Origin of the sequence: Halarsenatibacter silvermanii, from assembly GCF_900103135.1 — a bacterium.
GTDB classification, from domain to species: domain Bacteria; phylum Bacillota; class Halanaerobiia; order Halanaerobiales; family Halarsenatibacteraceae; genus Halarsenatibacter; species Halarsenatibacter silvermanii.
In genome coordinates, this window is record NZ_FNGO01000003.1 from 1 (window position 1) to 57,671 (window position 57,671).

General features: G+C 44.0%; 53 protein-coding genes and 1 riboswitch (1 of these 54 running past the window's edge). Of the genes, 6 read left to right on the forward strand and 47 right to left on the reverse strand.

Going from position 1 to position 57,671, the window contains the following annotated elements; translation table 11 throughout:
- Positions 1 to 211: 211 nt before the first annotated feature.
- Entirely contained in the window at positions 212 to 1,573 is a 1,362-nt protein-coding gene (locus BLT15_RS01850) for a flagellar filament capping protein FliD (RefSeq protein WP_089758106.1), read from the forward strand.
- Positions 1,574 to 1,601: 28 nt separating this feature from the next.
- On the opposite strand, the gene BLT15_RS01855 is transcribed toward BLT15_RS01850, so the two are convergent.
- The 24 genes from BLT15_RS01855 to BLT15_RS01960 form a co-directional block, all read right to left on the reverse strand.
- Positions 1,602 to 2,804 carry a cation:proton antiporter gene (locus BLT15_RS01855; protein WP_089758108.1) on the reverse strand — a complete coding sequence of 401 codons (1,203 nt, stop codon included), beginning with the start codon at positions 2,802 to 2,804 and terminating at the stop codon, positions 1,602 to 1,604.
- 43 nt (positions 2,805 to 2,847) lie between these two features.
- Positions 2,848 to 3,570, reverse strand: a complete 723-nt coding sequence (locus BLT15_RS01860; protein ID WP_089758110.1) for a SagB/ThcOx family dehydrogenase — start codon at positions 3,568 to 3,570, stop codon at positions 2,848 to 2,850.
- A 322-nt stretch (positions 3,571 to 3,892) separates the two neighbouring features.
- Positions 3,893 to 4,054 (reverse strand): hypothetical protein, encoded by a 162-nt coding sequence (locus BLT15_RS13165; RefSeq protein WP_159429761.1) that lies wholly within the window; start codon positions 4,052 to 4,054, stop codon positions 3,893 to 3,895.
- 87 nt (positions 4,055 to 4,141) lie between these two features.
- Positions 4,142 to 4,285: a hypothetical protein gene (locus tag BLT15_RS13500; protein WP_234985466.1), complete on the reverse strand. Its 144-nt coding sequence runs from the start codon at positions 4,283 to 4,285 to the stop codon at positions 4,142 to 4,144.
- Positions 4,286 to 4,422: 137 nt separating this feature from the next.
- Positions 4,423 to 4,695 carry a cupin domain-containing protein gene (locus BLT15_RS01870; protein WP_089758114.1) on the reverse strand — a complete coding sequence of 91 codons (273 nt, stop codon included), beginning with the start codon at positions 4,693 to 4,695 and terminating at the stop codon, positions 4,423 to 4,425.
- Positions 4,696 to 4,911: 216 nt separating this feature from the next.
- On the reverse strand, positions 4,912 to 6,348 hold the full coding sequence (locus BLT15_RS01875; protein ID WP_089758115.1) for a trimethylamine methyltransferase family protein: 1,437 nt from the start codon (positions 6,346 to 6,348) through the stop codon (positions 4,912 to 4,914).
- A 136-nt stretch (positions 6,349 to 6,484) separates the two neighbouring features.
- Positions 6,485 to 6,739 (reverse strand): hypothetical protein, encoded by a 255-nt coding sequence (locus BLT15_RS01880; RefSeq protein WP_268762216.1) that lies wholly within the window; start codon positions 6,737 to 6,739, stop codon positions 6,485 to 6,487.
- 57 nt (positions 6,740 to 6,796) lie between these two features.
- Positions 6,797 to 8,128: a TRAP transporter large permease gene (locus BLT15_RS01885; RefSeq protein WP_089758119.1), complete on the reverse strand. Its 1,332-nt coding sequence runs from the start codon at positions 8,126 to 8,128 to the stop codon at positions 6,797 to 6,799.
- A gap of 1 nt (position 8,129) precedes the next feature.
- Positions 8,130 to 8,615: a TRAP transporter small permease gene (locus BLT15_RS01890; protein ID WP_159429762.1), complete on the reverse strand. Its 486-nt coding sequence runs from the start codon at positions 8,613 to 8,615 to the stop codon at positions 8,130 to 8,132.
- Positions 8,616 to 8,732: 117 nt separating this feature from the next.
- Positions 8,733 to 9,758, reverse strand: coding sequence for a TRAP transporter substrate-binding protein DctP (dctP, locus tag BLT15_RS01895; RefSeq protein WP_089758123.1), 1,026 nt, complete (start codon positions 9,756 to 9,758; stop codon positions 8,733 to 8,735).
- Positions 9,759 to 9,902: 144 nt separating this feature from the next.
- Positions 9,903 to 11,489, reverse strand: a complete 1,587-nt coding sequence (locus BLT15_RS01900; protein ID WP_089758125.1) for an N-acyl-D-amino-acid deacylase family protein — start codon at positions 11,487 to 11,489, stop codon at positions 9,903 to 9,905.
- Between the two features lie 33 nt (positions 11,490 to 11,522).
- Entirely contained in the window at positions 11,523 to 12,515 is a 993-nt protein-coding gene (locus BLT15_RS01905) for a threonine ammonia-lyase (protein WP_089758127.1), read from the reverse strand.
- A gap of 95 nt (positions 12,516 to 12,610) precedes the next feature.
- A complete protein-coding gene (locus BLT15_RS01910) occupies positions 12,611 to 13,537 on the reverse strand; it encodes a carbon-nitrogen hydrolase family protein (protein WP_200769670.1) in 927 nt (308 codons plus the stop codon).
- A gap of 129 nt (positions 13,538 to 13,666) precedes the next feature.
- Complete coding sequence (locus BLT15_RS01915) at positions 13,667 to 14,104, reverse strand: hypothetical protein (RefSeq protein WP_089758131.1); 438 nt, start codon at positions 14,102 to 14,104, stop codon at positions 13,667 to 13,669.
- Positions 14,105 to 14,120: 16 nt separating this feature from the next.
- Positions 14,121 to 14,456, reverse strand: a complete 336-nt coding sequence (locus tag BLT15_RS13505) for a hypothetical protein (protein WP_234985467.1) — start codon at positions 14,454 to 14,456, stop codon at positions 14,121 to 14,123.
- The gene (locus BLT15_RS13510; RefSeq protein WP_234985468.1) at positions 14,444 to 14,650 is read right to left on the reverse strand and encodes a hypothetical protein; all 207 of its coding nucleotides are present in this window, start codon (positions 14,648 to 14,650) and stop codon (positions 14,444 to 14,446) included. Before BLT15_RS13510 ends, BLT15_RS13505 begins: the two co-directional genes overlap by 13 nt.
- A complete protein-coding gene (locus tag BLT15_RS01925) occupies positions 14,647 to 16,131 on the reverse strand; it encodes a C69 family dipeptidase (RefSeq protein WP_089758133.1) in 1,485 nt (494 codons plus the stop codon). Before BLT15_RS01925 ends, BLT15_RS13510 begins: the two co-directional genes overlap by 4 nt.
- Before the next feature lie 14 nt (positions 16,132 to 16,145).
- Entirely contained in the window at positions 16,146 to 16,802 is a 657-nt protein-coding gene (locus BLT15_RS01930; protein WP_089758135.1) for a cyclase family protein, read from the reverse strand.
- Between the two features lie 143 nt (positions 16,803 to 16,945).
- Entirely contained in the window at positions 16,946 to 17,383 is a 438-nt protein-coding gene (locus BLT15_RS01935) for a hypothetical protein (protein ID WP_089758136.1), read from the reverse strand.
- A 3-nt stretch (positions 17,384 to 17,386) separates the two neighbouring features.
- Positions 17,387 to 17,698, reverse strand: a complete 312-nt coding sequence (locus BLT15_RS01940; RefSeq protein WP_089758138.1) for a nucleoside triphosphate pyrophosphohydrolase — start codon at positions 17,696 to 17,698, stop codon at positions 17,387 to 17,389.
- A 134-nt stretch (positions 17,699 to 17,832) separates the two neighbouring features.
- Positions 17,833 to 19,167 (reverse strand): uracil-xanthine permease family protein, encoded by a 1,335-nt coding sequence (locus tag BLT15_RS01945; RefSeq protein WP_089758140.1) that lies wholly within the window; start codon positions 19,165 to 19,167, stop codon positions 17,833 to 17,835.
- A gap of 100 nt (positions 19,168 to 19,267) precedes the next feature.
- The gene (locus BLT15_RS01950; protein WP_089758141.1) at positions 19,268 to 19,570 is read right to left on the reverse strand and encodes a nitroreductase family protein; all 303 of its coding nucleotides are present in this window, start codon (positions 19,568 to 19,570) and stop codon (positions 19,268 to 19,270) included.
- A 21-nt stretch (positions 19,571 to 19,591) separates the two neighbouring features.
- Entirely contained in the window at positions 19,592 to 19,834 is a 243-nt protein-coding gene (locus BLT15_RS01955) for a hypothetical protein (protein ID WP_089758146.1), read from the reverse strand.
- Between the two features lie 476 nt (positions 19,835 to 20,310).
- Positions 20,311 to 23,325, reverse strand: a complete 3,015-nt coding sequence (locus BLT15_RS01960; protein ID WP_143422994.1) for a PAS domain S-box protein — start codon at positions 23,323 to 23,325, stop codon at positions 20,311 to 20,313.
- Positions 23,326 to 23,522: 197 nt separating this feature from the next.
- On the opposite strand from BLT15_RS01960, the gene BLT15_RS01965 reads away from it, so the two are divergent.
- A complete protein-coding gene (locus BLT15_RS01965) occupies positions 23,523 to 25,481 on the forward strand; it encodes a bifunctional metallophosphatase/5'-nucleotidase (protein WP_089758150.1) in 1,959 nt (652 codons plus the stop codon).
- Between the two features lie 71 nt (positions 25,482 to 25,552).
- On the opposite strand, the gene BLT15_RS01970 is transcribed toward BLT15_RS01965, so the two are convergent.
- The 5 genes from BLT15_RS01970 to BLT15_RS01990 form a co-directional block, all read right to left on the reverse strand.
- A complete protein-coding gene (locus BLT15_RS01970) occupies positions 25,553 to 26,851 on the reverse strand; it encodes an HD-GYP domain-containing protein (protein ID WP_089758152.1) in 1,299 nt (432 codons plus the stop codon).
- 63 nt (positions 26,852 to 26,914) lie between these two features.
- Positions 26,915 to 28,108, reverse strand: coding sequence for a GGDEF domain-containing protein (locus BLT15_RS01975; protein WP_234985473.1), 1,194 nt, complete (start codon positions 28,106 to 28,108; stop codon positions 26,915 to 26,917).
- A gap of 30 nt (positions 28,109 to 28,138) precedes the next feature.
- Positions 28,139 to 29,008, reverse strand: a complete 870-nt coding sequence (locus tag BLT15_RS01980) for a glycine betaine ABC transporter substrate-binding protein (RefSeq protein ID WP_159429763.1) — start codon at positions 29,006 to 29,008, stop codon at positions 28,139 to 28,141.
- 38 nt (positions 29,009 to 29,046) lie between these two features.
- A complete protein-coding gene (locus tag BLT15_RS01985; protein WP_089758157.1) occupies positions 29,047 to 31,608 on the reverse strand; it encodes a PAS domain S-box protein in 2,562 nt (853 codons plus the stop codon).
- 129 nt (positions 31,609 to 31,737) lie between these two features.
- Positions 31,738 to 34,701, reverse strand: coding sequence for a PAS domain S-box protein (locus tag BLT15_RS01990; protein ID WP_089758158.1), 2,964 nt, complete (start codon positions 34,699 to 34,701; stop codon positions 31,738 to 31,740).
- Between the two features lie 275 nt (positions 34,702 to 34,976).
- Positions 34,977 to 35,180, forward strand: a riboswitch (cobalamin riboswitch).
- Positions 35,181 to 35,609: 429 nt separating this feature from the next.
- Between BLT15_RS01990 and BLT15_RS01995 the strand changes: the two genes are divergently transcribed.
- Complete coding sequence (locus BLT15_RS01995) at positions 35,610 to 36,674, forward strand: M55 family metallopeptidase (protein WP_089758160.1); 1,065 nt, start codon at positions 35,610 to 35,612, stop codon at positions 36,672 to 36,674.
- A gap of 169 nt (positions 36,675 to 36,843) precedes the next feature.
- The gene (locus BLT15_RS02000) at positions 36,844 to 38,055 is read left to right on the forward strand and encodes a dicarboxylate/amino acid:cation symporter (RefSeq protein WP_089758162.1); all 1,212 of its coding nucleotides are present in this window, start codon (positions 36,844 to 36,846) and stop codon (positions 38,053 to 38,055) included.
- Positions 38,056 to 38,538: 483 nt separating this feature from the next.
- Here the strand turns inward: BLT15_RS02000 and BLT15_RS02005 are convergent, their stop codons facing one another.
- The 3 genes from BLT15_RS02005 to BLT15_RS02015 all read right to left on the reverse strand — a co-directional run bounded on the left by BLT15_RS02005 (position 38,539) and on the right by BLT15_RS02015 (position 41,605).
- Positions 38,539 to 38,844, reverse strand: a complete 306-nt coding sequence (locus BLT15_RS02005) for a DUF2325 domain-containing protein (protein WP_089758164.1) — start codon at positions 38,842 to 38,844, stop codon at positions 38,539 to 38,541.
- Between the two features lie 129 nt (positions 38,845 to 38,973).
- Positions 38,974 to 40,752 (reverse strand): ferrous iron transporter B, encoded by a 1,779-nt coding sequence (locus BLT15_RS02010; RefSeq protein WP_234985469.1) that lies wholly within the window; start codon positions 40,750 to 40,752, stop codon positions 38,974 to 38,976.
- Positions 40,733 to 41,605 carry a FeoA domain-containing protein gene (locus BLT15_RS02015; RefSeq protein ID WP_089758168.1) on the reverse strand — a complete coding sequence of 291 codons (873 nt, stop codon included), beginning with the start codon at positions 41,603 to 41,605 and terminating at the stop codon, positions 40,733 to 40,735. Before BLT15_RS02015 ends, BLT15_RS02010 begins: the two co-directional genes overlap by 20 nt.
- Positions 41,606 to 41,984: 379 nt before the next feature.
- On the opposite strand from BLT15_RS02015, the gene BLT15_RS02020 reads away from it, so the two are divergent.
- The gene (locus BLT15_RS02020; RefSeq protein WP_089758169.1) at positions 41,985 to 42,983 is read left to right on the forward strand and encodes a metal ABC transporter substrate-binding protein; all 999 of its coding nucleotides are present in this window, start codon (positions 41,985 to 41,987) and stop codon (positions 42,981 to 42,983) included.
- 242 nt (positions 42,984 to 43,225) lie between these two features.
- Here the strand turns inward: BLT15_RS02020 and BLT15_RS02025 are convergent, their stop codons facing one another.
- The 15 genes from BLT15_RS02025 to BLT15_RS02095 form a co-directional block, all read right to left on the reverse strand.
- Positions 43,226 to 44,356: an HD domain-containing phosphohydrolase gene (locus BLT15_RS02025; RefSeq protein ID WP_159429764.1), complete on the reverse strand. Its 1,131-nt coding sequence runs from the start codon at positions 44,354 to 44,356 to the stop codon at positions 43,226 to 43,228.
- A 69-nt stretch (positions 44,357 to 44,425) separates the two neighbouring features.
- Positions 44,426 to 45,097, reverse strand: a complete 672-nt coding sequence (locus tag BLT15_RS02030; RefSeq protein ID WP_345788673.1) for a PP2C family protein-serine/threonine phosphatase — start codon at positions 45,095 to 45,097, stop codon at positions 44,426 to 44,428.
- Positions 45,036 to 45,566: a response regulator transcription factor gene (locus BLT15_RS02035; protein ID WP_089758174.1), complete on the reverse strand. Its 531-nt coding sequence runs from the start codon at positions 45,564 to 45,566 to the stop codon at positions 45,036 to 45,038. The genes BLT15_RS02030 and BLT15_RS02035 overlap by 62 nt, the downstream gene beginning before the upstream one ends.
- A gap of 19 nt (positions 45,567 to 45,585) precedes the next feature.
- Positions 45,586 to 45,726, reverse strand: a complete 141-nt coding sequence (locus tag BLT15_RS13170; RefSeq protein WP_159429765.1) for a hypothetical protein — start codon at positions 45,724 to 45,726, stop codon at positions 45,586 to 45,588.
- Between the two features lie 18 nt (positions 45,727 to 45,744).
- A complete protein-coding gene (locus tag BLT15_RS02040) occupies positions 45,745 to 48,564 on the reverse strand; it encodes a response regulator (protein ID WP_345788674.1) in 2,820 nt (939 codons plus the stop codon).
- Positions 48,486 to 49,229 (reverse strand): FIST signal transduction protein, encoded by a 744-nt coding sequence (locus BLT15_RS02045; RefSeq protein ID WP_089758178.1) that lies wholly within the window; start codon positions 49,227 to 49,229, stop codon positions 48,486 to 48,488. The genes BLT15_RS02040 and BLT15_RS02045 overlap by 79 nt, the downstream gene beginning before the upstream one ends.
- A gap of 30 nt (positions 49,230 to 49,259) precedes the next feature.
- Positions 49,260 to 49,433: a response regulator gene (locus BLT15_RS13610; RefSeq protein ID WP_345788675.1), complete on the reverse strand. Its 174-nt coding sequence runs from the start codon at positions 49,431 to 49,433 to the stop codon at positions 49,260 to 49,262.
- On the reverse strand, positions 49,421 to 49,654 hold the full coding sequence (locus tag BLT15_RS13615) for a response regulator (protein ID WP_089758180.1): 234 nt from the start codon (positions 49,652 to 49,654) through the stop codon (positions 49,421 to 49,423). Before BLT15_RS13615 ends, BLT15_RS13610 begins: the two co-directional genes overlap by 13 nt.
- Before the next feature lie 27 nt (positions 49,655 to 49,681).
- Positions 49,682 to 50,086: a response regulator gene (locus BLT15_RS02060; RefSeq protein ID WP_159429766.1), complete on the reverse strand. Its 405-nt coding sequence runs from the start codon at positions 50,084 to 50,086 to the stop codon at positions 49,682 to 49,684.
- The gene (locus tag BLT15_RS02065; RefSeq protein WP_089758184.1) at positions 50,074 to 51,264 is read right to left on the reverse strand and encodes a PAS domain-containing sensor histidine kinase; all 1,191 of its coding nucleotides are present in this window, start codon (positions 51,262 to 51,264) and stop codon (positions 50,074 to 50,076) included. Before BLT15_RS02065 ends, BLT15_RS02060 begins: the two co-directional genes overlap by 13 nt.
- A 167-nt stretch (positions 51,265 to 51,431) precedes the next feature.
- Entirely contained in the window at positions 51,432 to 53,711 is a 2,280-nt protein-coding gene (locus tag BLT15_RS02070; RefSeq protein ID WP_159429767.1) for an HD domain-containing phosphohydrolase, read from the reverse strand.
- A gap of 97 nt (positions 53,712 to 53,808) precedes the next feature.
- On the reverse strand, positions 53,809 to 54,180 hold the full coding sequence (locus BLT15_RS02075) for a DUF488 family protein, N3 subclade (protein WP_200769671.1): 372 nt from the start codon (positions 54,178 to 54,180) through the stop codon (positions 53,809 to 53,811).
- Positions 54,181 to 54,279: 99 nt separating this feature from the next.
- The gene (locus BLT15_RS02080) at positions 54,280 to 55,671 is read right to left on the reverse strand and encodes a diguanylate cyclase domain-containing protein (protein WP_345788676.1); all 1,392 of its coding nucleotides are present in this window, start codon (positions 55,669 to 55,671) and stop codon (positions 54,280 to 54,282) included.
- A 6-nt stretch (positions 55,672 to 55,677) separates the two neighbouring features.
- Positions 55,678 to 56,427: a PAS domain-containing protein gene (locus tag BLT15_RS02085; RefSeq protein ID WP_345788677.1), complete on the reverse strand. Its 750-nt coding sequence runs from the start codon at positions 56,425 to 56,427 to the stop codon at positions 55,678 to 55,680.
- A gap of 73 nt (positions 56,428 to 56,500) precedes the next feature.
- On the reverse strand, positions 56,501 to 57,181 hold the full coding sequence (locus BLT15_RS02095) for a PAS domain-containing protein (RefSeq protein ID WP_159429768.1): 681 nt from the start codon (positions 57,179 to 57,181) through the stop codon (positions 56,501 to 56,503).
- Positions 57,182 to 57,373: 192 nt separating this feature from the next.
- Between BLT15_RS02095 and BLT15_RS02100 the strand changes: the two genes are divergently transcribed.
- Positions 57,374 to 57,671 carry the start of a helix-turn-helix domain-containing protein gene (locus tag BLT15_RS02100; RefSeq protein ID WP_089758196.1) on the forward strand. It continues 887 nt past the right edge of the window, so 298 of the gene's 1,185 nt are visible here — the first part of the coding sequence; it begins with the start codon at positions 57,374 to 57,376; the stop codon falls past the right edge of the window.

Sequence of the window (57,671 nt, forward strand, 5' to 3'; positions counted from 1 at the left end):
AGCATATTTAAGTGTGTGAGACCTCAATTTATATTTCTTTCCCTTGATCAGATTTAGTATGAATATTGTACTACCCACAACTAATTAACTCAAACTCAAACCCTTCAAAATTTCAAATTGCAATATAATTTTGATATAATAAATGCCAAGAATCAATCGCAAATTTTTTGGCTTAATGGAGTTTAAGCTTTCGTGGGGAGGGATATAACCCATGGTCAATGAAATTAGCAGCTCCGCCGGCACAAATGAACTGCTGAATCAGGCTTTTACAGAAGCACAAAGTCTACAAAATCCTGTGCTGGATTCCGCCCGCCAGCAGAATATTTTACAGCGTCAGCAGCAGATCAGTCAGATGCAGACGCTGACTGAAATGGAAACTGCTGCCCGGGGAAGAACCGAACCCAGGCTGGATGCAGGGGAAATCATTGATTTTGCCGATGATTTCCGTGATACATTTTCTCAACTGCAGGAAGCAGCCGATCCGCTTTTAGATCAATCTCCTATAGCTCAGCCGGTCTGGGAGGAACGAACCGTGGAGATTTCCAATCCTGACGCAGTCACAGGAGAAGCAGAAGCAGGAGCAAGCCCTCAGGAGCTGGAACTTACTGTAGAAGAGCTGGCTCAGGCCCAGGAAATGGAAGGCACTCCCCTGCCGGCAGATGACCCTGAAGCTATAGCTGAAGGAGAGTTTGAATTTGTTGTTGAACAGGGAGAAATAGAGGAAACCATCACAATAGAGGTGGAAGAAGAGGACACTCCCGAAGAAGTTTTGCGGACTGCTGCAGAAGAAATTGAAGCAGCCTCCCCTGAAGTTGAAGCAGATGTGCTCATCACAGATGAAGATGAAGTTTTTCTGGAAGTAAGAGCAGAAGAAGCAGGTGAAGCAGGCGAGTTTGAGTTGAGAGATGTTAGTGGAGATTTTATTGAAGAAGAACTTGAGATGGCCGCAGAACAGGAAGCAGAAGAAGCTGAAGTTGCAGTAGAAGGCCTGGAAGAAGGAGACGATTTTATGCTCGAGGGCAATATTATACAGCTGCAGGAGGGGCAGGTGGAATTAGAACTGGAAGAAACCGGCACAGCTGAGATAGAAGTTGCTCCTGATACGGAAGATATCGGTGAAGCTATAGAAGATTTTGCCGAAGCTATAGGCAATGTCCAGGAGTTTATTGCAGAACAGCCTGCCAGCCCCAATCTGGAAGGTATGGGGGCGCGTCTGGAGAATGTACTCGCTGAACGCGAGGATGATTTAGCTCAGCTGGGCATAGAAATAGACCCTGACGGTGATGTAATAATAGATGAAAATAGATTTGAGGAAGCAATAGCGGAAGAACCGGATATAGCGGAAGAATTTTTCGATGATGCTGGATTTCAGCCCGGCCTGGCTTTAGAAGCGGATACTATTGCGGACAGAGCGCTTACCGAACCGATTACCGATTTTATTGAAGCTGAAGAAGCGGAAATAGAGGAACCGGAGATATCTCCTCCCGAAGATTTTCAAATTTACAATCGCAGCGGTCAGATAAACTCTTTGTTAACCATGGACCAGGGTGAATTGATTAATTTTGTTATGTGACAAAGAAACGATTTTCCTTGAGTCTCGATCACTTTTGAAGATTTTTCTCAGTAAAATCATTCGTCCGTTTTAAAGCAAAATTCAGCATAAACGGTCCCACCAGCTGAAAGAAAATAATCGCCCCCAGTATAGTTGTAACTGCGGCATCTTCGGGCAGGGGCAGTTCCTGCTCGGCCATAAGGGCCAGGCCGACTGCTATCCCTGCTTGAGGTATGAGCGCAAAACCGAGATATTTACGAATCTGAGGCTCAACATGGCTGCAATTTCCGGTCAAAAATCCACAGGCGTATGAGCCAAGGGTGCTTCCAGCAATTTTACCTAAGGTCCGGAAGGTGATGTAAATTACCCCCAGAAATCCCAGCTGGGGCAGGGCTTGAAGTTCCAGACTGGCTCCGGCCAGCGTCAAAAAGAGTACCAAAACCGGAGTGTCTATGACGTGCAGAGAGGTAAAAAATCTGCCAAAGTTAGGAGTGAGATTTACTATCATAATTCCGGCGGTCAGGGTCACCAGCAGATAAGAAAGCCCCAGCTGATTGGCAGCGCCTACTGCCAGAAAGATTATTCCCGTCAGCAGAACAAGCCTTTTTCTTTCTTCCAATACCCTGTTTATTATTATAATTGTCACCGTTCCTATCAAAAATCCCGCTAAAAGAGCCAGTCCCAGCTCGTAGCCGAGCTGGAGCAGGACACCGCTTCCATTTCCAGCGTCATAAAAATATCCTTTGAGCAAAATGGTCGTAAAAGAAAAAAGAGTGATGCAGAAAAGACTATCGAGTGCTACCATAGATTTTAAAAGCTCAGGAAAATCACCGGTCGCTTTCTTTTCGTTCAGGGTTGAAAGCACACTGGCCGGAGCACTGGCCGTGGCCAGTACGCCCAGCACCACTGCCAGCGGGAAGCTGCCGGAAAAAGCATAGACCGGTATAACTACCAGAATGAGCGTCAAGAAGCTTTCGCCCAGAAAAATCAGGCCAAAATCATCCCAGTTTTTCTGTAAAAATCTGACCTTGAGCTCGCCTCCCAGCGAAAAACCTATCAATCCCAGGGCAAAATCGATTATGGGATCAATCGATGTCAGAACAGAAGCATCAACCAGCCCCAGAAGTGAAGGTCCCAACAATATTCCAGTGAAAAGATACCCCGTAACCGAGGGAAAATCCAGCTTTTTGGCCAGCTCTCCCCCCAAAACTCCCAGCAATATTACCAGGCCCAGCGTCAGCAGAATATCCATCAATTATCAGCTCCAGTGATTACAATATGCTAAATTCCAGTAGTTAATTCTCATATCCTACCGGCATTATGAGCAGCGGCTCTTTTTCATCCAGTCCGGCAATTTCTACTACAGCTTCATCCTCAAAAGCCCCTATCATCACAGCCCCCAGCCCCATCTGTTCAGCCATAAGATTTATATTTTGTGCTGCATGTCCGGCTTCTATATGAACATACGTGATACCTCTTTCTCCGTAACGTGAAGTAGTCCTCGTATAGTCAGCTGTCACCAGAAATACTGCCGGAGCATCTGCGATGGCCTGCTGCCCCAGAGCAGCGCCGGCCAGCTCTTCCCCGCGATCACCTTTCAACTTTTTAATGAGTTCATGATTTTCCGTATCGTACTCATAAATACCCGGTTTCAGATCTTCCACTCCCGAGACAGCCAGATGAATTTTTAAAGGATCAGTAGCTCCTGCCGAAGGAGACGAACGGGTTGGTCCTGAAACTCCGTCCACGGTGATACCTTCTCCCGCCCAGGCGAGATGACCAATCTCTTCTTTTTTCAGGTTCTCATCAGTAAATTCTCGCACCGACAACCTTTCGTAAATAGCTTCGGCTACGCCCTTCTCCACTTTAGCTTCGGGAAGATCAATTCTCTCCCCTGTTTCTTCAGCTGTCCCTGTGGTGCCGCTCAAATACGGCAAACCGAAAACTAAAGCTGCCAAAATAGTTATTAGAAAAACAGATTTCCAGCCTGCCAGGCTGTTCCTGAAAAATTTGAGCATGGAAATCCCTCCTCTGAAATTTTGAGCGGATAATTTCTTCTCCCCGAATTATTTCTTTTAGATCAACAGTGAAGCCAGCGATTTACAGACAGAGTTCAAAAAATATCTCCGCTTCATTGTAAAACTCAGCCCGGAAGGGTTTTTATAAACCACCAGCTTACCAGTTTCAGACCGGCCAGCATGAAGAGAGTCGAGGTCAATCCCGCCAGCGGGAGAATAATAATACCGACCAGCATTCCCGCCAGCAGCAGAGCGAAGATAAGCCCTCCCCCCTATCGTACCGATTATTTCCAGTATATAGGTCCGGCTGACGGGCAAAGACTCACCGTATTCCTCGAACACCTCCGGCCCCCAGCGGAAATAAAGAACCGTGCAGTATGCCGGTTATTCCCACGGTTAAAATCGAGACCAAAAACATCTGCCCCAGAGTCAGAGCTTCGCCGGGAATTAAACCCGGCAGTCCCCGCCCTAGATGACGGGCCAAAAATACAGAGGCCAGCAGGACCAGCGGATAAATTAAAAAATATTCAGAAAAATATTTCTAGAATTTAACATTTCGCTGCCGGCGAATTTACCTCCCAGCCAGTAAACCGAGTCCTTCAAAAAGCAGCCAGCTGGCAATCACCAGACTCAGGGAGAGTTCATTGCCCAAAAATATGACCATAAGCACCCGGACCAGCATCAGCTGACCGATCATTCCCCCCATGCCGATCAATATTATCGCCAGCAGCAGAAGCAGCGATTTACTTCAAAAAACCCCTCCTTTTCACGGGGAATCCCCCCATAAGGATCAGCTTTTTTAAACGCTATATTTCGAATACTGCTCACAATCCAGGTGTACAGGTTGGCCGGTCAACCCAGCTTATAATGTTTTTTCACGTCCTCTTTAATCCTCCAGACGCATTCCAACCCCTCGGGAAAGATCACCATATCTCCTTTTCCAAAGCTGACTGTCCCTTCTTCGGTCTCAACCTCTACTTCGCCCTCGAGCAGATAACAGACTTCCCTTTCATCATAAAACCAGTCGAACTCCGAGACTTCTTTCTCCCAGACAGACCAGGATTTCACCTCCAGTTCCTCCAGTTTGTCATCAGAAGCTTGCTCTACTTTTATGCCGGCGGTCATAGTACCCCCCCTTAATTCTCTTTCATAGATCTTTTGACACTACCTTTTCAATTCTGGCCCTTCTCCGAAACTAAAAAAGCGCAATTTTTTGGCCGAAAACTAAACTTAACGCGAAGAAAAAATTTCATTGTGAGCGAAGCTTTATATCTTCCAGTATACTAAATAAGCTTTTTATGACACATCTATTTACCAGCTGAAAACAGGAAGACCTTTTTATTAAACTTTCAGCCTGTCCTGAGCGTCTTCTACCACCCTGCGAAATTCCTTTTCCTGTTCGGGATTCAACACCGTCTCTGCCGGCTCTTTTATGATCTCATTTATTCTCTCACGGGCCTTTTCAGTTATGCTGGGAAAACCCTGTTCCTTCCATTCGTACCAGAGTTGATCAAAACCGAGATCTGGAGTGTAAACTTCGCCGGCATTCAGGTGTTCAACTGTATGACTGTCCGCTATAAATCCTCCGTCTTCTATATGATCTGCTATCACATCAAACCCGAGAGAATCGCCGGTGACATCGTACCTCTCCTGCACTCTTTTTACCATGGTAATTATCTCATTATCTATGACCAGCTGCTCCTTCGAAGCCAGCGTGTTGCTGGCAATGCTTCCGGCCCCGGAAATGATATTAGCTCCTGCCAGCGCCGGCAGAATAGCATTGATGGCCTTCTCATAGCCGGTCTGCACATCTATGCTGCAGGCAGTGGTGGATGCCCCATAAACGCTGGTGTAAAAACCGTAATATCTGGCCAGCTGCACAGCCCCGGTGCTGCCCAGGCCAATCTCAGGAAGCCCCCATATCGACTGAGCGCTTTTCATGTTAGGAAAAGAAATACGGGAACCGAAGACTATGTCGGTATCCGGATTTATTATCTGAGCGATGGAGGTAAATGCCAGCATACTGGCATTCATCTGGGTAAGAGATCCGGCTACCGTAAAAGGAGCGGTCAATCCGGCCACGGGCGCAATGAGCACTTTGACCGGAATGCCGGCCCTGACGGTCTTTTTCAGAATCCGGGAAATATGGACCGGATAGGAGAGAGGACTCTCCGGTGAAATTCCCAGAAATCCGATCGGCTCCTCCTGCTGATCCCGGGCTATTTTGAAAAGCTCCAGCACATAATCAATCTGCTCGCTGCTGGAAACTGCAAGACCTGCGAAGGGAATGCTGCTGTATTTTAAGGACAGCTCACAACTTTTAATCTCCATGATTTCGTTGGGAGTGTCCTCGGGCAGAACCATCGGACCGCTAAAATCTATATTTTCAAGATTGTTCTGCAGGCGAATAAAATCGATTAAATCTTCTTCTTTTGCCGGATAGGTATCCCTATCATCGACACTATAAATATTTGGCACTGTACCAAAGGGCTGACTTTTCAATTCATAACCGTCCAGTCTGCACTTCTCATCTGTCCCCGGATTTTTTATAACCAGAGGACCATTTTCCACTTCATCCAGAATTTCGATGACCAGTTCACGGGGGAATTTAACCCGTCCGCCGTCGACACGACAGCCATGATCGACGAGCATTTCTTTGAGTTCATCGTCCTCAACCTCGACTCCCAGCTCCTCCAGTATTTTAAGACTGTAACCATGAATCTTATCCACTTCGCTGCCGGTGAGTAAATGTGAACATACCGTCCCAAATCTCTCCATTATTAATCTGGTAGCCTCCTAACTCGCTAAATAAGCTGAATGTTACCTGCCGGTTCAATGGTGGATTTTTCCTCTATATGGCCTTCCATAATATAATTTTCTGGGCTGCCGAAAACATTCCTTCCTCTCATTTTTATTATATCTCGCCTCCCCGCTGAAGTTTGGGGTCGAATACGTCTCTCAACCTCTCCCCAAGCAGGGTAAAGCCCAGAGTGGCAAGAATCAGGGCAATTCCACCATAAACTACTATGTGGGGAGCTGCCCGCACATTCAAATATCCAACCCGGAGGACATGTCCCCAGCTGGGATTCGGCGGAGGTACTCCCAGCCCCAGAAAACTGAGGCCGGCCTCGAAGGTTATCATTATTGGTATGTCCATGGCCGCCTGGATAAAGAGCGGACCGCCTGCCCGGTATGCCCTTCAAAGTCCCGGAAGGGCCTTAAAATTTCACAGTCCCAGAATATAAGGTATATAAAGGGTTATAGGTTCGAAAAATATTATAACAATAATGGTTAAAATGAAGGCGAAATAAAAAGGGAGAATGTCTTTTACCAGATCTTCGAAGTCAGTTTTGCCGATGGCAGAAACTACAAATAACACCGCCCCCACCGGAGGTGTGATCAGAGCCACATTGAGGGTAAATACAAAGAGAAGACCAAAATGATATGGGTGAATGCCAAACTCGATAGCGATCGGGGTCAGGACCGGTCCCAGTATTATTATCGAAGCTATCAAGTCCATAAAGGTGCCTACGAACAAAAGAAAAACAGCACAGATCAGCATGAAAACCCAATCGGTGGTGGTAAGCCCCATTATATATTGAGAAAGCATCTGAGGTATGTCCTCCATGGCAAAAAAGTGGCTGATAATTCTGCCGGTAGAAACTATGAGCATGGCCATACCGGTCATAGAGCCCACTTTCATGAATACTCCCCAGATCCCTCTGAGATCGAGCGTCTTCATAAAGGCAAAGGTTGCTATGACGGCATAAGCTGCCGCCACCCCGGCAGCCTCAGTGGCGGTAAAAATACCTCCCAAAATCCCTCCAAAAATTATTAAGAACATTATCAAAGCCCAGATTCCGCCCTGGAGTGATTTGAGAAAATTCAGCAAATATTTTATGACCTTTTCAGTAAGTCCGTAAACCTTTTCTTCATCGGGAGCGATCAATCTATCGGCTTTGCGTTCATAATCATACTTTTTAACATAATAATAATTTATAAACATCATTATCAGGCCGAGAAATACTCCCGGAAGCACGCCTGCCGCGAAAAGTCCGGCGATCGAAATGTCCATGCTGCCTCCATAGACGATTATGGGAATGCTGGGGGGAATGGTAGGTCCGATGATTGAAGAGGCAGCTGTCAGGGCTGAACTGTAAGAGCGCGAATAACCCTTTTTTTCCATGGCCGGAATCAACATGCTGCCCAGAGCAGCTGTGTCGGAAACCGCGGCTCCGGAGATCCCCGCAAAAAGTATGCTGGCTACCACATTGACATGTCCCAGACTGCCTCTTATCCAGCCTACCAGCGCCTCGGAAATATTGAGCAATCTATCTGTAATATCACCTTCGTTCATAATCTGACCGGCAAATATGAAAAAAGGAATCGCCATAAGGGTAAAGCTATCTATGCCTGAATAAATCTGTCTTATGGCTTCGGTGGGTGAATAACCGTTGTGGAGAAGAGCAAAAAGTCCGGTTATACCCAGCACAAAAGCTATGGGTAATTTAATGATTATTAGTATGATGAATACTGCTGCATAGAGCAAAATATCCATTTCAGTTCCTCCCAAACAGGATGTTATTTATAAGCTGATCGATAACGACAAGAATCATAATCCCTCCGCTGACCGGGATGGCCATTCTGGGTACAGTTCCCGATATTCCGGTAAAGGTGCCGGTGTAAAGCGTATCGGTAAATTCATAACCATAAACCAGCATTATATAAGAAAAATAGCCTATAATTACTACGTTTAAAATTTCGAATAAGAATTTCAGCTTCTTCCCGGCTTTTTTATAAAAATAATTGACGGCCACATGCTCATTTTTATAGAGAGCCACCGCAGCTCCGATAAGGCTCAACCAGACCAGGGAAAACCTTACTATCTCGGTGACCCAGGGCAGCGGCCTGCCCAGAACATAACGATAAAATACTCCTACCGTCACAATAATTATCATCGCTACCATCAGCAGCGCACAAAATATCTGGCTTAATTTTACAACAACCGAGGTGAATTTTTTAAAACCTCTGGCCAGTGTTTTCACAGCTTCCTGCCTCCTTCCTCGATGAATTAAAAATAAGAAAATTATGGGCATCTCTGAATAAAGAAAGCAGGATGCCCATAATAGTTCAGCTGAAAATTGGATAATTTCCGATTAAAATTATCTTATCTCTTCCTCGATGCGATCTACCTCATCTAGAAACTCGTCAACAACATCGTCATCTATAGTGTCATAGGCCCAGTCGAGCACACCTTCTAAAGCAGTCTCCCGAAACTCTTCATAATCCTCTTCAGTCTGATGATAAATCTCCATTCCTTCTTCTTCCAGCACCTCATCACCGAGAATATCGCTGCGGTGACTCAGGCCTAAAGCAGTTTCATTGGCATGATCTACAGCCATATAAAAGTTTGTTCTTTCCTCTTCAGATAGATTTTCATACCATTCGGGATTGACGATCAGCATTCCGGTTGAGGGAAAGGTTCCCGGCCGGGTGACATAATCCTGCACTTCATAGAGAGAGGCATCGATTATTATCGAAGCAGGATTCATCTGGCCGTCTGCCACGCCAGTATCCAGAGCTGTATATACCTCTTCCCAGGGAATTGAAGTTCCCGAAGCCCCCAGTGCCTCGTACATGGCCATCTGGCTTTCGTCCATAGCTCTAAACAATATACCGTCCATATCCTCTACTGTCTGGATCGGCTGCTGGTTATTGGTCAGCAGTACAAAACCTCCTCGCAAAAACACTTCTATAGGCTTAACGCCGACTTCTTCTTCGATATCCTCATATATCTGACTGGAAAAAGCATTATCTCGATCCCAGAGCTCGGTGGCCACTCTGATATCATCAGGATAACCATATGGGAGGTTAAATATGAGGGCATCATTATAAAAATGGCTCATGCCGCCGATGGAAACCTGGGCAACCTCGATTTCGCCGGCATAGACCATCTCAATCACTTCTTCCATACCGCCCAGAACGTTATCGGGATAAATTTCAGCCTCAATATCGGTGCTTCCTTCCAGATAATGTTTTAAAGACATCATGTAACCATGAGATGGGTCTTCATCATCGGCACTCATCTCATGCGACATTCTTATCGAGTCCGCCATTACATCCACAGCAGTAAAGGCCATGACCAGAGAGACTATGACAAAAACGATCAGTACATTTTTCAACTTCATATGTTTGTTCCCTCCCTGAATTAATTTGATTTTATCGGGGATGCTTAAGATACCCCGAAATAAATTTTCCAAAAATTTAGTTTTCCCGAAGATCAAAATCTATAATGAAAATGTTTTAATCGCGCGAATAATTTAAGTTTCAATTTATTTTCTCAACAGACGGCCGCAGTCTTTTTTTATAACTTCATCATCTTTTACAACAATATCCCCGCCCAATAAGACGTACTTCACTCCTGCAGGAGCTTTGAGTGGTTCTTGATAGGTCGCCCTATCTCGAAAGCGGGATAAATCCAGTATATTGATGTCCGCCCTCATGCCCTCTTTTAGCTCTCCTCTATCTTCCAGGCCTAAAACCTGCGCGGGCAGACCTGTCATCTTTCTTACAGCTTCAGTAATATCCAGCGGCTTTTTCCCGCCGGCATACCTATCATATACCCTGGGAAAAGTTCCGTATATTCGGGGGTGGCCGCCGCTTTCACCGGGAAGTCCATCGCTGCCAAACATCTGAAAAGAAGCCTTCATAATGCTTTTGACATCATCTTCGGACAGAGTAAAAGCCACCACCAGCCCGCGCCCCTTATTTTTTATCATAAGATCGATAAAAACCTGCCCGGGACTCCTTTCAGTTTTTTCAGCTATCTCATCTATCCGACAACCATTCCATTCGGGCGTCTGAGGCAGAGAAAGCACCAGGATGTTTTCCCAGCCATCGGCGCTGGCCAGAAAATTTTCCCAGTCGGACTCATCCTCGGTCTCAAGCCGCTCAATCAAATTCCGGGCATAATCATCATCTCTTAAACGGGTGAGAAGCTCTGAAAGCCCCCGGTTCATCTCTTCTGGAGGTATCAAAGCATTTAAAAAAGTGCTGTTAGCCGTGTAGGGATATTGATCCGCCCAGATCGATAGTCCATCTTCGCGAGCCTTTTTTATCATCTCGATAGCCCGGGGAGATTCACCCCAGTTTGGCCGTCCCATGCTTTTTAAATGAGATATCAGCGCCGTGACATCCGTCCTCTGCACAATCTCTATTACCTCTTCGATCGCTTCCAGCAGCTGACTGCCTTCATTGCGCATATGTATGCTGAAAATTCCAGCCCCTTCGCTAACCACTTCATTCAAAGCTGCCAGCTCATCGATGCCGCTGTAAGCACCGGGGGGATAAACCAATCCGGCCGAAAGTCCGAAAGCTCCGGCGGTTAGAGATCTTTCCAGAATCTCTTTCATATCCGCCAGCTGTTTCTCATCAGGAGAAGCATCAGCAAAGCCCATCCGGGAAATCCTGATAGTACCATGTCCGATCAGGGGAACCAGATTGTTGGGGAATGTCTGCTGATCAAGAAAATTCAAATACTCCGAAAAATTTCCCCAGCGCCACTCAAACTCCTGTCCACACTTGATGGTATCGATATATTCGTCCAGAAGCTTCTTATGCTTTTCGCGACAGGGAGCAGCCGAAAGCCCGCAGGAACCCATCACCTCGGTAGTAACGCCCTGGCGAATTTTGTAATCATAATTCTCCATAGCCCAGGAAATGATATCGGAGTGACCGTGAGTGTCGATGAAGCCAGGCGTGACAGCTTCTCCTTCAGCTGATATTATCTGTTCCGCTTCGCCGTCCAGTTCAGGGGCAATTCTGACAATATGTCCATCTTTGAGTGCAAGATCAGCTTCGTACGGTTCAGATCCGGTGCCATCATAAATCCTTCCATTTTTTATTATTGTATCGTACATAATTAAATTTCATCAACCTTTCTTTTATTCTAATTATTGATGTTTTTGAGATGAATCCAGCTCACTGAGTATATCGACGATTAGTTCCCGATCGATATTTCCGCCGGAAATAAGACATACCACAGGGCCTTCACCGCCGGATAACGTGAGCTTATCCAGAGCAGCCACGGAAACCGCTCCAGCCAATTCAGCCGTGAGGTTGGCTTCGAGCAGCAGTTCGCGAAAAGATTCTTTCATCTCATCTTCACTTACAGCAAAAACTTTTTCTACATTCTCCCTGACAATTTCAAAAGTCAAATCACCCGGCCTGGCCACCTTGATCCCATCGGCCAGAGTGTCAACTTCGGCTAACGATTCGATTCTCGTTTTTTGCAGGGAATTTCTCATCGATGCTGCTCCCCCAGCTTCCACACCATAAATCAACGTTGATGAAGAGAAAACATTTCGGGCCAGACTTATACCAGAAATTCCCCCGCCGCCACCAATAGGGGCCACAACCGCACCCGGTTCCGGCAGCTGAGTAAAAATTTCATATCCCAGAGTAGTATTACCCCGTATTATATCCTGATCATCAAAACTGGAAATATAAACTCTTTCATTTTCAGCTGCAAAATTTTTGGCTATCTTTACAGCTTCATCATAGTTATCCCCGGCAATTCTAATTTCCGCCCCCAGAGACCTGATTTTGTCTATTTTGGTCTGCGGGGTTTTATGCGGGACAAAAATCCTGGCAGGAACATCTTTAGACCGGGCTGCCAGCGACAGGCCCAGACCGTGATTGCCGGAAGAAGCTGTTACCACACCCTTTTTGAGTCGGCCAGAAGGCAGCTCAGCCAGCTTATAGGAATTCCCGCGTATTTTAAAAGCGCCTGTTTTCTGAAAATTTTCTAATTTTAAATAAATATCACGCTCATATCTTTTGCTCAAGAACTCTGCATAGATCAGGGGAGTCTGAAAAAAATTGCTCTTTATCTTATCATATATTTGATCCAGCTCCATCCTATCAAATTCGCTGAATTTTTCCACCAAATATTCCTCCAAATTTTGAACTATTTATTTAGTAATCTATAATATCAGATACCCGCTGGATATTCAAGATACCTGTTTTTTTCTGGAAACTTTTAATGGATCCGCAGTTCAAAAACATCGGGACGGGAATAATGACCGTTAACATCAAAGTCCATTCGACTTTTAGGAATCAAATCAAGATCGAGTTCTGCCATTAAAATCCCTTCTTCATTATAAAGAGGCCCGGCCAAATATTTGCCGAGCGGATCAATAATTGCGCTTCCTCCTCGACACATGATCTTGGGCTGATCGTCAATCATTCCATAATAATTCAGATCTTCTGGATACATATCCCTGGTCACAAATTGATTGCAGGCCAGGACAAAGTTGCGCCCTTCCAGCGCTATATGCTGAATAGTGGACTGCCATTCATCTCGCGCGTCGGCAGTGGGAGCAGCATAAAAAGATACTCCTTCTTGATAGATAGCAGCACGAGCAAGAGGCATATAATTTTCCCAGCAGATCAGACCACCCAGAGTACCGTAGGGGGTGTCGACTGTCGAAAGGGTCGAACTATCTCCTTCACCCCAGATTAATCTTTCTGATCCAGTCGGTTTCAATTTTTGATGCTTGGCTAAAAGATTACCCCCGGGACCAAAATATAATAAAGAGTTATAAATTGTACTGTTATTTTGAGATTCATCAGTCTCATTTACACCCATTACCAGATAGATATCAGCTTCCCCGGCGGCAGATGCCAATTCTTCTGTTATCTCCCCCGGAACTTTCACAGAATTGCGGTAAAATTTTAAATAATCCTCCCGGCCAGCATCTGATCTGCTGCCAATTTTGCAGCCAAAATTTAAACCCCTGGGATAGCCTGAAAGGAAAGATTCTGGAAATACCACTATCTCTGCCCCTTTCTGGCTCGCTTCTTTGATTAGCCTCAAACTTTTTTCTAAAGTTTGCTCTTTATCCATGAGGGCTGGCGAAGCCTGAACAACTGCTGCAGTCACTTTATCCTTAATATTTTCTGACACCTCGATTCCTCCTTTAATAAACCTAACAAACATCCGATAACTCAAAATCACTTTCTTTGTTAAAATCAAATCTTGTAAACTTTGAATAATAAAAATAATTCTATGCCGGGTTAAAATCCCTCATAAAAATTAGCCAATTTTTGCTCTCTGCAGCTCCAAAAACTCCACAATAAGCTCATGGTAATCCATCAAAGCCTCCATCTCCTCACCTCGGAGCTGTTTTTTCACCTCAAGATATTCATTTTCACGCTCATTTAAATGAGGTTTGTTTCGCAAAACTTCTTCATTTTCAAGATCATCATATTCCTTTTCGATCCCCTCAGTCCATTGTTTAATCTGTCCTACCTTTTCTGCCAGAGCCACCAGCTCTTCCAGATGCTGCTCCTCTTCTTCAGTCCATTCTGCCTGTTTTTTTACGCTCTCTCCTTCAGAATTCCATTCTACCCCTAAAACTGAGCTAATCATCTTCATGGCATTTCCAGGACCTGCTGCTTCCTCCCGCAGCTCCGATCTCAACTCGGGTTTGATTATAAGTTCTCCCTGTTCATTTCTTTCTTTGAACTCCATAATCGCGCACCTCCTCTCAGTGCAGGTTGCCCTCTCTGTGTACCACATCATAGGCAAAAAGGGCGTATCCTATTTCCGCAGTGGTAAAATCGGTCTCATCTGCCATCTGCCTGACTATATCAACTATTTTTACATAATCATCAGGCTGAAACCTCTCTTTTTCCTCCTCAAAATATCCCAGTCTCCACAGAGCAGCCCAAACTCTGGTATCGATAACACAATGTCGTTTACCATCGAGACTGGTAAGGATGGCCGAGGCTGTAGGGGTGGCAACTCCCTTTAAGCTGACGTAAAGAGCCAGGCGACAGAAATCATCCTCGAGCCTGTAGGCTGCCCCGGTCACCTTCTCCACCCGTTCGGCCGGATTTTTTTGACATGATAGGAACTGCGGGTGGAATTTAAATGAGCCAGGTCATAGAGTTCTTCCCGGGTGAGATAACCCTTTTTGTGATACCCTTCCCCCAGCTCATTTAGTCGACCGGGATAAAGTCCTGAAGTTTCTTCATATTTTTTCAGATATCTGGTGAAATCTATCTTTTTTATCAATCTTTAGATTCACCCCTCTCTCTGAATTCTTCTTCCGCCCAGGGATAAAACTTCTCATCGATTGTAGCATGAAGCCGATCTTCTCTTCCTTTTTCTCCCGGCTCACTTATGCCATATAATAATCTTGTTTTGATCTCAATACTATCAGCCAGTTTTTTAGCAGCTTCCAGACCTTCCCGGGCCAGCTTATGATTCAATTCCGTCAGAGGCCTTTTGGCCTGCTCAAAATCTTTTTCGTTGCACAATCCTCTTATCATGCTTTTAACATCATTCAGCTGCATAATGGCTCTTTCTTCAAAAGCCTGAAGGGTGTCGACCACCTCCGCCCGGAATTCTTCAGGGTGTTCAGCCACCAGATGGTAAAGACGCTTGAAAGCTCTAAAAGCATAGGGAGTCGATTCCCTGCCCTGAAAATCAGGATCGATAAATCGCGTGCTTTCACCGCGGGTCAAGTATCTGTGTTTTTTGTATTCGATGGGAATTTCCTGAATGCCCAGCGGAAAGGGTATGAAAGGACTGGTGAGGGTGGGGCCGCTTCCCATCCAGATAGTTGCCAGAAAATCGTGTTCGAGATCAGCCATGCAGGCAACCTTTCCGTAGCCCGAGGTTACAGAGGTTATTAGAGGACTTCTCACTGCCCCGATCATATCAATCAGGCCTAAATCCGGCGCCCTTTCCTGCAGCAGGCTTTCCATTCTGGCAACACCAGCTGAACGGATCTGCTTTCCCGGCTTCTCCGGCTGCTGGTCGGTCTGATAAACCCGACCAAAATTAAATTCTCTCTCTGAATCCGGATCATACCATCCCTGTTCTATCGCAAAGGAAAATAAGTTATCTGCCCCCATGTAATCCGGGCGGCTCTGATAATCCGGCGGAATCCTTTCCAGATATCCAGGGCGGGAAACTCGAATTTCATCTTCAGCCAGACGTCGGGCTGCCCAGAGCCCTTTACCGCCGGCCAGCTCTATCATTATCCAGCCTTCTTCTTCATCGGCAAACATATGAGAATTGCCGCCATAAGTTGCATAGCCAAACTCTTCTATCAACTCACCGGCAATCTCTACAGCCTGCCGGGCACTTCCGGCCTTCTGCATAACAATTTTTGAAATGTCGCTGAAGTTAACTCCACGCTGTGGCTCTGGGGTCATCTTCCTCAATTCAGGCCGCGAAGGCGACCAGACGGCGGCGGCTGCTACCCCAGCTTCATTCAAACCTCCGTTTTCCAGCGGAGGCGGCAACCCTTTCCAGGCCGAATACCGGCTGGTTATATATCTTTTGGTCTGCTCGGGTCTGGGTATTTGGATTAGCTCCCCCGGAAACATAGCTTCCGAATTGACTCCAACCTTCATTTTCGCTTCCGGATGGTTTTCCTCTCTTTCTGCCAGATAAAAATAATGGCTGGAAGGCTCATCCCCATAACCGGCCAGAAATACACATCCATCTTCGGTCAAATTTTTGCCGACATACAGGCTGACACTCAATCATTTCACCTCCATCAATATTCAATCACCACGCGGGCCTGGGCCCCATCGCCATCTTTTATCTTCAACGGAAGGGCATATACTTTTATTCTGCCCTCGGGCACAGCCGCAAGATTGGTCAAACTCTCAATAGCATAAATTCCATTTCCAAGAAGTGATTTGTGAACCGGAGCTTTATCCTGCTGCAGGTTTCTGGAGCTGTCCAGAGTGGGGGCATCTATTCCCACAGCTGTGATTTCTTCTTCAACCATCATTTCGGCTGCTTCAGAGCTCAAATAAGGATTTTTTTGAAAATAACTCTTCTCTCCAAAGTGTTCATCGCTCCAGCCCGTGGCTGCTATGAGAATATCTCCCTTTCTTAATTCCCCTCTATTCCTGATATCTGCAGCTGTTATTTCAGCTTCGGGACCGCGATCCATAAATTTCATCAGCACTCCCGTCCCTATAAATTTATTCACCGGAATTTCATCCAGTTTTTGCCCTTCGGGAATAAAATGAAAAGGGGCATCAATATGGGTTCCGGTATGAGAAGAAAATTTAAAACAGGAAGCAGCACATCTTCCATCCTGATGAGTTTGGGTTCTCTTAATTTCGGTATCATGATGATAATCCGCAGGAAAACTATTCATCTCATCGTAAATAGACAGGGTAGCATCGACGAATTTGCTCAAAATCTATTCCTCCTTTTCTTCTGCAGTCCGATTTACAATCTGCAGCTTTAGTAAATGATGGCTATTTTAAATTTTCTGCAGCGAAAGAAATTTTCCTTTCTGACAGCCCGATTAATTAAATCTTCTTATCAATTCAAGCTCTTTCAACAGGCTCTTTCAATAAGATAAATTCCTGTGAGGGCCAGTACTATTACCCCGGCTTCAACGGTGAACCCCCACTGCCAGCTCAGTTCAATTCTTTCAAAACTATTCCAGTGACTTATGAAAATTCTACCCGACATAATATCAGTATGATCAACCAGCAGATGTTCTATATCTGGAGCTGCAGCAGCAAGCCCGGCAATCAGCACCGGCTTCTTAAAATCAACCAATTTTATCATCAGAAGCATAATTAAAACTGCTCCAGTCAGATCGATAAGGCGGAGATGAAGATCAAAAGTATAGCCTATTTGCGGCAGAAAATCCAGCAGGATATGGCTGCCAGCCGCCAGCAAAATCGTTAAAGTCCACTCGCGGCCGCTGCCCGGATTTATCAATCTCCCCAGAAAACCGCCGGCAGCAGTGTGAGCAGCTACAATCATTTTTTATTCCTCAGCTTTCAAAAGGATTAATTTTTTATCAAAACCGCCGCGCTCTTTTTTCTTCTCCATTCTTAAATCCTCCAATTTTTCCATATTCAATCCGTGCTGGTCCGCCAGAGCAGCTACAACTTCCAGAATATCAATCAGTTCTTCAACTTCTTCTTCCTGTAAATACTCTTCCACTTCTTCCTGCAGTTTTTTTTGAAGTGCCTGAAAAAATTCTTCACCTTCGACTTTTTTTACTTCGTATTCTTTCTCCGCATTTTCTATAATTTCAGGTATGTGATTTCTGATCAATTTGTTGTACTCTTTCATTTCTAATCAACCTCCTTCCCTAAAATATACTCAGAAAATAAACCCTCCCAGAAGGCGAGCGGGAGGGCCTGCACACATCCAGAAATATTATTATTCCTCTATCCACTAATATAGGAATTCAATTCCGATTTTTTTCAGCCCTGTTTTTTCTCAGGAATAATTAAATTGAGCGCCATTGCTAGAATTGCACCTACCGCCACACCAGATGAAAGCATGGTGGAAAGAATCTGGGGCAGCTGTTCAACCGCATCGGGATGATAGGTGATCCCCAGGCCGAAACTCAAACTAATGGAAAATATAAAAATCTTCCGATCGTTAAGCCCGTTACGGGTTGCTATATTAATACCGGCCACTGCCACCATGCCGAAAAGAGCCAGGGTAGCTCCTCCCAGAACCGGTGACGGCATAACACTTACGATAGCACCTATCTTGGGAATGAAGCCGAGCAGCAGTAAAATTGCTGCGACCGCGTAACCGACATATCTGCTGCCGACTTTGGTTATCTGAATAACCCCAATATTCTGGCTGAAAGTAGTGTTTGGGAGTGAGTTAAAAATTGCCGAGACAGCACTTCCCAACGCGTCCGCCAGTATACCACGACTGAGGCGATCATGATGTAATTTGCCGGTAATTGGCTCATTGGAAGTTTGAGCTATAGCGGTTAGGTCCCCCAGGGATTCGATCGAAGTTATAAAATAAGCTATTATCCAGGGCAGAAGATGGCCGAGATCGAAATCCAGACCAAAATGCAGGGGGCGGGGAACTGTAAACCAGCCGGCATCAAAAATGGGAGCAAAATCCACCATGCCCAGAGGTATGGCGAGTATGTAGCCCGCTATCAGACCGATAGCCACAGCTCCAATCTTAACCAGCCCGGAGCCAAAACGGTTACAAAAAATTATAACTATCAGAACAAAAAATCCAACCAGGAGATTTTGGGGGCTGCCAAAATCAGCGGCATCCGCACCGCCGGCAAAATCCTGCATGCCTACCTCGATAAGGCTCAGACCAATCAGAGTAACAACCGAACCGGTAACTATGGGGGGGAAAAGTTTTTGAGCCTGTTTTATAAATCTGCTTATTAACATCTGCACCGGAGAAGTTACCAGAGACATTCCCAGCGCCAGGGCAACCCCTCCCGCCTCGGCGGAAGCTATAGCCATGGGTACAAAAGTAAAACTGGTCCCTGTAACTCCCAGCAAACCGGCACCGACAGGACCAAATCGTCTGCATTGAACAAAAGTAACTATACCTGACATAATCAAAGCCATGCTGACAAAAAATCCTGTTTCTGTCGGCCCCAGCCCGGCCACTCCTGCAATTATGAGAGGAGGAGTAATTATGCCGACAAACATAGCCAGCATGTGCTGAAATCCCAGCAGAACGGTCTCTTCCGGAGGCGGCTTTTCTTCCAGAGAATAATAGGTTTTTCCTTTTGGCTCTCCAGAATTTTTATCGTTTTCTGACATAACATCACCCTTTAAAAGTTTTATTTGATTTAATATTGTTATGTAAAATTTCCATGAATCTTCACAGACTCCTCCTTTCCCGCCGGGATGATAATCATGATTATATCGTGAAGTTATTATCTATCTTCATCGGGCTCAACTCGGCTATGCCCGGAGGAGTCAATAAGTTATACCCAACATCATTAAAATCATCGTCTGAAAACTTTTCAATAACCGATTTAGCTCTTAGCAGCAAATGAAGCAAAGCGATGCCACAGTCCAACCAGGGGGATATATCATGATCTTTTTTCAGCTGTGCCGTCTTTAACTGCAGCTTGTTTTCATCCGGAAAAAAGTCAAAACACCAGGGCTGTCTGTTTAAAGCCGAAGGAGCAAATCGGGCTGATTTTACAGCCTCCAGCATCCACTCCTGAATTATGACTGCTTAAGTTTCTGCCCTGGTAACCAGACCATAGGAACCGACCACTGTCCAGATTATATCGTCAAATCCATCCGGACTGATAACTATACGAGCGGACTCGAGTCTTTCCTGTAGAAGATTGATTTTATTTAAAAGTGCATCAATAGTTTCATGCTCGAGGGATTCAGAAAGGTATTTGCGCCGCGAGGATCTAATTTTTACTGCCTGATGCCAGCTCTGACAGGGAATATCAGCGGGCAATTTCATTTTTCTCATCACCTTTTGATGTTAATTTTTAAAAACTATTTTGTTCATTTTATTTAGCCAATTATGCAGACATTATCAACTGCAGACACTTTTAAATAAACTTAAAATTCAATCAATTAAAAGTTTGAATCTGCAGCATAAAGCATTTTTAGAACATAAAAAATTGGTTCTACACTTCTAAAGCTGTGATAAATCATAGAGTAAAACCAATATTTAAAAAAGGGGCAAAAGCGGAGGGGAAGCGGAGAAAAAATAGACCCTCTCCGCTTTTGCGCCGCATCCCCTCTGCTTTTTCTACGGTCATAATCCTACAGAAATCTGAGATTAAAATAGACTCGAAAAAAATTTCACCTGGATATTTTTGATTTGAGGCCGGGTGTAAATCCGCCTTAAGCCTATATTTTTCCGGCAAAATACTAGAATAGATGAAAACTTATAGTTGTTAATATAAAACAATAATCTGCTATAATTATAAATCAATCTCTTCTTTTCATATCAATCATCATTTCCAGAAATTCTCCTGCCAGCTCAGGATCAAACTGGCTGCCCGCGCAGTCTTCAATCTCCTGCAGTGCCTCTTCTCGTTTCATCGAATCCTGATATGGGCGACCTGAAGTCATGACCTCATAGGCATCTATCACGGCAATTAATCTTGACAAAAACGGTATCTGCTTCTTTTCTAATCCTTCAGGGTAACCCTTCCCATCCCACCGCTCATGATGAGAAAGTATGTTTTTAGCCACAGAGGCAAACTCTTCAGTCGGAGAAACAATATTATAACCTCTTTCTGGATGCTTTTTGACCTCTTCCCATTCCTCATCGGTCAAATTTCCTGACTTTTTCAAAATATCTCTGGAAATAGTCACCATGCCTATATCGTGAAGAGAAACAAGCAGCGAGAGGGCATTCAGCTGCTCATCAGTCAGATTTATTTTTTCTCCCAGTTTTAAGGCCAGCCCGGTCATCCTTAGATAATGTTTTTTAGATTCAGCGCTTTTCTCAATCAGAGAAACTCTCATATTTTGCAATAAAATATTTTCGGTATCCCGAGATTTTTTCATCTTATCTCTGTACATTCTTTCGTCGGCTAACTTAATAATCTCCTCAAAAGAGCTTTCCATCTGTTCTTTGATGGCTATTCCGATTCCCAGCCTGACAGGTATATCATCAAAATCTGCCTCTTCACAGGCTTTCTCGATTCTTTTCACAACCATTTCTGCCGTCTCTCTGTCGGTTTGAGGCAGCAAAATGACAAATTCATCACCAGCCCAGCGGGCTACGAGATCTTCATGTCTGGTAACTTCATCCAGAGCACCGGCGACTTTTTTAAGAAGTTTATCTCCTTTATCATGCCCATATGTATCATTAACTATTTTAAGTCCATTCACATCACAGTAAATGAGACTTATCGGATGCTGTCTTTCCGAATTCAGACGTTCCATCTCCTCTTCCATAAAAGCTCGATTATGAAGACCGGTTAACCTGTCATGATAGCTGAGAAATTTAAGTCTCTCTTCTTTTTTCTGAAGTTCGGTCATATCCAGCTGTATGGAAAGGACTCCCTCTCCTCCCTCAGGAAGACTCACTTCTGCTTCGTGGAGGTGCATGTAATATTTTTCGCCGTTTTTTCTGCGGCTATAACCTTCAAACTCCAGTTTTTCTCCGGCCAGCACTTTTTTTAGATTGACTTCGGCCACCTCTGCCAATTCCGGAGTTACCACGGTTTCAAAAATACTGCTGCCCACCAGCTCCTCTTCGCTGTAACCGGTCATCTCACACAATCTGTCGTTAACTTCGAGAATGTTTCCTTCGCTGTCCTCCAGCATTATTCCCACCGGAGCAGTTTCAAATATTTTGCGATAATGTTCTTCTTTGATCGCCAGTTTTTTCTGAGTCTCCTTTTGCTCCGTAATGTCTATCGCTGTTCCTATTCCACATTTTTCTCCTTCATAAATAATTCGTGTTCCGGAAAATAAAACCCAGAACTCGCTTCCATCTCTCTTTCTCATCTTAAATTCATAACTGGATGGAAGGTTTTCACCTCTAATTCGGGACTGCCCCCTCTTTTTAACCAGTTCTTGATGTTCTGGAGAAACAATTTCCCAAAAATTCATGTTCAATAGTTCTTCACTAGAATAACCGGTCTTTTCCACCAGGGCAGGATTGACATACTTAAAGGTTTGTCCGTAAACATACAGCCCGAAAGGAACAGTTTCAGCCAGCGATTGGAATTTTTCCTTCTCCTCTCTCAACTCTTTTTCAGCTTCCAGCCTGTCGGTCAGATCTGATCTCATAGTTAGGACACCCTTTCCACCATCCGGAAGCTGAATTCTGGTCTCCTTTACGTTTGCATAATATCTTTCACCCGACTTTTTGCGCGAGTAAATAATCTTTTCGTTATCTCTGCCAGCAAGAATTCTCTCAAAATCTTCTCTGGTTTTACCCTCGCAATCATCAGCAACCAGCACTTCTAAAAAACTATTGTTGATGAGTTCTTCCTCTTCATATCCGGTCATTTCGCATAATCTATCATTAACATCGATAATTTTTCCTTCAGAATCTTTAATTTCTATTCCAACCGGTACTTTCTCAAAGATTTTTCGATACTGCTGCTCTCTGATTTTCAATTCCCGCTCAATCTTTTTTCTTTCCGTAATATCACGGGCAAACTCCACAATCCCCGTAATTTCTCCCGTCTCTTCATCCTTAATAGGATAGGCAAAGGTTTCGAGGAAATCCACATCCGAGTCCTCCGTGCCTGAGATAACTCCGTTCTCCACATGACCACTTTCCAGACTTCTCTGCACTGGACAATTAGAACAGGGATTATCGTTATTCCGAAAAGCGTCATGGCATTTTTTACCTGCTAAGGGCAAATTATCACTGTACCATTTTTTCATAATGCTGTTAGCATATTTGATCGTCAGATCAGGATTGAAGACGCTGATTCCTTCTTTGATACTTTTCAAAACCGTCTCCATTTCTTTTTTGGAAGCTTTCAGTTCTTTGTTTTCCTTTTTCAGATCAGTGATATCCGACTTCAAAATTAGAATTAACTCATCATTATATCGGTCAGCTCTCAGCTCATACCACCGGACTTCGCTTTCAAACTGGAAAGCAATCTCTTCCTCTAATTTTTCATGACTCGCTCTTTTTTTATCCTTCTCGAAAACACCCCTGAGCTTTTCTGCCAGCCTCTCTACTCTGGATCGATCACATCCAGCCCGCTTTAACATTTCTGGATATGGACCCCCAGAAGGGGAAAAGTTAACAAACTGACTAATTTCCGAAAAAATTTCTTTCCACTCGCGATTGGCCAGTTCTATATTCAAATTTTCATTGACAAGAGCAGCACCTTCGGGAAGCGAAGAAACAAAAAACTTTAAATTTTTTCTTTCCTCACCCGCAAATTTTGCGATAATAGACCCCTCCCGTTTAGATCTATAATGTAAAATTCGACTTTTCACAAAACCGCCAATAATAAAGATCAAAATTTCGGTTTTTGCGATTTATCTTCAGAGAAATTATTTGATGATAACTTTTCTGATGTTTTTCTTAATCTATCACATAATTTTCATAAAAGCAAATCAAAGCAGCCTAATTTGAGAAAGGAAAATAACTCGCAGACTTTAAATTAATAATAGAGCTAAATTTAACTGTGGAGCATTATCTTAAGGGGGTTAAAAACGTGTCCAGACTTTTAAGTTTTGAGATCGCTCTTATTCTCAAAATAATTGCAGTTTTACTGGTAACATCCAGTTTTTTCTCCCGGGTTTCAGCCGCTCCCGGTCCCCAAAATTTCACCATCATGCATACCAACGATGAACATTCACATCTTATACCTAACTCTTCAGTTCTGGATTATCATCCGCAAAAGTCTGATTCTTCCGTAGGAGGAATTAAAAGATTGGCCTCGCTGTCTGCAGAATTAGAAAACGCCAGAAAAGATTGGGCTGAAGAAGTTTTGCTGGTATCGGCCGGAGATTTCAAGGCAGGCAGCCCCTTTGCCTGGCTCTCGCTGGAGGACAGAGCTGTTGAACTCAATCTCATGCAGGAAGCAGGTTATGATCTCGTAACTCTGGGAAACCATGAATTCGATTATGGTCCAAAAGCACTGGCCGAATATTTAGATAGGGCCGGATATCCAGAAGCCCACCAAAAAACTGCTGTAATAGCATCCAATCTCGAAATTCCTGAAGGACATAAAATGCAGGAGGCCGGCATCCAGAGAACAAAAATCATGAAAATATCTTCTGAGCTGACTCTGGGCATTTTTGGTCTTCTGGGAGAAAATGCCGAACTGGTCAATCCCCGTACAGAACCCATGGAATTTGCCGACAGAATAAACACCGCTGAAGAGATGATAGATAAGCTCAAAAATCAGGGAGCCGATGTCATTATAGCAATAACTCATTCAGGATTAACTGAAGATATTGAACTGGCTCAAAATATGGAAAATCTGGATCTCATCATCGGAGGTCATTCTCATACGCTGCTGGAAAAGCCACGCGAGGTCGATAACACTAAAGTAGTACAGACAGGAGAACACATGCAATACCTGGGAGTTCTGGATTTCACCTTTTATCCTGACGATCGGACACTGGAATTAAAAAATGAAGAAAGGGGCCAGTCCTATCTTGAGAAAATTGACGATTCTATAAATCCTGACAAAGATATAGCCGAAATAACAGATGAAAAGACGGAAATGCTCAAAGATTATACCGCTGAAGTTACGAACGGACGCTATGAGGACCTATTTGCCTCGCCCTTCACTATGGACTTTTCTTTTTCCGACAAGAATCTTTACAGTGACACACCCTTCGGCAACTTTTTCACCGATGCCTTGAGACTGGGGGCTCAGGATATCCTGGGCGGTGATATCGATTTTGCCTTTCAGGCCAACGGTTTAATCCGGGGAGGGCTCGAACCCGGGGTAATGCCCTGGTCAAAAGATCAAATCAGCTATTATGAGCTGGCAGCAAGCTCGAGTCTTTTTCGCGGGGAGGACGGCAGGCCCGGTTATCCCCTGGTAGAAACTTATTTGACCGAGCGCGAGATTATCAGAATTCTGGAAATCTCCTCATTTTTGAGCGAATATATGGGAGAAAGACAGTTCTTTCAGGTTTCAGGATTAAGATATACCTATGACAGGCGCAGGGCAACACTTTTTAGAATACCCCGATTGGACATCCCGGTCCCAACCGGCAGATCAGTTCTTTCAGCCGAAAAATACACAGGCGAGGGCACTCAGCTGAAAAACCCCAAAGCTTACCAGAAGCTGAAAAGAAGCAGCGATAAACTTTACAGAGTGGTAACCGACTATTACATACTGGAATATCTGCCCAAAATCAACAAATACCTCCCATTTATGTCTGTCAGACCAAAACATGAAGATGGCACCCCCATGGAAGACATGAAAGATGCCATAGTCTATCGCAACGGTCAGGAGATAAAAGTCTGGGAGGTCCTGTGGCACTATGCCGACATGCAGCTGGATGAATTATCAGAAGAATACCGCACAGCTCAGGACAGGGTTAAACAGGAAAAAAAATTATCGCCTCTGGCACTGCCCGGAGCAGTAACCCTGATATTTCTGATCCTTCTTATAGCAGCCGCGGGTTATGGCCTTTATGAATTGGTCGTTTAAATTTAAAAAAAAGAAGAATATTGATCGGGCCATATAATTTTAATCGAAATTTTCATCGGGATCGATAACTTTCAATCCCGCTGTAATAACTCCTGTGATTCAGCAGCAAACTCCTGATAATATTCACCCGCTTTGTTCTGCACATTGAATCTGAGCGAGTTAACTTCCGTGAAATCGTCCGTGACAGCAGCTACCAGGTCTTCGTCAAGAGCCCTATCCCGGGCCATCTCCTGCAGGATTTTCTTCACCTTATCGTAATCCAATCCCCGGCGATAGGGCCTGTCCTCTGTCAGGGCGGTAAATACATCGGCCACTGCCATGATGCGAGCTTCCTGCGAGAGCTCCTCTCCCGAAATTTGAAAAGGATAACCATCACCGCTGAGCCTTTCGTGATGATAAGAAGCCCAGTCGCGAATTTCCTGCAGCTCATCACCCGTATTTAAACAGTGATATGTATGGTAAGTGTGAGTCCTCATGATACTCCATTCATCATCGGTCAAAGACTCAGGTTTTTCCAGGATATCCTCCGGCACAGCCAGCTTACCGATATCATGAAAATATCCACTCAACTTCAGCAGGGCTGTTCTCTCCTGTTCAAAACCTCTATCCTCTGCCAGTTTTTCTGCAATCCCGGCCACTCCGCTGGTATGGGTGGCCGTGAAAGAGCTTCTAAAATCGATTATATAGCCGGTCAGCTGCCCCAGCTGCAGAAATTTTTCCTGAACTAAAGAACCGTTACTGCCGTTGAAAAAATCATCCAGAGCCATCAAACAACGCTTTTTATCGGTCAGATCCAGCCAGAAATATTCGCGTTCCTGAAGGGCTGTAAATGCTGCCAAAATTTCATTATTCACCCTGCCTGCCGGGATTCCTTCGATCCTGTGACTAATCTGATCCCGGGCCAGCAAAATATTCTTTCTCTTCCGACGCGCGGCCAGATTGACAACTATATTGGCCATAAAAATGATATTGCTCAAAAGCAGCTGCTCTCTATTAACCGACTCACCTGCGCCCCCGGCAGACCCCGCAGTCAGCTCATCCCAATCATGATGGTGATACCTGATAATTTTAGCAATATCTTCATCTGGAAAATTCTCCTCAGCCAGAATATATCCCACTTCGGCATGGCGATTATCCTTCTGATCAAAACGCAAATCGCTGTAATCCTGGCCCAGATAAAATATCCCCAGATCATGAATCAGGCCAGCAAGCGTCGCTTTTTTGATCAGATCTTTACCCAGCCCCATCTCCCGGGCCAGTTCAAAGGTAATATAGGCCACCTGGCGATTGTGACCCACCACCTCTTTGCTGATAAGATCCATCGCATTGGAAACAGCCTTCACCAGCCTGTACAAATTCAAATTATTCATCTTCTCCGTCCTCCCAGAAGTTAGTAAAATCCGTACCAGGTTTCTGTCGAAAAATAAAACTGTTTAGAGTTTGTCACAATCCACCGTACAGTTTCTACCGCTCTGTTTAGCCCTATAAAGAGCCTTATCAGCCAGCTGCAGAAATTCTTCCATGCCAGCAAACTCCTCTTTAAAATCAGCAACTCCTACGCTAACTGTAATAGATATTTCCTTATCCTCATACTGCGTGGAATTTTCTGCCACTTTTTCACGTATTCTCTCAGCCGCTTTTAAAGCCTGTACTTTATCGGTGCTGGGCATGAGAATCCCGAATTCTTCCCCGCCCAGCCGGGCAGGAATATCAACCTCTCGAAAATTTTCCCTCAAAAGACCGGCCAGATCTTCCAGCACGGCATCCCCGGCTGGATGGCCATATCTGTCATTGACCTGTTTGAAGCGATCGATATCCAGCATCAGCAGACTGAGTTCCTCGTCATAACGACGGGCTCTTTCTATCTCCTCCTCGCCGACCTCCATAAAATACCGGCGGTTATAAATATCGGTCAATGGATCATGGAAACTCAAGTAGGTGATTTGTTCTTCTTTTCGACGCCGCTCTTTTACGCTTGCCCGCCAGTTCTGGAAGGTGATATACCAGGAGATCATGAGCAGCATAAGAAATCCCAGAGCTGTCACCTGCAGATAAGAAGTAAGTCGTTTTTCTGCTGTTATTCTATCCTGAATATGTCTTTCTACGATGGCGGTGAGGTTTTCAATCGTCTGAGAAAGAATATGCTGATGGTTGGTGTATATCCATCCCTTCAACCTCTCCTCGGCCTCCGCCCGTCTGCCGTGACTTATGAGCTCGAACACCTCTCTTTCTATCTCTCCCAGAGTCTGGAGATGTTCCTGCATATTTTCTACCTCCTGGGCCACCCCTTCAATTTCAGCCAGCTCGACAATATCTGTCAGGGCATCTGTCAGCGGCTCTCTGTGTTCCTCGTAACGCTCCTGCCAGGTGAGATCACCGGTGACGGCAGCGAGATTGGCCGTCAGCTCAAGATTACGACTGTGATAGCGCAGATCGCTGGAGGCTCTTTCCAGAGACATTTCTATCTCCTCAAATTCTTTTATCATACGACTGGAACGCTGCAGCTGCCAGAGCAGCACGACGATTAGTATAAAGGTAACCGCCACAGAGAGGACAAACCAGGGGTTAAAATTGCTGATAAAAATTTCCTGTTTGTATTTTCCAGTAATTTTTTCCTCTCCACCCATATTCAAATCAACACCCTCTCATTTCAGCATTTACTGCTGATCGATATCCTCCAGCCACTCCTCTACCAGATCCGGATTTTCCTGAAGAAAACGCCCGGCAGCATTTTCGGGCGTCATATCTTCTTCGACTATCCAGAGCATTACCTGTCCAATTTCTTCCTCACCCCAGTAAAAATTATCGAGAAAATTATAAACCTCCGGCATATCATCCTCCAGGCCTTCCCGCACTATGGTGGCAATCTCACCTTCTTCAGTATAAATGCCGCGGGGATCGGCCAGATACTTCAGATCCCAGGAGAAAAATTTCCAGTGAGGCGTCCAGCCCGTAACTATTATCCATTCCTCCTCTTCAAAAGCATTCCTCAGGGTGGTGGTCATGGTGTGATCGCTGCCTGTAACCAGCTCGTATTCTTCCAGCGCTTCATATTGTTCCATAGCCTCCCGGGTAACATCCATAATCCCTGCATCAGGTTCGATGCCTATTATCTGGCCGCCAAACTCATCGGTATGCTCTCCGAGCTCATCTATAGAAGATATCGGCACATATTCCGGCACAACCAGTCCTTCCAGTGTACCTGTAAAATTAGGACCGAGATTGACGATATCATCACTATGCTCTTCGTAATATTTTTCTTGCAGAGGCAGCCAGCCTGCCACCATTCCGTCTCTGTCTCCCAAAGCCAGCGACTCGTAAAGAGCAGTCAGAGTTACTGACATAAGGTCGACCTCATAACCCAGCTCGTTTTCGATTATTTCTGCCACCACATAGGTGCTGGCTATCTCCGAATCCCACTCCACATAAACAAGCTCGACTTTTTCCTCTTCTGCTTCAACTTCTACTACCTCATCTCCCGGCTCCTCATCTTCATCAGCCCCGGGAGAACACGCGGTTAAACCCAAAGCTATGCAAGCCAGCAGAAAAATTATTACTGATCTCTTTATAAATTTTCTGATGACATCTCCCCCCTCATCATCTCTACAAATTTTTCCGCCAGTTCCGGATCAAATTGTTCGCCGGCACATTCTTCTATTTCCTCCAGAGCCTCTTCGCAGCTCATGGCGGCTTTATAGGGCCGGCCAGAAATCATGACATCATAGGCGTCTACAATAGCGATCATCCTCGAAATGAGCGGTATCTCCTGCCCCTTTAGCCCCTCGGGATACCCCCTGCCATTCCACCATTCATGATGGTGGAGTATTGCTCTGGCTACAGGAGCAAACTCCTCGGTAGCCACCGCAATTTTATAACCTCTTTCAGGGTGTTCTCTGATTACTTCCCATTCTTCCTGAGTCAAATCATCCGATTTTATCAGAATATCCTCCGATATAGTCGCTTTACCTATATCATGAAGAGTTGCCAGCAGAGAAAGTTTGTTCAATTCCTCTCCCGGCAGTCCCATCTTCTCACCCAGTTTTTGAACAAGATCAGCCATTCTCTCGGCGTGTTCTCTGGTTTCCGCGCTCTTAGCCCCCAGGGTATTGAGAACATTCTGCACGAGTTTATTCTCGGTGCTGTGCGATTTGGTCAATTTATCCCTGCGCATTCTCTCCTCGGCTTTTACCAGCACATCTTCAAAATCTTCCTCCAGAGTGTCCCTGACAGCTACTCCCATACCCAGATTAATCGGAATCTCCTCAAAAACAGCATCCTTACAGTTTTCCTCTATTCTATCCTTTATTTCAACAGCCATTTCTATATCAGATCCGGGGAGCAGGATAATAAATTCATCTCCCGTCCAGCGCACCAGAATATCATCACCTCTAATGTTCTTTTGCAATATTTCAGCAACCCGGATCAGCAGTTTATCGCCTTTGTTAAAACCGTAAGTTTCATTTATAATCTTCATTCCGTTGACATCACACATAATTATACCTGCGGGCAGCTGCCTTTCAGTATTCAGCTCCTGCAGCTTCTCCTTTAAATATAAACGGTTATAAAGCCCCGTCAGGCTATCATGATAGCTCAAATACTCCAGTTCTCTTTCTTTCTCCTTCAGATCCGTTATATCGAGGTGCATTGAGAGCACCCCTTCTCTCCCTTCCGGGAGTCTGATCTTTGTTTCCTTTAGATGAACATAATATTCTTTGCCGGTACTGGAGCGCGATAATCCGGTGAGCGTTAAATCCTCCCCCGCTAAAATTCTATCAATATTCGCTTTCGCTTTTTCTTCTATCTCTTCAGGAACCAGGGTTTCAAATATACTGCTGCTTTCCAGCTCCTCATGGCTGTAACCGGTTATCTCACACAATCTATCATTTGCTTCGAGTATATTTCCCTGATCATCCTGTATTAAAATGCCCACGGGGGCTGTCCGGAAAATTTTCCGATACTGTTCCTCTCTCATTTTAAGCTCTTTCTCTATTTCTTTTCTCCCCGATATATCCCGCGCAAAAACAAACTCGTATTCCTCTCCTGACAGAAAAAGATGGTGAGATAACACTTCGGCAGGAAATACCCGTTCATTTTTGCATATAAATTTTCTTTCCCTCTGCAGCTCTTTATTTTTTATCAGCTGCCGCCAGTATCCTGACCGCCCTTCAGGGTCCGCGTCTTTATCAATATCGGAAAATTTTAGCTGCAGAAGCTCTGACCTGCTGTAACCAAGCATTTCACAGGCTCTGTCGTTGACATATTTTATTTCTCCCCGGGGGCCAGTCCAAAAAATGGCGAAAGAAGCTTTTTCCAAAGACTTTTTCATCAGCTGCATTTTCTTTTTAGTTCTTTTCATCTCTGTTATGTCGGTGATAAAGCCGTATAACTTTTCTACCTCTCCATCATTATAAATACCCCTTCCCTTTTCCCAGACCCATTTTTCGCCCTCATCCCGGGTTTCAATTTTGTACTCGATCTCAAAAGGCTGTTTATCAGCAAGGGAGTTCTGAATTTTATTCCACACTTCTTCTTTATACCCCGGCTTTATCAGGTCACCATAAGCTAAAACGCTATTATCGACCAATTCCTCCGGTTTATAACCGGTCAGATCTTTACAGCCCTGACTGACATACTTCATCTCCCAATCGAACCTGTTATAACATTTATAGATTATGCCCGGATAACTGGCGGAAAATCTCTCCCTCTCCTCCTGCAGCTCCACTATTCTTTCTTCGATATTTTTTTCTTCACTGATATCATCCAGAATGATCAAGTATTCACAACTATCATTGATCATAAAGGTCAGCTCTATATATTTTTCTTCTCCGGAAGGATTGATGTATGATTTTTCATCTGCCATAATTGTTCTGATTTTATCTGAAGCTTTAATAGAATCGCCTGAAGAAAAATCTGCGAACAGCTCATCAAATTCGATCAGATCGGAAAGACTGGCGATTATATCTTCTCCGGACGCGTTTTTGCCCGGATTCAAAATTTTTCCAGCAATAAAATTCCATTCTTCTACCGTGTATTCCAGGCTTTCCTTCTCTCCCTCCGAACCAAAATTTCCTGCTATATATCCTAAATTTTTGCTTTTTAATATATCTCTAAAATCAAACCCTGTCATATTATCTCCCCACGGGCTATCTCTTTCTTGATCCAGTGCAAAATTCCTTTTAAAATTAAAATTCGGATCTTCTTATCTTCAGCTGTTAAATGGGTGCGTAAAAAACCTCATTTATAAGATTCTAAAATTCTATTCCATCAATTCCGCGAATTTCTTCGCAAGTTTCGGATCAAATTGTTCTCCTGCACATTGTTTTATCTCTTGCAGGGCTTCTTCCCTGCTCATGGGCTCTTTATAGGGGCGGCCGTTGGTCATAACATCATAGGCATCAACTATAGCAATAATGCGTGACCGAAGTGGAATTTCCTCTCCCGCAATTCCTTCCGGATACCCACCGCCATCCCATCTTTCATGATGGTAAAGTATCTCGCGGGCAATCGGAGCAAATTCTTCCGAAGCTGAAGCTATGACATAACCTCTCTCCGGATGCTGCTTGATTATTTCCCATTCTTCGTCCGATAAACCGCCCGGCTTCTTCAAAATATCCTCGGAAATTGTTACCTTTCCGATGTCATGAAGGGTGGCTAAAAGCGAGAGATTGTTTAACTGTCCATTTGTCAGACCAAATTCCTCCCCCAGGCTGTGGGCGTATTTTGTCATTCTCAGGGCATGTTCGCGGGTCTCATCGCTTTTGGCAGCAAGCGTATTCAGCAGGTTTTGAACCAGCTTATTCTTGCCGCTTCTGCTCCGGGTGAGCTTATCTTTCTGCATGTTATCCTCAGCTTCATGGAGTATTTCATAAATATCTTCCTCAAATCTGGTCTTGACTGAAAGCCCCACCCCCAGCGTAAGCGGAATATCATCGGCAATTCTGTTTTTTTCGGCCCTGGCTTCTATGCGATCACAGATCTTTCTGGCCTCCTTTTTTCCGGTGTGAGGAAGCAGAATCACAAACTCATCTCCCGCCCATCGCGCTGCGAAATCCTGTTCCCTGGTGCACTCCTGGATAATATCCGCCGTTTTATCGAGCAGTCTATCTCCAATTTTATGACCATAAGTATCATTCACCAGCTTCAAACCATTCACATCCAGCATAATGATACTCACCGGCAGCTTCGACACAGAATCCAGCTCTTTGATTTTCTCCTCGAGATAATTTCGGTTGTGAAGACCGGTCAATTCATCATGACGGGACATATGCTCTATCTTACGCTGCTTTTTCTTGCGGGATGTGATGTCAAGATGGGTACCGTACATCCACTCCGGACTGCCATCCTCGGTCCAGGTGAACACCCGTCCTCTGTTTAAAACCCATACCCAGCTGCCATCTTTATGCTGGAGTCGATTTTCAATATGATACTGTTCCTTCTCGCCCCGAAAATGTTTTTCCAGCTTTTTCTGAGCCCTTTTTAAATCTTCAGGGTGCATCAATTCCCGCCATGTATCGATCGTTACTGGTTCGAGTTCTTCCCGGGAATAACCCAGCATTTCCGCCCACTTTTCATTGATAATCTGCTCTCCGGTCTGCACATTCCACTCCCAGGTTCCCACATTGGTGCCCTCGATAATGCTGGCCAGCCTCTCATTTTGTTTCTTAATTCTTTCTTCTCTATTTTTCCGTTCGGTTATATCCCTGACCCATTCCACCAGATATTCTATCTCGCCAGTTTCATCTTTTACGGGCAGAACCCGAAGGTCAATCCAGCCCCCCTCGGGAAGAGAGGTCTCTTTTTGCAGCGATTCTCCTGTTTCCAGCACCTCTTTCGCCTCACAATCAGGACAGATATCCTCTCTTTCTCGATAAACCCTATAACATTTTTCATCCAGCTGCCTTCTCTCTGGCGGTACATCTCCAATACCCTTCCAGTTGCTGTATAATATATTCATCTCGAGATCATGAATAGAAACCATCTCCGGAATAACAGAAAGTGTCTTCTGCAGGCGTTCCTCGCTCTTTTCCAGCTCCCGACGCATGTGATATTTCTCGGTGACATCGCGAAAAACCAGCACAGCTCCCTGTATTTCTCCCTCTTCATCTCGAATAGGAGAAGCAGAATCGGCGATCTGGTATTCTCTGCCATCCCGGGAGATGAGTTTGGTGTGATTGGCCAGCCCCACTTTTCCGCCTGACTCCATAACCTCCTTCACCGGAGATGGTACCGGCTCGCCGGTTTCAGCGCTGACTATTTCGAAAACTTCCGGCAGATTTTTGCCCCTTGCTTCATCAGAGAACCAGCCTGTGAGCTTTTCAGCCCGCGGGTTCATACGGGTGATTTTACCTCCGGTGTCGGTGGCAATCACGGCATCGCCGATAGAATTGAGCGTAATACGCAGTTTTTTACGGCTTCTGCGCAGCTCCCTTTTTCTACGCCGAAGTTCAGTTATCTCCTCATAAATTGCATAAATCCCCTCTAAATTTCCCTCTATTTTAATGGGTATTCCTTTAATAATGAATTCATGAGGATTGCCTTCAAAATCATAACGGGTCCCCTGGTCCACCACTTTCTGGCCTTCCAGCACTTTCTCGGTTAAATTCCTGCCGGCGCTGCCGCTTTTCCCTTTTTCCAGCACCTCATCCATATCCTGGCCTTTTATTTCCTCAAGCTCATAACCAAAAATCTCTTTAAATTTATCATTGATATCTATAACTCGATGCTCTTCATCGAGTCTGGCAATCGCTGATCCGCTCCCGGAAAAAAGCACTTCCAGGCTCTGATTTTTTCTCTTCAGCTCTTCTTTTTGTTCTTTGAGCTCGATGCCGGCAGATTTGCGTTCCTTTATATTTTCGTGCATCACCAGCGCCCCCTGCCGAAAGGGGATTGCCCTCATCTTAAACCAGCGCCGCTCATCAGGAGAATGGCAGGAGTACTCCTGAACAAATTTCCGCTTATCCCCGGCAATTACCGATTTAATACCCCGAAGAGCTTTTTTTACCTCTTTTTTCTCTTCTTCTGATTCGCTCAATACCTCGAGATAATTTATTCCTGACCCGCATTCTTCAGGACTTAAATTGTTCTTGCTGGCAAAATTATTCCAGCTCTCGTTAACACAGATAATTTTTCCTCCAGCATCAATGACCGCGGCATTGTGAGGAAGAGAATCCAAAAATATTTTTAATTCTGAATTTTTGTTCTGGCTGCCTTGATCTTTCATATTTATTTACCCCTCCTCAGCAAATAGATCATTGCCAATATCTTTATATATTCATTATACATTTTAATGTGGGATATAACAAATCAAAATTATAATTCATTCTTATTAATAATTAACGAAAATCGGAAAATAAAGTACAAGCTGCTCTGATAATCCGGCCAATTTCATAATAACTGTTCTGGTGAAAAACCACAACTTATAAGAAATTTTTTTTCGTTTTCAGCAGGAGAATCATCATAAATCTTTAAAAATATAATAGAGGATAATATAAAAATTAAATATCGGCGCAATCAGGTGCCTCCGGCTACGGTCGGAGGAGAATAGGGAATCAGGTGAAAAGCCTGAACGGGCCCGCCACTGTAACTGGTAAGATCGGATTCCTCTGCCACTCGCCGTCTTTAAGTACGCAGGAGCAGCGGGGAAGGTCGAATTCGATCCAGGCCAGAAGTCAGGAGACCTGCCTGGTTGTTGAGCCTGCAGCTCCCCTATGGCAGGGAATGTAGGTGAAGCTAATGCAGAACCGGTGCGGTCAAATCCTGTTTTTTCATTTCCTCCGACAACTCTTGCCGGATCTGCATAGCTTACTCACCTAAACCACTCAACCTGTCAGGGTTGGGTTTTTTATTTTGTCAAAGCTAACAATCAACTTTTTCTAAACCAAAATAAATTTTGCTCATCCAATTTTGATCTGGCATCCCTCTACTTATCTGCACCGGTTAATATAGCCGGTGCAATTTTTTTTGGCATAAACACCTCCCTTTTATCTTCATCCCCACTCTGGCATAATCCCTCCTAAACTTTCTTAATATTTTATCCTTTGACAGCAGGGTAAATATACACTAACATGGGATAAGGATGCGACTTATTGTGAAGAATATAATTTATTTTTATCTTTGGAGGAAATAACTATGATGGATAATATTTCAGTTTATATATCGGTTGATATGGAAGGTGTAGCTCCGGTGACAGATAAAAAGGAAGTAGAAAGAGGTAATCCGGAGTTCGAAAAGGCCTGTCAATTCATGACAGAAGAAGCCAATGCCGCCGTGCGAGGTGCTTTTGCCGGCGGAGCTGAGAGAATTGTGGTCAGAGATGCTCACGAATCCGCCCGCAACCTGAATCCTGAAAAGCTCGACAGCAGGGCTGAGCTCATAAGGGGATTGAGCGGGAAGCCCTGTGGCATGATGGATGGCCTGGATGAAAGTTTCGATCTGGCTTTTTTTGTAGGTTATCACGCCGGACCGGACAGCCGGGATGCCGTCATAAGCCATGCTTATTCCCACAGGTTCAATGCCATTTCCATCAACGGTCATGCTGTAAATGAAGCCATATTGAATTCTCTTTGGGCCAGAAACCTGAAAGTTGAACCGGCGCTAATAACGGGTGATGTAAAAGCCTGTAAGCAGACAAAAAACCTGCTCCCGGATATCGAAACTGTATTCGTAAAAAAAGGACTGGGCGAGGCAGTTCACAGTCTCTCGCCCGATAAAGCCTGTCAGCTGATAGAAAGCCAGGCTGAAGAAATTTTAAATAGAAAAACTTCACGTGAAAATGTCAGCCTTTCAACCCCTCATGATCTCCAGCCCGTCTTTGCCAGGTTAGAAAATGCCATCAGAGCAGCGAATTGTTCGGAAGCTAAAATAGAGGATGCCCGTACAGTCAATTTTTCACGAGAGAACAAAGAAATCCTCCAGAATCAGCCCCTAACCGGCAGAATACATTCAAAATTGGCGCTCAAATCGAAGGGTGACAGATCCTGCCTGCAAAAAAATTATCTGCTCCCCGGGATTGAAACCGCGTCCAAAAAAATCAGGTTATCCCCACCCTATGATCTCCAGCTGGTTTTTTCCGGAAAGGAAGATGCCATCAAAGCAGCCAATTATCCCGGAGTTGTAAGAGAGGATGCATATACCGTCATTTTCCCGGCAGAAGATATAAACGAGCTGATGACTTTCATCAGTTTCGTCAGCTGATCTTCTCTATTTCAGTAAACTAATCCATTGAAACATCAGATATTTTTAAACGAAATTTTTTGCATTAAAGCTTCAGCAGAGCTTATTGTATCGGTGATCAATATGTGTTAGTATTAATGGGAGAATGATATTGTGAATAATATAATTAATACTTGGGGGTTAAAAAATCATGAAAAACTTCGGACTCATTCCCAGGCTTATTATAGCAATAATAGCCGGTATTCTGACAGGTTTGTATCTGCCGGAGAGCCTGGCCAATGTACTATACACCTTTACCGAGATCTTTGGGGAAATTCTCACCTACATAGTACCTCTAATCATACTCGCCTTCATCATTCCCGGCATATCTGAGCTGGGCGCAAAAGCCAGCAATCTGCTGGGCAAAACGGTTTTAACCGCCTATATTTCCACGATAATTGCCGGTATTGCGGCATATCTCGTGGCCAGCAGTCTTATTCCTCTCATAGCACCTGCGGGAGAACAGGTGGCAGAAGCCCAGGGACTTTCTCCCTATATCGAACTGGAAATACCACCGATTATGGGAATAATGACAGCACTTGTCACCTCCTTCATCTTCGGCATAGGCATAAATCATCTCAAAAACGAGGAAAATAAACTGACACTCTATAATTTCATGCAGGAAGTCAGAACAATAGTCCAGTTTTTTATTAACAGGGTTATTATACCCTTTCTGCCAGTTCACATCGCAGGTATCTTCGCCGATATGGCAGCAGAAGGGACAGTATTCCGAACTATCACGATGTTCGGTCCTCTTTTTGTGCTGGTAATTGCCATGCACATAACATATCTGATGGTGATGTTTTCACTGGCCAACAGGCTTTCTCCCAAAAACAAAGTTCTGACGAGCATAAAAAGCATGCTGCCCGCTTATACGACTGCTCTGGGAACCATCTCAAGTGCGGCCACTATTCCGGTCACTCTTAAAAGTGCGAAAACACTCAATGTAAAGGAGAAAATTGTCGACTTCGTGGTGCCGCTCGGGGCTACCATCCATCTGGCCGGAAGTACTATAGCTCTAGTTAGCTGTGCCGTGGCCACCATGATTTTATATGGCGAACCATTCACGCTGGCATCCTTTCTGCCCTTCATATTCATGCTGGCAATAATAATGATCGGCGCACCTGGAGTCCCCGGCGGGGCGGTTATGGCAGCTCTGGCTCCTCTGGCTTCTATACTGGGTTTTACCGAAAGCATGCAGGGTCTCATGATCGCACTCTATATGGCCCAGGATGCCTTCGGAACTGCCTGTAATGTCACAGGTGATGGAGCTATATCAATCATAGTGGACTATTTCCATTCCGACAGTGAACAGGAAGAGGTCAGCACTGAGAGAGCCAAAAGCGGTGCTTCCGGAAATTAAAAGAGAGATAAAATTCTGACAGATAAAATCGATTTAAAATTAGGTTCTTCTTGTTTTTAGTTGAGGGGTATTGTATAAGATCACTATCATGACAATAGTGGCTGGAAGATATAAAGCAAAGTGATACTTGAAATTTTTCGAAACTCAGGTTAAGCTCCTGGCCAACTGATAACAAGAAGATCCAAAATTAAATCACCGTACAAATATAGGGTGCCGGACTGAACTGTGTTATTGTCGTAAATTTTCATGTCCGGTGCCCCTTTTTTATTCATCGGGATTTTTGGCCATCACATCTGTCTCTGGCTTTACTATCACCGACAGCATGAGAAGCTCTTCTTCTTCAAGGCCTATTGATACCTGGTTGCTGTGAAACTCGGGTCTTTAAGCATATAACCAAATAAGTTTTTTTTGACATACCTTTTTACCAGCTGACGACAAAAAGATCAATAAAGCGTATTCACTGACCTGCTGAAGTTTTTAATTTCAACCACAGCCTTTACAGAAGTCACAGCCGCACATCTGCATTTTCTTGCAGATATGGCTCCAGCTGCGCCGGGCGAAAATGCAATCAGCTTCGTGACATTTAGCTTCTTCTTTAACCATCTTCATCAAATTATGATGTATGTAGTCGGTTAATATCAATATCAAATCTACTCCGTCCGGTATAGAGATCTGTCGTGCTCTTTTTTTCTTGCGCCCGGTGACATGATATATGCTGTCAAAGCCCATATCGCGAAGGTTATCCTTTATTACTCCTAAATTATCTCCTCCCACGACCAATGCTGACATAATAATCCCCCTTTTCTTTTGAGTTTAATTTTTTGGAATGAAACCCGATAAAATTTGAAAGTTCTATGAATCTGATTCGCAGGAGACAGACCCTTAATCGAAACTTATTTTCAATAAACTGCAAAAAAATTAGATGAACAAAGCTCCCAGGTTGGCCACTGCCCCTCCCAGCGCAAAAGCCATAGCTGTCGTAATGAACAGAACACCCAGCGCCATCTTTAAATTGAATTCGCTGGTCAAAACGGCGACCACGGCGATGCAGGGGACGTATAGCAGGCCGAGTACCGCGCCAGTAAAAAGCTGCAGTGAGTTCAAATCCATCTCCAGCATGGGCAGAACTGTCAGCTCTCTGCGAAAAACTCCCAGCATCAAAGGCACTGCTACCTCTTCAGGCAGATGCAGCCAGCCTGTAACCACCGGTGAAAGAGCAGCTCCGACAATTTCCATTATCCCGCTCTCGAAAAGAAGGGCAGCGGCGCCTATGCCCAGGATCAAAGGAAGCTCCCCGTTGACCATAAACCTTTTAATCCGGACGAAAACTTTCTTAAATACCACATCGACTCTGGGTCTTAAAAGAGGCGGAATCTCCATGGGGGTGACCGGCCTCTCCCCGGGGAGTATTCTTTCCAGCAAAACACCTGCGGTCATGATGATCAACAAAGAAAAGAGGAAAATCGCTGGCACTAAAAGAAGAGATCCTTCTGAGAGCAGAGCTATAAAAGCCCCGGTCTGAGCTATGCAGGGAACAGCCAGGCTGATCGCACCCGAGACTATAATTCGCTGTTTGCGGGTGGAAAAATTGCGGGTGGCCATAATACCCGGGATGCCGCAGCCGTATCCCAGCATCAGGGGAATGATGTTGGACCCGCCGAGACCTATCTTCTCCATTATACCGTCAAGCAGCACCCCCAGCCGGGGCATATAGCCGCTATCCTCCAGCAGGGTCAGCGCAATATAAAATGTGAAAACATAGGGTAAAACCAGGCCAAAGGGCCATTCCAGTCCTTTTACCAGAAAACCGTACTCTCCTATCAACACTCTTTTGAAAAACGAGGGCGAGAGCAGAGTGCTCACCACAGATTCCAGCAAGGGGATCATAAAACCTTCGATCACGGGCATAAGCAGATACTGTCTAAGCCCCATGCCCACCCCCACGACCAGGCCGAATATAACCGCCAGGAATAACACTGCCGCCGGCAGACCGGGCCAGGGTTTTACCAGTTTATATCCCCAGCTCTCCTGCTCTTCCTCCCCCTCTTTTCTCTTTACAGCTTTTGAGTAAAGATGTTCCGCCCTGGCCCAGGTTGCGGTGTCATCGCTTTTTGCTGCCCCGGGATTAAAATCTTTCTTTTTGTCCTCATTACTTCCTATGGATTTCTCCAGAACATTCTGAATCAGTCCCGGTATTTTCTCCAGTCCTTCTTCGTCGACAGCTACAGCAGGCAATACCGGCAGATCCAGAGTTTCGGACAGACACTGAATGTCAATTTTGCGCCCTTCTTTTTCGGCCAGATCCATCTTATTGATCACAGCCAGGGTGGGAAGGTCGTATTCCAAAACCTGCAGCAGAAGATAGAGGCTGCTTTCCAGATTGCTGCCGTCCAGAACGCAGACAACAGCTTCGGGCTCATCGCTTAACATCTCCACGGCTACTTCTTCCGCCTCATTGGTCGCCTCCAGGGTATAGGTGCCGGGCACATCGATGAATTCATATTCTTCGCCGTTTAAATTTATGCTGCCTTGAGTATATTCGATGGTGGTGCCGGGATAGTTCGCCACTCCAACCCCAAGTCCTGTCATATAATTGAAGATGACGCTTTTGCCCACATTGGGCGGTCCTATCAGAAGTATTCGATTATCACCGCTGTCATTTTGTCCCTGAATATTATTATTCCGCTCTTGCATCATAGGTCACTTCTATGTTTTGAGCGAGTTTTTTCGGCACCGCCACTTTGCGGTCTTCTGATTCTACGACTAAAGGTCCAGAAAACTTCTCCCGGGTCTTAAGTCTGAGCTTCTTGCCTGCTCTCACGCCCAGAGGAGCTAAAAGATTATTATCGGGAACTGAACAAACCCTGCAGCTGCAGTCTTCGGGCAGTTCTTCCAGCCTTAAAACTTCCTCTTCCCGATCATCGCTGTTGTCAGCGCTCATTTCGATCAACACTGATTTCTTTCCTACCTTCTGTTTGACGCTTAAGCTTCGCCACTGGATATCATCACCCGGATGCCCGTTTCTTCCCGTCCGGTCGGAGTCTGATTCTGAAAATAATTTTTCGGCATCAATTCTATCATCAAAATATTTCAGCCAGCCCCGGGGCTGACGGTAAATTATCTTGCCGCTTTCACCAATAGTCTCAGCAATGCGGGCCAGACACTCACGTCCGGGCCTGACATTATAGGACACCCAGACAGCATCAAAGCAGGAGTAATCTATTTTCTGGCAGAGGCCCTGTATGAAATTTATTCTGCCGTCAAAGCCATAATCCTGCGAAAGATCTCGGGCTTTATTCAAAGCTTCCTCATCAAAATCAACAGCTGTTACCTCCCAGCCTCGCTCAGCCAGTTCGAAAGCGGTAAAAGGAAAAGGACCGCAGCCCAGATGGGCAACTTTATCTCCAGGAGAGATATCAGCCAGCTCGATTTCTTTGTCGATCATTTTTCCATAAAAGAATTCACCATATTTTTCTCCCAGAGCTGGTTTGGAGCTGATCATATCTTCTATTTTTTTGACAAAGGAGGACATAACATATTCTGCTGCCATATTCAATTCATCTCCTAATGTAGTTTATTTTTAGTGAGTGCTTCTTTTATACAGTCCTTAATTGAAACTCGTTATCACTGAAGAGCAAAAAATTTAAACTGAATAATATACCTCTGAACAGTCGAAACCAGAGTATTAATCTAATTGAAACTGTTTTTCAATTAATCACCTGTATGTATAATAGCAATCATAATTTTGACTGTCAAATTATTGAAAATGATTATTAATAAGTTTGGTTTACAGCCCGGCCATCATTTTTTCATTATTTGCATAATATGATCAAATATTCATGCTTTTGAAATTTATTTCTTTATATGATATGGTTATAACGTCCGGTGAACCATAACTATTTTTGACTACATGTCAGGAGGTATATGGATTGAAAAAAATCAAAATATTGCTGCTCGTTTTCATCTTTGCTCTGACTATGCTGGCTTTTATCTCTCTCCCAACAGCCGCCGAAGGTGATGTTGAGGAAGTGGAAGTCAGGGTCAGCATACATCCCATCTACGCGATGGCGGAGAGGATTGCTGGAGATCGCCTTCAGGTGGAACAGGTGGCTCCCCATGGGATCGAAATTCACGGCTTTGAACCTTCCCCCCGCCAAATTGCTGAACTTGAAGGGGCCGATGCATTTATTTTTATAGGGTCAGGGCTTGAGCCCTGGGGAGAAAGGGCCGCTGAATCCCTGGCTCATGAAGGTATAGAAATTCTTGAGCTGGCTGAAAAAGTGGAGTTGAGGCCTTATGGAGAAGAACACGATCATGATCACGACCATGATGAACATGGCCATAATAACGATGAAGATGATCATGATCATGACGAGCACGGTCACGATGATCATGAACATGGCGAATACGATACGCATATCTGGCTGGACTTTGAGATTATGCAGGAAACTGCAGCAGAAATCAGCAATCTTTTTGCCAGTCTGGATCCGGAAGGTGAAGAAATCTTTCAGGAAAACATGGAGGATGTGCAGGAAAAACTGGCTTCGCTGGATAGAACCTATCAGGAAGAGCTGGCAGACCGAACTCACGATGACATTATAGTTTCCCATGCAGCCTTTGGTTACATTGCTGACAATTACGGTTTAAACCAGCATGCTGTCACCGGCCTTTCCCCTCACGATGAACCATCACCCAGGACTGTATCGGAACTTATAGAAACAGCCTCAAAAACCGGGGTGGATTATATCCTTATGGAGAAGTTAGCCAGTCCCGAAACTGTTAATGTGGTGGCGGACGAAGCCGGCCTGGAAATTCTCCAGATAAATCCCGGCCACGGTTTGACAGAGGAAGATGTGGAAAAAGGGAGAGACTATTTCGATATAATGCATGATAACCTGGAAAATTTGAAAAAAGCACTCGACGCTTAAATGGAATACAGACTTTCATTCTGAGATAATTCCTATCAACAACCTGACACCTGCTGGAGATATCAAACTCCAGCTCTATGCTGCAAAAATTCACCGCGATTATGAACATTGGGGTAATCTTCCATCTTATCTCTCTATTCCTCTATACCGGTATGCTCGACCGCCGAAGGAGTCGTGCAGGCCTCGGAAGAACTGGAAAAGATGACGCAGGATCCGGAGGATATAACCGATCAGTTCGAACTTTAAAACTGGATTGAAACAGGGATATCTCCATAGTCCTCTAATTCTGCTTCATTTTTCTGGCTGATAGTCTTAAATTCTCCTGAAATTTCCAGAAAACAATTGACCAGAAAAGGATCGAAGTGAGTTCCGCTGTCCTCTTCGATGATCTTACAGCTTTTTTCATGGGTGAAGGCTTCCTTATAGGGCCTTTCGCTTCTGAGGGCATCATAAACATCGGCTATAGCCATAATCCTGGCAGCCAGAGGAATTTCATCTTTTTCTAATCCTTCGGGGTATCCCTCACCGTTCCATTTTTCATGGTGATAATGGATTAAATCCAGACCTATTTCCAGCAGATAATTTTCTGAATACATTTTCTGGACCTTCTTGAGAAGTTTACAACCGATGACAGTATGCTGTTTTACCCGTTCGAATTCATCATCAGTCAGATCTCCCGGCTTTAAGAGGATCGAATCTGAAATTCCCACTTTGCCGATATCGTGGAGAGGACTGGCGATATATAAATTTTTGCAGTAATTTATATCCACTTCAGCATTATATCTGCCCGTATCTTTGACTTTATTGGCAAGATACCAGCAGTATTTTTGAGTTCTTATCAGATGGTCTCCCGTCTCCTTATCCCGGGCTTCAGCAAGTTGAGCCAGAGCATAGATCATAGCCATACGGGAATCAGAAATTTCCTTGGTCTTCTCTTCGACCAGTTCTTCAAGATAATTATTGTGAACTCTCAGTTTTTTTCTGGTGGCGCGCAGTTCCAGCTGTGTATCGATTCTCCTTTTCAAAATGCCTGGGTTGATCGGCTTCTTTATAAAATCCACTGCCCCCATCTCCAGCCCCAGAACTTCATCGGAGATAGTATCCTGCCCGGTCAGAAAGATAATAGGGATATTGGCGGTGGAGGGAGTTTCCAAAAGCCTCTGGCATACCTCATATCCGTCCATCTCTGGCATTCTAACATCGAGTAAAATTAAATCTATTTCCTGATTTTTAGCTATCTTCAAAGCCAATCTTCCGTTTACTGCAGCTTTCACTCTATATTCGGGAGTCAAAGCATTCTTGACAATATCCAGGTTTTCGGGAACATCATCAGCAGCCAGTACTGTCAGCTTTTCATCATCAGAAACATTCATTTTTTTCTCCTTCTCTGATTTTATTTCCAGGAAATCGGCCTCTCTGAATGTTTCCTGAAAATCCATCATTTAATCGATTTTCAAAAGCATATATGTTATATCATCATTTCCCTTATTTAAATCAATTTGATTCTTCAACTCCCGGTAAAAGGCTGTAAAACCTCCGTCCTCTGCCCCTTCGCCAATTTTTTTGTATATATGGTCGATATGATCTTGAGATAGATCGGGAGATTTAGAACTTATATGGTCTACAAGACCATCTGTATAGATAAATATTTCTTTGAAGTCTGCAGCATCGATCGCTTCCACCCTGAAGTTGTTGTCACCCATTATCCCCAGAGGCGTATTGCTGGCTGTGAGCTTTTTCACTTCACCTCTTCCATCAAAGAGCAAAGGAGGCGGATGCCCGGCGTTACAGCAGACCAGTTCTCCATCAGCTTTGTCATATTCCATGTAAACTCCGGTGACAAACATCTCCCCAATCTCGTTTATAAAAATTCCTGCCAGCCGCGAGTTGATCCTGCTCATAACTTCTCCCGGAGTCAACTTATTACAGTCCAGACTTTTAAATATCAATTTCACCATTACCATGATCATTGCAGCCGGCACTCCATGTCCCATAGCGTCGGCCAGCAAAATTCCATATTTCTCATCAGACAGTGAGTTTAAATCATAAACATCACCGCCTATTTTTTTCCATGGGGCGATAAAATATTTCTCCTGCCAGTTCCGGAGGCAGATCTAAATTTGCCAGAGCTTTCTGGACCCTTCGAGCCAGATTCAGCTGGTGTTCCAGGCGCTGACGCTGTTTTTCCACGCGATCATGAGCTCTTTTAAACCTCAGCAGTGACTTCACTCTGGCCATGAGTTCGGCCCAGTCTATGGGTTTTGTTAAAAAATCATCTGCACCAGCTTCCAGACCTTCCAGTCTATCCTCACGAGCATCGAGCGAGGTTACCAGAATTATAGAAAGTTCATCCCTGCCCATTTCAAACCTTATTTTTTCACAAACTTCAATGCCATTTATTCCCGGCATCATCACATCTAAAAGTACTAATTTTATTTTAACCTCTTTGCGTAAAATTTCCAGCGCTTCTTCACCGCTGGAAAGAGCTATTACAGAATATCCCTCTTCCTGAAGATAAGATTCAAGCATTACTAAATTCTGTCTATTATCGTCAACGACAAGAATAAGCTCTTCTATTGACATTTTTTCACCCGCCCATCGATCATATAATCTGCAGCTGATCCATCTGACTTTGATAATCCCTGATATATATTCTGGCAATTTTGGCCAAAAGATTTTTTCTGCCCATAAGACTTGAAATAGTTTTATCAATATCTACATACTCTTTTCTGCTTCCCGGCATAAATCCCCCCAGAAAAAATTATTCCATCTCTTCCTCCAGAAGTTCATTTATATTTTTCACCTGTTTTAACGCAGATTCAAATTCATATGCTGCCAGCTCATCCTTTAAAACCCGCATTCTTTCATCCAGCCAGTCTCTGCCCGTTTCCAGCATGTGATCCTGAATCCTGTCAACAGCTTCTATATCGTAAGCTTCAATCAATGTTTTGATGTTCTGGAGCTCGGATTTAAATTCAGAAATTGCAATATCCCGGAAACTTTCGACTTCGTCCGATTCTCTCTCCGGCAGCGAGCTTATTTCCCCGGCAGTTCTCGCCAGTTCCTGCTCCAACTTTTTAGTCAGTTTTTGTAAATCCTCTACATTTGAGATTTCTCCCAGCGATCTCTCTAATTTCTCGGCCTTATCCTGCAGATTTTCAGCTCCTATATTACCAGCTGTCCCTTTAATCTCATGAGCTATGTCCTCCAGGGTATCGTAATCTTCCCTGCTGCGGGCATGCTGTAATTCTTCTTTTAGTTCCGGACAATTTTGGGCAAACTTCTTCAATACTTTCATGTAAATCTTAACGCTGCCTTCTAGGCGTTTAAGCCCTCTGCTGGCGTTTATAGTATCAAGATCTAAGACTTTTTCAGCTTCCTCGGCTTTATTACGGCCGTCATTATCTGATTGAAAACCGGCACCGGAATTAAATCCGCTTTCATCTATAATCTGTTTAATTTTTTTCAACAAATTTTCAATGTCGATCGGTTTGGCAACCAGATCGTCCATTCCAGCTTCTGACGCTTCTTTGCGATGTTTTTCCATAACATTAGCAGTAAGAGCTATAACCGGCAGCTTTGAAAGTTTCAGCTCATCTCTTATTTTGCGGGTGATCTCATATCCATTGAGCCCCGGCAGCTGAATATCCATTAAAACACAGTCATATTCATTTTTCTCTATTTTGCTCAAAGCCTCTCTGCCCTCTTCGGCTAAATCCATCTCATAACCGTGAACTTCCAGGATTTCCCGGGCCAGCACCTGATTTGTCTCATTGTCTTCAACCAGCAGCAAACTGTCAGCATGACCTGCCTCTAAATCCTCTTCAGCCAGTTCCGAGCCCTGTTCTCTAACAATTTCCTGGCCGGAATATCCATAGACATCCATAACGGTATCGAATAAACTGGATGGACTGAAGGGTTTGGTCAGGAAATCAGAAATATATTCTGAGCCTGGCTCCGTTTTGATCTCTTCTTTATCGAAGGCAGAAACAATAATAACTTCCGGTTTGGGACGAATTTCTGGTTTTTTCATTATATTTTGCAGTGTCTCCAGACCATCTATTCCCGGCAGATTCCAGTCCATGAGCAGCAGCTCATAATCTTCTTCAACAAATTCTAATTTCTCAAGAGCGGTTTCCCCATCTCTGGTCACTTCAGGATGAAAATCCAGTGCCTGAAGATACTCCTCACATATCTCACGGGCAGAAGAATTATCATCAACCACTAAAACTTTGAGGCCGTCGAGATCTGGCGGGGTGGAGATGGATCTGCCTTCCTCCTCTACAACCCGGCCAAATTCAGCGGTAAAATAAAATGTGCTGCCTTCTCCTGGTTCGCTCTCCAGCCAGATTTCTCCCTCCATCATCTCCACCAGCTGTCTGGCAATGGCCAGTCCCAGCCCCGCACCTGCACTACCTCCTGAAATTGAATTCTCAGCCCGGTCAAATCGCTCAAAGACATTATCCTGTTTTTCCAGAGGGATCCCGGGACCGGTGTCACTTACAGCAAACTGATACTTGATCCTATCCTGCTCTTTCTTTTTCATCTTAACTTCGATAATAATTTCGCCTGACTCGGTATATTCCAGGGCATTCTTGGTCAGATTGGCCAAAATCTGAACCAATCGGGTCTCATCGCCGACCAATTTATTGGGAACTGTCGGAGGGCGAGAAAACAAAACTTCAATGGGTTTATGCCTGGATTCTTCGGCTATAATCAGCCAGGTCTGTTCCAGCACTTCATCGAGTTCTAATACTTCCTCTTTTAGTTCAATTTTCTCATCTTCAATCCTGGATAAATCCAAAATATCATTTATAATATTGAGAAGATATTCAGCGGAAGCTTTAATCCTCCTAAGATAATTATCTCTCTTTTCTTTTTTAATATCCCGGTCCAGACACAGTTCGCTCAGGCCTGTGATGGCATTCATCGGGGTGCGAATTTCATGGCTCATGTTGGAAAGAAATTCGCTTTTGGCTCTGCTGGCTTTTTCTGCCTCATCTCTGGCTCTTGAGAGTTCATCTGTAACCGTGTTGGCGAGGTTGGTCAGGGCTTTAATCGTGTTGGTGCTGCGTTCATTGCGGCCGGAAAACTCCTCTTTATCGAAGAACTCTTTTTTATCAGCAGACTTTTTTTCGTTTTCAGTCAGAGCCAGTGCTGTTAGAGTTATATTGAGCAGGCAGTTTAATTCTCCGCTGCTGTAAAATTCTCCGTAGGTAAAAAAACCAGCTGCAGGAGCGATATCCTTAAATATGGATAACTCACTGTTTAAATTTTCCTGCAGAGCTGCCTTTCTGATAGCACAGGAATAGAGAAAAAGAGCTTCGGGACTAAATTGTTCTATCATTCTTTTTGACAGATTAATGTTCTTCTGGATGATAGAATTTATATGGCCGTAGCTCAGATATACATCTGCTCCCTCCTGGACTTCTCCGCCGAAACCCAAAGAGCCATCTTCGTACCTGGCAGCAGCTCCCCGGGCTACCAAAGTATCGCCCCTTTTTAAGATGAGTGGAAATTCCGGCCCGGCAGTCTGAGGCAGTCGTTCGGCAATTTCTTCGCCCAGATACTTCTCATAGATATCGCAGCAGACTTACCATCGATTTCATATACTCTATTACCCTCACTTTTGGTAACCTGCATTTTTTTGCCAATTTTCTGCCATCCCAGATTATAATCAGAATAAACTTTTAACCGGCTGCTGTTTAATGCCACCCCCACCAGGCCATGAGCCGAAACTCTCTCGTTCAGAAATATATAATTATTTTTGAAGGCAAACTCAAAATTGTCCCCTGCCTTGCCCCCGGCAATGACAACGCTGTCATCTATGGAGTTCAGACCATCCAATACACCATCCTGGATATTTGACCAGTCCGAGAACATAATAATTGCTTTGGTGCTGTCAGAGATAAGTTCTCTGCCCAATTTTCTGCCCAGTTCAAAACTATCTTCACCGTTACCGGAGATAAAACTGCTTTCAAGACGGGTCCTGGAAAAACTGCTAAAAGAAATCACAGTTTCATTTTCTCTGGCCTCACCGTTTATTATCTCACCTGCTGTAGTAGTTCCAATTATTGTCGCCCGGGGCAGCAGTGACTTAATACTGGCAGTGACCTTTTTTATAAAACTTTTATTGCAGACCCCGGTAAAGATCTGTACCAGGAGATTATTGTCTTTTATCTCCTCGTTTTCTATAAATGCTTTTAGTTCGTCTTCTCCCTGATAGATAATATTCTGTACTTTCATCTTCACACCTCAAAAAACTGCAAATTTTTATCAGATTAACTCAACTCCGGAACCGTTGATGGTTTTTTTAATTTTTATCAGCATTTTTTCAATATCGATAGGTTTAGAGATCAGTCCGTTCATGCCGGCTTTTTCCGCTTCCTTTCGATGTTTTTCCATGACATTGGCGGTCAGAGCTATAACAGGAAGATTTAGAAATTCAATTCATTTCTGATTATGCGGGTGGCCTCATATCCATTGAGTCCCGGAAGCTGGATATCCATTAAAACACAGTCATATTTATCTGCCTGGATTTTATCCAGAGCTTCTCTCCCCTTTTCAGCGATATCAACGCTATAATTATAACTTTCCAGAATTTCCTTTGCCAGCACTTGATTTGTCTCATTGTCCTCAACCAGCAGTATTTTATTTTCAGCGCCTGCCATTAATTTTTCATCGGCCAGCTCCTGTTCCTATTCCTGAACGATATCACGCCCGGAATATCCAAAAACATCCATAATGGTATCGAATAGACTGGAGGGGCTGAAAGGTTTGATCAGAAAATCAGATATATATCGGGAACCGGGTTCTGTCATGATTTCTTCTCTGTCAAAGGCGGAAACGAGTATGATCTCCGACCTGGTTTGAACAGCATATTCTTCTCTGATTTTTTGGGCTGCTTCCAACCCGTTTATCCCCGGCAGCTTCCAGTCCATAAGCAGAAGATCATAAGAGGTTTCAGCTTCCTTCATTTTCTCCAGAACAGTTTCTCCATCCACTGCCAGTTCTGTCCGAAAGCCAAAAGCCTGCAGATATTCTTCACTTATTTTACGGGCAGAAGAATTATCATCGATGACCAGCACCTTTAAACCATCCAATTCTGGAGGAGTGGAGATAACTCGTTTTTTTTCTCTGCAGAACAGCCAAATTCAGCTGTAAAGTAGAAGGTGCTTCCTTTTCCAATTTCACTCTCCATCCATATTTCTCCATTCATCATATCCACCAGCTGTCTGCTGATAGCCAGACCCAGACCGGCACCTTTGCTGCCGCTCTCGGTGGAAGCTTCCGCGCGGTTAAATCTTTCAAAGATGCCCTCCTGCTTCTCCGGAGGGATCCCCGGACCGGTATCCTCCACGGCAAATTTATATTTCACATCATCTTCTTTTTTTTCCAGCATCTCAACCTTGATGACTATCTCTCCGGAATCGGTATATTTGATTGCATTTTTGGTCAAATTGGCCAAAATCTGAGTCAAACGGATCTTATCACCGACCAATTCATTGGGAATCTCCGGAGAACGGGCAAACAATACCTCGATAGGCTTTTTTTTGGCTCTTTCAGCAACCACCAGCCATGTCTGTTCCAGAACTTCGTCGAGCTCAAATATCTCTTCTTTCAAATCAATTTTCCCATCTTCGATTTTTGATAAATCAAGGATATCATTAATTATGTTGAGAAGATATTCAGCCGAAGCGTTAATCCTCTTCAGATAATTTTTCCTCTTTTCTGGATCGACGTCTTCCCCCAAACATAATGCGCTCAAACCGGTTATTGCATTCATGGGAGTGCGTATTTCATGGCTCATATTGGAAAGAAACTCACTTTTGGCCTGGCTGGCTTTTTCCGCTTCTTTTTTGGCCTGCATCAATTTTTGTTGTTGTCTTTCGAGTTCACGATTATATTCTTTTATGTTTTCTTCCGCTTTTATCCGCGGGGTAACATCCAGTGCTGTTTCTATAAACCCTTCAAGATTACCATCTTCGTCAATGTCGGGGATGCCTTTCATTTTCCAGTATCTGCCATCAGGTTTTCTCACAATAGAGCTAGCTATCTCTCCGGTCTCTTCAGCTTTTTGTATGGGACATTCAGGGCAAAAATCTTCCAGACCCCATTTTTCATAACAAAATTTGTCCTTCAAATCCTCCGGCTTTCTGTCAAAAAATTCAGAAGCCGCCCTATTAAACCATCTGATTGTAAAATCCGGAGACATATAAATTATAATTTCATCCAGGTTGTTTAAGATATTATTCTCCAGAATCTGTTTATTATCATTCATCCAGACCCCCCCCTTTTTCTAGATAGTAGCAATTAGCATTAAGAATTATATAAGAAAATTATAGCACAGATACTTTAACTCTGCAAATAACAAAATCCAGGACCCGGTCTGCCTATTTTGCCATGATTGTCTCCAGGTGTATTTGCCAACTGAACACAAGAAGAGCCTCATTTATCTTTCATCATATCAACAAATTGCCCGGCCAAATCCGGATCGAACTGGCTGCCTGCACAATCTTTTATTTCTTCCAGTGCTTCTTTTTTGCTCATAGGTTCCTTATAAGGTCTACCATTCGTCATCACATCATAGGCATCCACAATTGAGATTATTCTTGATAGAAATGGGATTTCTTCTCCCTGCAGACCTTCTGGATAACCACTTCCGTTCCATTTTTCATGATGGTGTAATATTGCTTCGGCTACAGGAGCAAACTCCTCGGAGGCCGAAGCTATTTTATATCCTTTTTCCGGATGCTCCTGCATCATCTGCCATTCTTCTTCTGATAGGTCACCCGGCCTGGTCAATACTTCTTCCGGAATAGAAGTTTTGCCTATATCATGGAGAGTTGCCAGAAGAGATAATTTATTTAATTCCGAGTTGGTAACTCCCAATCTCCTGCCCAGCTTAATAGCCAAATTAGTCATCCTCATGGCATGTTCTTTGGTCTCATCACTTTTTGCTCCCAGCGTATTCAAAAGACTTTTCACCAGTCGACTTTTACTGCTTTTATCAGCGACGAGTTTATTCTGCATCATATTTTCGTCAGCCTGTTTTAAAAGATCCTTTAAATTCTCTTCGGGATCAGTTTTAACGGCAATTCCCATACTTATAGTTACGGGAAACTCTTCGTTACTGATATCCTGACATCTTTTTTCGATTCTATCATATATTTTATGAGCTGCTTCGCCATTCGTCCGCGGCAAAAGAATAACAAATTCGTCTCCTCCAAATCTCGCCAGTATATCTTCATCTCTGACCGAGTTTTCGAGTATTTCGGCAGCTTTTTTCAAAACCCGGTCCCCTCTCTTATGCCCATAGGAGTTATTTATAATTTTCAGGCCGTCTATATCCACCATAATTGTACTGATAGGCAGCTGCCTTTCCGTATCAAGTCTTTTCATCTCCTCCGCCAAAAATGTGCGATTATATAGACCGGTAATTTCATCGTGGAAAGTTTTGTATTTTAATTTTCTTTCTCTTTCCTTCCTTTTAGTAATATCCCTCAAAATTCCTCTCACCCTAACAGGATTTCCCCTGTCATCATAGACCATATATTGTTCATCATAAAGCCATTTAACGCTGCCATTTTTATGAAAGATACGAAATTCTCTTTCTGTATAGCCCTTTTCTTCCAGTTCCTGCAGGGCTCTTTCATGAATGTGTTTATCGTCCGGATGAGTTATCCCGATCATAAAACCCGGCTTCTTAAATTTTTCCTGAGAATAACCCACGATATCCCGGACAGACCTGCTGATAAAGTCCACTTTTAAATCAGGCCAGGACATAGACCAGACAATTTCACTTATATTATTGAAAATATCATTAATTCTTTCCTTATATTCTCGCAGTTCATTTTCCCTGACCTTTCTTTTTGTTATTTCTTCATGAGCGATTACAGCCGCATTATCTCCTTCGCTTTGAAAAGGTGTAACTCTTAACTTAAACCACTTTTTCTCTTCCGGAGTGGCGCAGGGATACTCCAGGGTGAAAGAACTTTTATTTGCTGCAATTACAGCTTTTATGCCCTGAAGTGCTTTTTCTGCCGTTTTTGATCCTTCCTCTTTGGCCCGTTCTGTTATTTTCAGATAATTGACACCTTCTCCTACCTTCTCAGGAGAGACACCGCTTTTTCTGGCAAAATTTTTCCAGGCTTCATTGGTATATTTTATCTTACCTTCCCTGTTTAATACGACCACATTAGCAGAAAGAGAATCCAGAGAAGATTGAGCAAATTCTATCCGGCGCTGGAGTTTACTGTTTAATTCTATATTTTCAAGCTGATTTTCTATAGAACATTTGAGCTCTCTTAAAAGATCTTTTTCTTTTTGCTGGAAGTTTCGCGGCTCTCTATCCACCACGCAGAGTGTACCAAATACGCCCCGATTTACCTGATGATATATCGGCATGCCAAGATAAGAAACAAAACCCATATCAAGCTCTGCGCTGCCCTGCCATCTATCAATTTTACGGGCATCATTAATCTCCACCATTTTCTCATCATTCACCGCTTTGTGGCAGTAAACCTCTGCTAACTCTATAAAATCCCCTTCTTCAATGTCGCTTTCTGTCTCCGAATCTCTTTTTAAAATTTTAATTTTCTCTCCAAAAATCCTGGTTATAAATCCGGCCTCTGCCCCAATTATTTCAGCCAGTAAATCTACTATATTTTGCCAGTTACTTTTAACCGAGCTGGAGATTTTATATTCTATATAATCGATGAATACCACCTCCCTCAATCCACATTGCTAAAATTTAAAGCTTCGTTCACAATGAAATTTTCCCCCGATCTTATACGATATCTATCAACTGATAACAGGAAGATCCTTACATATTTGATCTGCTGTTACTATTACCTTCTGACCCTCCAGCAAGTTCTCCTCTATATTCAGCACCGGCCTCAACAAGCATATCAGCCAGCAGCCGACGGTGACAACTTTCCGGGCTGGAACAATAACAGAGCAGGACTATCTCCTCCTGCTCGAGTAAATCCTGCCAGCGTTCTCGGTTCTGGCGGTAAGACTCCCTCATTTTCTCATAATATTTCTTCTTATATTCCGCCCAGGACATCTCTCCCTTTTTCGTCTTCATGACCATCGCCCAGGTAGGAGCAAAAGTTTCCTCGCCGGATTTTACCGTCACATCCAGCGTTTTCTTATCACCATTATAATTCATGGGAGCTGTATAAACTTTCAGCATTAAACCAGCCTCCTGAATATTGATGTCTATAGTATATCAATCAATATGTAAATTAACAAAAAATTGATGAAAGTTTAAATCTTGAATATTTTTCACCGGCTATCGGCTCATTAATTCTATAAATTTTTCTGCCAGCTCCGGATCAAACTGGCTGCCAGCGCACACTTCTATCTCTGTCAGGGCTTTTTCTTTACTGATGGGTTCTTGATACGGCCTGCCCGTGGTCATAACATCATAGGCATCCACAATGGCAATAATTCGCGATAAAAGTGGTATTTCTTCTCTTTTAAGTTCTTCTGGATAACCCGTTCCATCCCAGCGTTCGTGGTGGTGTAAAACCTCTCTGGCTATATGAGTAAATTCATCTGTGGCGGACAATACCGTGTGACCCTTTTCCGGATGCTTTTTAATTTCCTGCCATTCTTTCTCTGACAGCCCCCCTGATTTTCTTAAAATATTCTCTGAAATAGTAATCTTGCCAATATCATGGAGTTCGGACAGCAGTGTCAACCTGTTCAGTTTATCATTAGACAGGTCTATTTCCTCCCCGAGTTTGTAGGCTAATTCAGTCATCCTCTGGGTATGCCTTCTAGCCTCTGCACTTTTAGCCGCCAGAGAATCCAGCATATTCTTTATCAGTCTGTTTTCATAATTGTTTATTCTGGTTATTTTATCTCTATACATTCTTTCATCTGCTCTCGATAATACCTCTTTCAGCTCTTCTTCCATATTTATTCTGGTGGCTCTGCCCACACTTAAAGTTATGAGAATATCTTCAAGCTCTGCTCCTTCACAGGTGTCTTCTATCCTTCTGACTACTCGTTCGGCTTCTTCTGCTTCAGTCTGAGGCAGGAGGACAACAAATTCATCGCCGGCCCAGCGGGAAACAATATCTTCACTCCTGGTGCATTCACGGAGTATATCTGCCACATTTATCAAAAGCTCATCTCCCTTATTATGACCGTAAGTATCGTTGACAAGTTTAAGGCGGTTTACATCACACATTATCAAACTGACCGGCAGCTGTCTTTCTGTATCAAGCCTGGCCATTTCCTTTTCCAGATAAGAACGATTGTAAAGATCTGTCAGTCCATCATGATAACTCAAATATTCCAGGTTCGCCTCTTTCTCTTTCAACATGGTTATATCCATAAGCATGGAGAGAAGGTCTTCCTCGCCCTCGGGCAGCTTAAATCTGGTTTTTTCCAGCCTGGCATAATAAACTTCACCACTTTTTTTGCGGAATTTTTTAGTCAGACTCAGATCATCTCCTGCCAGTATTCGTTCCATAATCTCCTGGATTTTCTCTGTCTTTTCAAAATTAATAAGGGTATCAAATATACTTCTGCCTTCCAGCTCATCTTTGTTATAATTCGTAATTTCACACAATTTATTGTTGACTTCCAGAATATTTCCTTCCTCATCCTGAACCAGAATCCCCACAGGAGAAATTTCAAATATCTTGCGATACTGTTCTTCTCTAATCCTCAGTTCCTCTTACATCTTTTTTCTTTCTTTTATATCACGGGCGAAAACCATTTCAAATTCTTCCCCTTCGTACTCAAAGTACTGACTTATCAGATGGACCGGAAAAACAATTCCCTCTTTCGTTTCGAATTCCCTTTCATAGACGTATGAGCCCGAGGACTTTATCTCCTGCCAGAATTCATTTCTTTCCAGAACAGAAGATTTTTCTGCCACCAGCCTTCTGGCCTTGCTGCCGATGAGCTCATCCCTATCATAGCCCAGCTTTTCACAGACCCTTTCATTCGCGTACCTAATTATCCCCTCAGGCGATACCCTTAAAAACATCATATTGGCCTTATCGAGGCAAGACTTTGTCAGCTCGAGCTCCCTTTCCGCTTTTTTACGCTCGCTTATATCGCGTGAAAGCTCCACAATTCCGGTAATCTCTCCTGTTTCATCATCAATCATGGGATAGGAATATAGCTCGAGGTAATCAACTTCGGGATTATGATCAGGTTGTTCAATTTTTGCTGCAGCTTCGCCAGTTTTTAAAGTCCTCAGCACATGACAATCAGCGCATGGTTTAGCAAGTGCATGATGGACCCTATAACAGGTTTTTCCTTCCAGAGGGGCATTTTCTTCATACCATTCATTCATGGTGCTGTTGGCATATCTTATGGTGAAATCAGAGTTTAATACAGCAATACCATCCTGTATGCTTTCCAGAATGGCCTCGAGCTGATTTTTCGTTTTCTCGAGCTCCTGCCTGATCTCCTCCAGCTTTTCTCTCTCTTTTTTAACTCTGTTATATCATCATATAATGTATAAGCTCCTTCTACCTCTCCTTCGATAATTATGGGAACCCCGTGAAACAAGAATTTTTTTCATTTCCCCACCTATCAAAGCGAGTGCCTTTCCCTCTGCTTTTTTTGCCCTGCAGGATTTCTTCAGTCTTTTCCCGGCTGGCAAAACCCTCCTGGCCCCATTCCAGCACGTCATCAAGGTGTTCTCCCCTTACCTCCGACAGGCTATAACCGAAAACCTCCTCAAATTCACCATTTATATCGATGATCTCCCCCGCGTTGTTGAGCATAGCTATGGCGGAGGTGCTGTTGTTGAATAGGGCATCGACTTTCTGCTTTTCTTTTTTCTTTCTGGCAGAAACATCTTCTTTCAGAACTAAAACCCCATCTCCAAAACCGGAAATTTTGACTTCACACCAGCGAACACTACCGCCTGACCGAACTTTTATTTCTTCTATACACTCCCCGTTCTCGCCCTTTATTATCCCCTGGATTTCTCGGGTCAACTTTTCCACGGTCTCTTCGGGACATCCGATCTTTCTCAGCATTTCAGGATATTTGTTGCCCGGCCCGATTTTTTCCGGAGATAATTCGAACTCCGTCAGAGTTTCTTCCCACCTGCTGTTAATAGACTGAACTTTCAGATTATTATCCAGCAGAGAAGCTCCTTCCGGCAGTGAAGAGATGAAAGAATCCGGACCGATGCTTTCGCTTCCAGAAAAATCGGACATATTAATCGCCCCCTGCTCCCCTAAAGACTTGTTGGTAAGTCTCAATACATCGTTCACACTTTTTGGGCGATTTGCTGGTAACATTCCTAATGGCCGATAGGTGTCAAGACATCGTTCATTTAATGCCTGATTTCTTTCAAGAGATAGGTAACACTTGCGCCGATATCTAAGTCATCTATAGAGGTGATTTAGATGTCGGGATCAAAAAAAGAGCTGGAAAGGGAAAGACAAACGGCAATTAAACTTTATCTCTCAGGCCAATCAGTTTCTTCTATCTGCGATAAGCTGAACCGCAGCAGAAAATGGTTCTACAAATGGAAAAAACGTTATGAGAACAAAGCTTCCGATTGGTTCAAATCTGAATCAAGAGCTCCTAAAGAGCCTGATAGCATAGACTCCAATATAGAGGATGTAATTATTAAAGTTCGAGAGAAACTGATGAAAGACGATTACGCTCAGATAGGAGCTCAGGTCATAGCCTGGAAATTAA

Excerpts from the sequence above, each read along its gene's own strand:
- BLT15_RS13615 (WP_089758180.1), bottom strand. The coding sequence starts at position 49,654 with ATGGCAGGCGCTGAAAATAAAATACTGCTGGTTGAGGACAATGAGACA.
- BLT15_RS01855 (WP_089758108.1), bottom strand. The coding sequence starts at position 2,804 with ATGGATATTCTGCTGACGCTGGGCCTGGTAATATTGCTGGGAGTTTTG.
- BLT15_RS02065 (WP_089758184.1), bottom strand. The coding sequence starts at position 51,264 with ATGAATGATAATAAACAGATTCTGGAGAATAATATCTTAAACAACCTG.
- BLT15_RS01875 (WP_089758115.1), bottom strand. The coding sequence starts at position 6,348 with ATGGAGAGATTTGGGACGGTATGTTCACATTTACTCACCGGCAGCGAA.
- BLT15_RS02005 (WP_089758164.1), bottom strand. The coding sequence starts at position 38,844 with ATGTCAGCATTGGTCGTGGGAGGAGATAATTTAGGAGTAATAAAGGAT.
- BLT15_RS01850 (WP_089758106.1), top strand. The coding sequence starts at position 212 with ATGGTCAATGAAATTAGCAGCTCCGCCGGCACAAATGAACTGCTGAAT.
- BLT15_RS01935 (WP_089758136.1), bottom strand. The coding sequence starts at position 17,383 with ATGATTGTAGCTGCTCACACTGCTGCCGGCGGTTTTCTGGGGAGATTG.
- BLT15_RS01970 (WP_089758152.1), bottom strand. The coding sequence starts at position 26,851 with ATGAATAATTTGAATTTGTACAGGCTGGTGAAGGCTGTTTCCAATGCG.
- BLT15_RS01955 (WP_089758146.1), bottom strand. The coding sequence starts at position 19,834 with ATGAAATTGCCCGCTGATATTCCCTGTCAGAGCTGGCATCAGGCAGTA.
- BLT15_RS01885 (WP_089758119.1), bottom strand. The coding sequence starts at position 8,128 with ATGGATATTTTGCTCTATGCAGCAGTATTCATCATACTAATAATCATT.
- dctP (WP_089758123.1), bottom strand. The coding sequence starts at position 9,758 with ATGAAGTTGAAAAATGTACTGATCGTTTTTGTCATAGTCTCTCTGGTC.
- BLT15_RS01945 (WP_089758140.1), bottom strand. The coding sequence starts at position 19,167 with ATGTCAGAAAACGATAAAAATTCTGGAGAGCCAAAAGGAAAAACCTAT.
- BLT15_RS02015 (WP_089758168.1), bottom strand. The coding sequence starts at position 41,605 with ATGGCAGCAGAATATGTTATGTCCTCCTTTGTCAAAAAAATAGAAGAT.
- BLT15_RS02035 (WP_089758174.1), bottom strand. The coding sequence starts at position 45,566 with ATGTCAATAGAAGAGCTTATTCTTGTCGTTGACGATAATAGACAGAAT.
- BLT15_RS01950 (WP_089758141.1), bottom strand. The coding sequence starts at position 19,570 with ATGCTGGAGGCTGTAAAATCAGCCCGATTTGCTCCTTCGGCTTTAAAC.
- BLT15_RS02045 (WP_089758178.1), bottom strand. The coding sequence starts at position 49,229 with ATGAAAGTACAGAATATTATCTATCAGGGAGAAGACGAACTAAAAGCA.
- BLT15_RS01975 (WP_234985473.1), bottom strand. The coding sequence starts at position 28,108 with ATGGGTGGAGAGGAAAAAATTACTGGAAAATACAAACAGGAAATTTTT.
- BLT15_RS02025 (WP_159429764.1), bottom strand. The coding sequence starts at position 44,356 with ATGAATGTTTCTGATGATGAAAAGCTGACAGTACTGGCTGCTGATGAT.
- BLT15_RS01940 (WP_089758138.1), bottom strand. The coding sequence starts at position 17,698 with ATGAAAGAGTACAACAAATTGATCAGAAATCACATACCTGAAATTATA.
- BLT15_RS01985 (WP_089758157.1), bottom strand. The coding sequence starts at position 31,608 with ATGACAGGGTTTGATTTTAGAGATATATTAAAAAGCAAAAATTTAGGA.
- BLT15_RS02095 (WP_159429768.1), bottom strand. The coding sequence starts at position 57,181 with ATGTCCGATTTTTCTGGAAGCGAAAGCATCGGTCCGGATTCTTTCATC.
- BLT15_RS02010 (WP_234985469.1), bottom strand. The coding sequence starts at position 40,752 with ATGATGCAAGAGCGGAATAATAATATTCAGGGACAAAATGACAGCGGT.
- BLT15_RS01870 (WP_089758114.1), bottom strand. The coding sequence starts at position 4,695 with ATGACCGCCGGCATAAAAGTAGAGCAAGCTTCTGATGACAAACTGGAG.
- BLT15_RS01900 (WP_089758125.1), bottom strand. The coding sequence starts at position 11,489 with ATGTACGATACAATAATAAAAAATGGAAGGATTTATGATGGCACCGGA.
- BLT15_RS01860 (WP_089758110.1), bottom strand. The coding sequence starts at position 3,570 with ATGCTCAAATTTTTCAGGAACAGCCTGGCAGGCTGGAAATCTGTTTTT.
- BLT15_RS01990 (WP_089758158.1), bottom strand. The coding sequence starts at position 34,701 with ATGAAAGATCAAGGCAGCCAGAACAAAAATTCAGAATTAAAAATATTT.
- BLT15_RS02075 (WP_200769671.1), bottom strand. The coding sequence starts at position 54,180 with ATGCTGAAAGTTTATACAGCTCCCATGAATTATAATGGTGATAAGAAA.
- BLT15_RS13170 (WP_159429765.1), bottom strand. The coding sequence starts at position 45,726 with ATGCCGGGAAGCAGAAAAGAGTATGTAGATATTGATAAAACTATTTCA.
- BLT15_RS02000 (WP_089758162.1), top strand. The coding sequence starts at position 36,844 with ATGAAAAACTTCGGACTCATTCCCAGGCTTATTATAGCAATAATAGCC.
- BLT15_RS01915 (WP_089758131.1), bottom strand. The coding sequence starts at position 14,104 with ATGGAGTTCAAAGAAAGAAATGAACAGGGAGAACTTATAATCAAACCC.
- BLT15_RS01995 (WP_089758160.1), top strand. The coding sequence starts at position 35,610 with ATGATGGATAATATTTCAGTTTATATATCGGTTGATATGGAAGGTGTA.